The 57,472-nt window shown below is 47.8% G+C and carries 62 protein-coding genes (1 of these 62 cut by a window edge); 28 read left to right on the forward strand and 34 right to left on the reverse strand.

The annotated features are described in order from the left end of the window. Positions 1-288, reverse strand: a 288-nt coding sequence (locus KNO99_RS07745) for a transposase (protein ID WP_214747115.1), incomplete at its 3' end; no start/stop codon positions are given. 326 nt (positions 289-614) lie between these two features. Continuing rightward, positions 615-1,148, reverse strand: coding sequence for a YceI family protein (locus KNO99_RS07750; protein ID WP_214747118.1), 534 nt, complete (start codon positions 1,146-1,148; stop codon positions 615-617). Positions 1,149-1,371: 223 nt separating this feature from the next. Between KNO99_RS07750 and adh the strand changes: the two genes are divergently transcribed. The 3 genes from adh (at position 1,372) to KNO99_RS07765 (ending at position 4,106) form a co-directional block, all read left to right on the forward strand. Beyond that, positions 1,372-2,892, forward strand: a complete 1,521-nt coding sequence (adh, locus tag KNO99_RS07755) for an aldehyde dehydrogenase (protein WP_214747121.1) — start codon at positions 1,372-1,374, stop codon at positions 2,890-2,892. Position 2,893: 1 nt separating this feature from the next. Continuing rightward, positions 2,894-3,256, forward strand: a complete 363-nt coding sequence (locus tag KNO99_RS07760; protein ID WP_214747124.1) for a DUF779 domain-containing protein — start codon at positions 2,894-2,896, stop codon at positions 3,254-3,256. A 124-nt stretch (positions 3,257-3,380) separates the two neighbouring features. Next, positions 3,381-4,106 (forward strand): nuclease-related domain-containing protein, encoded by a 726-nt coding sequence (locus KNO99_RS07765; RefSeq protein ID WP_214747127.1) that lies wholly within the window; start codon positions 3,381-3,383, stop codon positions 4,104-4,106. A 39-nt stretch (positions 4,107-4,145) separates the two neighbouring features. On the opposite strand, the gene KNO99_RS07770 is transcribed toward KNO99_RS07765, so the two are convergent. The 12 genes from KNO99_RS07770 to recX form a co-directional block, all read right to left on the reverse strand. Beyond that, on the reverse strand, positions 4,146-5,216 hold the full coding sequence (locus KNO99_RS07770; RefSeq protein WP_214747130.1) for an ABC transporter substrate-binding protein: 1,071 nt from the start codon (positions 5,214-5,216) through the stop codon (positions 4,146-4,148). Continuing rightward, on the reverse strand, positions 5,213-6,007 hold the full coding sequence (locus KNO99_RS07775; RefSeq protein ID WP_074033109.1) for an ABC transporter permease: 795 nt from the start codon (positions 6,005-6,007) through the stop codon (positions 5,213-5,215). Before KNO99_RS07775 ends, KNO99_RS07770 begins: the two co-directional genes overlap by 4 nt. Next, positions 6,004-6,825 (reverse strand): ABC transporter permease, encoded by an 822-nt coding sequence (locus KNO99_RS07780; protein ID WP_214747133.1) that lies wholly within the window; start codon positions 6,823-6,825, stop codon positions 6,004-6,006. Before KNO99_RS07780 ends, KNO99_RS07775 begins: the two co-directional genes overlap by 4 nt. Then, positions 6,812-7,918 (reverse strand): ABC transporter ATP-binding protein, encoded by a 1,107-nt coding sequence (locus KNO99_RS07785; protein ID WP_214696317.1) that lies wholly within the window; start codon positions 7,916-7,918, stop codon positions 6,812-6,814. The genes KNO99_RS07780 and KNO99_RS07785 overlap by 14 nt, the downstream gene beginning before the upstream one ends. Before the next feature lie 21 nt (positions 7,919-7,939). Then, positions 7,940-8,479 carry a helix-turn-helix domain-containing protein gene (locus KNO99_RS07790; protein ID WP_214747136.1) on the reverse strand — a complete coding sequence of 180 codons (540 nt, stop codon included), beginning with the start codon at positions 8,477-8,479 and terminating at the stop codon, positions 7,940-7,942. 151 nt (positions 8,480-8,630) lie between these two features. Further along, positions 8,631-8,900 (reverse strand): YfhJ family protein, encoded by a 270-nt coding sequence (locus KNO99_RS07795; protein WP_074033105.1) that lies wholly within the window; start codon positions 8,898-8,900, stop codon positions 8,631-8,633. Then, the gene (locus KNO99_RS07800) at positions 8,897-9,211 is read right to left on the reverse strand and encodes a YfhH family protein (protein ID WP_074033104.1); all 315 of its coding nucleotides are present in this window, start codon (positions 9,209-9,211) and stop codon (positions 8,897-8,899) included. Before KNO99_RS07800 ends, KNO99_RS07795 begins: the two co-directional genes overlap by 4 nt. A gap of 71 nt (positions 9,212-9,282) precedes the next feature. Beyond that, positions 9,283-10,461, reverse strand: a complete 1,179-nt coding sequence (locus KNO99_RS07805; RefSeq protein WP_214747139.1) for an RtcB family protein — start codon at positions 10,459-10,461, stop codon at positions 9,283-9,285. 9 nt (positions 10,462-10,470) lie between these two features. After that, positions 10,471-12,516 (reverse strand): ABC transporter ATP-binding protein, encoded by a 2,046-nt coding sequence (locus KNO99_RS07810; RefSeq protein ID WP_214747142.1) that lies wholly within the window; start codon positions 12,514-12,516, stop codon positions 10,471-10,473. Positions 12,517-12,538: 22 nt separating this feature from the next. Beyond that, positions 12,539-14,263 carry an ABC transporter ATP-binding protein gene (locus KNO99_RS07815; RefSeq protein WP_214747145.1) on the reverse strand — a complete coding sequence of 575 codons (1,725 nt, stop codon included), beginning with the start codon at positions 14,261-14,263 and terminating at the stop codon, positions 12,539-12,541. A 320-nt stretch (positions 14,264-14,583) separates the two neighbouring features. After that, the gene (locus tag KNO99_RS07820) at positions 14,584-16,224 is read right to left on the reverse strand and encodes an L-lactate permease (protein ID WP_214747148.1); all 1,641 of its coding nucleotides are present in this window, start codon (positions 16,222-16,224) and stop codon (positions 14,584-14,586) included. A gap of 48 nt (positions 16,225-16,272) precedes the next feature. Continuing rightward, positions 16,273-17,085 (reverse strand): recombination regulator RecX, encoded by an 813-nt coding sequence (recX, locus tag KNO99_RS07825; protein ID WP_214747151.1) that lies wholly within the window; start codon positions 17,083-17,085, stop codon positions 16,273-16,275. 145 nt (positions 17,086-17,230) lie between these two features. Between recX and KNO99_RS07830 the strand changes: the two genes are divergently transcribed. From KNO99_RS07830 to KNO99_RS07850, 5 genes are all read left to right on the forward strand, one after another. Further along, entirely contained in the window at positions 17,231-18,139 is a 909-nt protein-coding gene (locus tag KNO99_RS07830; RefSeq protein WP_214747155.1) for a TIGR01777 family oxidoreductase, read from the forward strand. A gap of 12 nt (positions 18,140-18,151) precedes the next feature. Continuing rightward, positions 18,152-19,306, forward strand: coding sequence for an amidohydrolase (locus KNO99_RS07835; protein WP_214747160.1), 1,155 nt, complete (start codon positions 18,152-18,154; stop codon positions 19,304-19,306). Between the two features lie 176 nt (positions 19,307-19,482). Then, a complete protein-coding gene (locus KNO99_RS07840) occupies positions 19,483-20,049 on the forward strand; it encodes a GNAT family N-acetyltransferase (RefSeq protein ID WP_214747163.1) in 567 nt (188 codons plus the stop codon). Positions 20,050-20,217: 168 nt separating this feature from the next. After that, entirely contained in the window at positions 20,218-20,907 is a 690-nt protein-coding gene (locus KNO99_RS07845; protein ID WP_015880873.1) for a response regulator transcription factor, read from the forward strand. Beyond that, complete coding sequence (locus KNO99_RS07850) at positions 20,904-22,295, forward strand: sensor histidine kinase (RefSeq protein WP_214747166.1); 1,392 nt, start codon at positions 20,904-20,906, stop codon at positions 22,293-22,295. Before KNO99_RS07845 ends, KNO99_RS07850 begins: the two co-directional genes overlap by 4 nt. 23 nt (positions 22,296-22,318) lie before the next feature. Here KNO99_RS07850 and KNO99_RS07855 read toward each other — a convergent pair whose 3' ends face one another. After that, complete coding sequence (locus KNO99_RS07855; protein ID WP_214747169.1) at positions 22,319-22,606, reverse strand: hypothetical protein; 288 nt, start codon at positions 22,604-22,606, stop codon at positions 22,319-22,321. A gap of 118 nt (positions 22,607-22,724) precedes the next feature. Here KNO99_RS07855 and KNO99_RS07860 point away from each other — a divergent pair, with 118 nt between their 5' ends. Further along, positions 22,725-22,931 carry a hypothetical protein gene (locus tag KNO99_RS07860; protein ID WP_074033092.1) on the forward strand — a complete coding sequence of 69 codons (207 nt, stop codon included), beginning with the start codon at positions 22,725-22,727 and terminating at the stop codon, positions 22,929-22,931. Positions 22,932-22,960: 29 nt separating this feature from the next. Here KNO99_RS07860 and KNO99_RS07865 read toward each other — a convergent pair whose 3' ends face one another. From KNO99_RS07865 to KNO99_RS07875, 3 genes are read right to left on the reverse strand one after another with little or no spacing between them, the layout of a single operon-like run. Further along, complete coding sequence (locus KNO99_RS07865; RefSeq protein ID WP_214747524.1) at positions 22,961-23,410, reverse strand: cytidine deaminase; 450 nt, start codon at positions 23,408-23,410, stop codon at positions 22,961-22,963. A 50-nt stretch (positions 23,411-23,460) separates the two neighbouring features. Continuing rightward, on the reverse strand, positions 23,461-24,837 hold the full coding sequence (gene rlmD, locus KNO99_RS07870; RefSeq protein WP_214747172.1) for a 23S rRNA (uracil(1939)-C(5))-methyltransferase RlmD: 1,377 nt from the start codon (positions 24,835-24,837) through the stop codon (positions 23,461-23,463). Continuing rightward, positions 24,834-25,043 (reverse strand): hypothetical protein, encoded by a 210-nt coding sequence (locus KNO99_RS07875; RefSeq protein ID WP_015880867.1) that lies wholly within the window; start codon positions 25,041-25,043, stop codon positions 24,834-24,836. The genes rlmD and KNO99_RS07875 overlap by 4 nt, the downstream gene beginning before the upstream one ends. 85 nt (positions 25,044-25,128) lie before the next feature. Between KNO99_RS07875 and yfkAB the strand changes: the two genes are divergently transcribed. The 3 genes from yfkAB to KNO99_RS07890 are packed head-to-tail and all read left to right on the forward strand — an operon-like array spanning position 25,129 to position 27,668. After that, the gene (gene yfkAB / locus KNO99_RS07880) at positions 25,129-26,235 is read left to right on the forward strand and encodes a radical SAM/CxCxxxxC motif protein YfkAB (protein WP_214747175.1); all 1,107 of its coding nucleotides are present in this window, start codon (positions 25,129-25,131) and stop codon (positions 26,233-26,235) included. 53 nt (positions 26,236-26,288) lie between these two features. After that, the gene (locus tag KNO99_RS07885) at positions 26,289-26,483 is read left to right on the forward strand and encodes a hypothetical protein (protein ID WP_214696348.1); all 195 of its coding nucleotides are present in this window, start codon (positions 26,289-26,291) and stop codon (positions 26,481-26,483) included. A gap of 42 nt (positions 26,484-26,525) precedes the next feature. Beyond that, complete coding sequence (locus tag KNO99_RS07890) at positions 26,526-27,668, forward strand: MFS transporter (RefSeq protein ID WP_214747178.1); 1,143 nt, start codon at positions 26,526-26,528, stop codon at positions 27,666-27,668. Positions 27,669-27,708: 40 nt separating this feature from the next. Here KNO99_RS07890 and KNO99_RS07895 read toward each other — a convergent pair whose 3' ends face one another. Next, positions 27,709-28,011, reverse strand: coding sequence for a hypothetical protein (locus KNO99_RS07895; protein ID WP_214696351.1), 303 nt, complete (start codon positions 28,009-28,011; stop codon positions 27,709-27,711). Between the two features lie 133 nt (positions 28,012-28,144). Next, positions 28,145-29,089, reverse strand: a complete 945-nt coding sequence (locus KNO99_RS07900; RefSeq protein WP_214747181.1) for a DMT family transporter — start codon at positions 29,087-29,089, stop codon at positions 28,145-28,147. 199 nt (positions 29,090-29,288) lie between these two features. Between KNO99_RS07900 and KNO99_RS07905 the strand changes: the two genes are divergently transcribed. From KNO99_RS07905 to KNO99_RS07920, 4 genes are all read left to right on the forward strand, one after another. After that, positions 29,289-31,196 carry a heavy metal translocating P-type ATPase gene (locus tag KNO99_RS07905; protein WP_214747184.1) on the forward strand — a complete coding sequence of 636 codons (1,908 nt, stop codon included), beginning with the start codon at positions 29,289-29,291 and terminating at the stop codon, positions 31,194-31,196. A gap of 117 nt (positions 31,197-31,313) precedes the next feature. After that, the gene (locus KNO99_RS07910; protein WP_074033083.1) at positions 31,314-32,240 is read left to right on the forward strand and encodes a carbohydrate kinase family protein; all 927 of its coding nucleotides are present in this window, start codon (positions 31,314-31,316) and stop codon (positions 32,238-32,240) included. Between the two features lie 67 nt (positions 32,241-32,307). Then, positions 32,308-32,745 (forward strand): NUDIX domain-containing protein, encoded by a 438-nt coding sequence (locus KNO99_RS07915; protein ID WP_214747187.1) that lies wholly within the window; start codon positions 32,308-32,310, stop codon positions 32,743-32,745. A gap of 65 nt (positions 32,746-32,810) precedes the next feature. Continuing rightward, positions 32,811-33,764 carry a YihY/virulence factor BrkB family protein gene (locus KNO99_RS07920; RefSeq protein ID WP_214747190.1) on the forward strand — a complete coding sequence of 318 codons (954 nt, stop codon included), beginning with the start codon at positions 32,811-32,813 and terminating at the stop codon, positions 33,762-33,764. A 39-nt stretch (positions 33,765-33,803) separates the two neighbouring features. On the opposite strand, the gene KNO99_RS07925 is transcribed toward KNO99_RS07920, so the two are convergent. Beyond that, entirely contained in the window at positions 33,804-34,337 is a 534-nt protein-coding gene (locus KNO99_RS07925) for a beta-class carbonic anhydrase (protein ID WP_074033130.1), read from the reverse strand. Positions 34,338-34,374: 37 nt separating this feature from the next. Then, positions 34,375-35,274, reverse strand: a complete 900-nt coding sequence (locus tag KNO99_RS07930) for a 1,4-dihydroxy-2-naphthoate polyprenyltransferase (RefSeq protein ID WP_214696362.1) — start codon at positions 35,272-35,274, stop codon at positions 34,375-34,377. A gap of 168 nt (positions 35,275-35,442) precedes the next feature. Between KNO99_RS07930 and KNO99_RS07935 the strand changes: the two genes are divergently transcribed. Genes KNO99_RS07935 through menC form a run of 6 tightly spaced genes read left to right on the forward strand, consistent with a single transcriptional unit; the run spans position 35,443 to position 42,552 of the window. Beyond that, positions 35,443-36,810, forward strand: coding sequence for an isochorismate synthase (locus KNO99_RS07935; RefSeq protein ID WP_214747192.1), 1,368 nt, complete (start codon positions 35,443-35,445; stop codon positions 36,808-36,810). A 13-nt stretch (positions 36,811-36,823) separates the two neighbouring features. Beyond that, positions 36,824-38,473 carry a 2-succinyl-5-enolpyruvyl-6-hydroxy-3-cyclohexene-1-carboxylic-acid synthase gene (menD, locus tag KNO99_RS07940; protein ID WP_214747195.1) on the forward strand — a complete coding sequence of 550 codons (1,650 nt, stop codon included), beginning with the start codon at positions 36,824-36,826 and terminating at the stop codon, positions 38,471-38,473. Continuing rightward, complete coding sequence (locus KNO99_RS07945) at positions 38,470-39,249, forward strand: alpha/beta fold hydrolase (protein ID WP_214747198.1); 780 nt, start codon at positions 38,470-38,472, stop codon at positions 39,247-39,249. Before menD ends, KNO99_RS07945 begins: the two co-directional genes overlap by 4 nt. 1 nt (position 39,250) lies before the next feature. After that, complete coding sequence (gene menB / locus KNO99_RS07950) at positions 39,251-40,075, forward strand: 1,4-dihydroxy-2-naphthoyl-CoA synthase (RefSeq protein ID WP_214696369.1); 825 nt, start codon at positions 39,251-39,253, stop codon at positions 40,073-40,075. A gap of 51 nt (positions 40,076-40,126) precedes the next feature. Then, the gene (gene menE, locus KNO99_RS07955; RefSeq protein WP_214747202.1) at positions 40,127-41,485 is read left to right on the forward strand and encodes an o-succinylbenzoate--CoA ligase; all 1,359 of its coding nucleotides are present in this window, start codon (positions 40,127-40,129) and stop codon (positions 41,483-41,485) included. Beyond that, positions 41,482-42,552 (forward strand): o-succinylbenzoate synthase, encoded by a 1,071-nt coding sequence (gene menC / locus KNO99_RS07960; RefSeq protein ID WP_214747204.1) that lies wholly within the window; start codon positions 41,482-41,484, stop codon positions 42,550-42,552. Before menE ends, menC begins: the two co-directional genes overlap by 4 nt. A gap of 32 nt (positions 42,553-42,584) precedes the next feature. Here menC and map read toward each other — a convergent pair whose 3' ends face one another. The 5 genes from map to KNO99_RS07985 all read right to left on the reverse strand — a co-directional run bounded on the left by map (position 42,585) and on the right by KNO99_RS07985 (position 47,471). Next, positions 42,585-43,334 carry a type I methionyl aminopeptidase gene (map, locus tag KNO99_RS07965; protein ID WP_214747207.1) on the reverse strand — a complete coding sequence of 250 codons (750 nt, stop codon included), beginning with the start codon at positions 43,332-43,334 and terminating at the stop codon, positions 42,585-42,587. Positions 43,335-43,348: 14 nt separating this feature from the next. Next, positions 43,349-44,533 carry an EAL-associated domain-containing protein gene (locus KNO99_RS07970; protein ID WP_214747210.1) on the reverse strand — a complete coding sequence of 395 codons (1,185 nt, stop codon included), beginning with the start codon at positions 44,531-44,533 and terminating at the stop codon, positions 43,349-43,351. A gap of 40 nt (positions 44,534-44,573) precedes the next feature. Further along, the gene (locus tag KNO99_RS07975; protein WP_214747211.1) at positions 44,574-44,825 is read right to left on the reverse strand and encodes a hypothetical protein; all 252 of its coding nucleotides are present in this window, start codon (positions 44,823-44,825) and stop codon (positions 44,574-44,576) included. A 100-nt stretch (positions 44,826-44,925) separates the two neighbouring features. Beyond that, positions 44,926-46,449, reverse strand: a complete 1,524-nt coding sequence (cshA, locus tag KNO99_RS07980) for a degradosome RNA helicase CshA (RefSeq protein ID WP_214696383.1) — start codon at positions 46,447-46,449, stop codon at positions 44,926-44,928. Between the two features lie 170 nt (positions 46,450-46,619). Further along, positions 46,620-47,471: a CvfB family protein gene (locus KNO99_RS07985; RefSeq protein ID WP_074033070.1), complete on the reverse strand. Its 852-nt coding sequence runs from the start codon at positions 47,469-47,471 to the stop codon at positions 46,620-46,622. A 288-nt stretch (positions 47,472-47,759) separates the two neighbouring features. Here KNO99_RS07985 and KNO99_RS07990 point away from each other — a divergent pair, with 288 nt between their 5' ends. From KNO99_RS07990 to KNO99_RS08010, 5 genes are all read left to right on the forward strand, one after another. Beyond that, entirely contained in the window at positions 47,760-47,912 is a 153-nt protein-coding gene (locus tag KNO99_RS07990) for a hypothetical protein (RefSeq protein ID WP_015880844.1), read from the forward strand. Between the two features lie 129 nt (positions 47,913-48,041). Continuing rightward, positions 48,042-48,284 carry a hypothetical protein gene (locus KNO99_RS07995; protein WP_074033069.1) on the forward strand — a complete coding sequence of 81 codons (243 nt, stop codon included), beginning with the start codon at positions 48,042-48,044 and terminating at the stop codon, positions 48,282-48,284. 87 nt (positions 48,285-48,371) lie between these two features. Continuing rightward, positions 48,372-48,632, forward strand: a complete 261-nt coding sequence (locus tag KNO99_RS08000; protein WP_026826759.1) for a hypothetical protein — start codon at positions 48,372-48,374, stop codon at positions 48,630-48,632. A gap of 78 nt (positions 48,633-48,710) precedes the next feature. After that, a complete protein-coding gene (locus tag KNO99_RS08005; protein WP_214747215.1) occupies positions 48,711-49,412 on the forward strand; it encodes a lysophospholipid acyltransferase family protein in 702 nt (233 codons plus the stop codon). Further along, positions 49,409-51,307, forward strand: coding sequence for an ABC-F family ATP-binding cassette domain-containing protein (locus KNO99_RS08010; protein ID WP_214747219.1), 1,899 nt, complete (start codon positions 49,409-49,411; stop codon positions 51,305-51,307). The genes KNO99_RS08005 and KNO99_RS08010 overlap by 4 nt, the downstream gene beginning before the upstream one ends. 83 nt (positions 51,308-51,390) lie before the next feature. On the opposite strand, the gene KNO99_RS08015 is transcribed toward KNO99_RS08010, so the two are convergent. From KNO99_RS08015 to KNO99_RS08045, 7 genes are all read right to left on the reverse strand, one after another. Next, the gene (locus tag KNO99_RS08015) at positions 51,391-52,320 is read right to left on the reverse strand and encodes an NADP-dependent oxidoreductase (RefSeq protein ID WP_214747222.1); all 930 of its coding nucleotides are present in this window, start codon (positions 52,318-52,320) and stop codon (positions 51,391-51,393) included. A 98-nt stretch (positions 52,321-52,418) separates the two neighbouring features. After that, complete coding sequence (locus KNO99_RS08020; protein WP_214747225.1) at positions 52,419-52,970, reverse strand: GNAT family N-acetyltransferase; 552 nt, start codon at positions 52,968-52,970, stop codon at positions 52,419-52,421. Beyond that, positions 52,967-53,602 (reverse strand): response regulator, encoded by a 636-nt coding sequence (locus KNO99_RS08025; RefSeq protein ID WP_015880838.1) that lies wholly within the window; start codon positions 53,600-53,602, stop codon positions 52,967-52,969. Before KNO99_RS08025 ends, KNO99_RS08020 begins: the two co-directional genes overlap by 4 nt. A gap of 2 nt (positions 53,603-53,604) precedes the next feature. Next, complete coding sequence (locus tag KNO99_RS08030) at positions 53,605-54,627, reverse strand: sensor histidine kinase (RefSeq protein ID WP_074033063.1); 1,023 nt, start codon at positions 54,625-54,627, stop codon at positions 53,605-53,607. Beyond that, entirely contained in the window at positions 54,624-55,313 is a 690-nt protein-coding gene (gene liaF, locus KNO99_RS08035) for a cell wall-active antibiotics response protein LiaF (protein ID WP_015880836.1), read from the reverse strand. The genes KNO99_RS08030 and liaF overlap by 4 nt, the downstream gene beginning before the upstream one ends. Positions 55,314-55,391: 78 nt before the next feature. Continuing rightward, positions 55,392-56,036, reverse strand: a complete 645-nt coding sequence (locus tag KNO99_RS08040; RefSeq protein WP_214747228.1) for a PspA/IM30 family protein — start codon at positions 56,034-56,036, stop codon at positions 55,392-55,394. Between the two features lie 22 nt (positions 56,037-56,058). Beyond that, positions 56,059-56,448, reverse strand: a complete 390-nt coding sequence (locus KNO99_RS08045; RefSeq protein WP_214747230.1) for a lmo0954 family membrane protein — start codon at positions 56,446-56,448, stop codon at positions 56,059-56,061. A gap of 245 nt (positions 56,449-56,693) precedes the next feature. Here KNO99_RS08045 and rsgA point away from each other — a divergent pair, with 245 nt between their 5' ends. Further along, positions 56,694-57,472: the 5' portion of a ribosome small subunit-dependent GTPase A gene (gene rsgA, locus KNO99_RS08050; RefSeq protein ID WP_214747232.1), read on the forward strand. 187 nt of this gene lie beyond the right edge of the window; only the first 779 of its 966 coding nucleotides appear in the window; the start codon lies at positions 56,694-56,696; its stop codon lies beyond the right edge, outside the window.

The raw sequence follows: 57,472 nt of genomic DNA on the forward strand, positions 1-57,472 counted from the left end.
GAGACCGAGGAACCAGCGATAGGCGAGGTTCGTCTGAACCTCCCTCACGGTCTGGCGCACGGAACGGATGTTGAACAGGGGTCCGAGTAGGATGATCTTGATGATGATCTCCGGATCGATGCCGGGCGTACCGGTGTTCGAATAGAGCGGGGCGCAGAGCCGGTGCACGATCGAGAAGTCGATGTGGCGGTCGAGTCTCCGGACGAGATGATCCTGCGGGACCAGCTGGTCCAACGTGGTCTTCGACTGGATCGGTTCATGTCGTTTCTCAGAATGGGCGCGATACATATCGGGTTCCTCCTTTTGATGACGGGCGAACTTGGTGTTTACTTTCTTCTTTCCCCGTTTGTAAGGGTTCGAAGTATGTATCGGGCTTTTTCTTCGGCCATCGAGGCCTCAGAAAAAGACAAATGGCCGCCAAAGGTGGCGACCATTCGTGTGACTCGTCCCACGGCGCCCCGACTCCTGCAGGAAAGCAATCCGAAGGAGACCCAGCAGCGACCTGAGTCGCGATGCGGCTCCGGGATTGCCTGCGGAAAGCGTGGGCGCCGGAAGGACGAGTTCGAACATCTTATTTGTCAACAAGCTGAAGTCGCTCGGTTGAGCGACTTTTCTTATGCCTCGACTTCAGTGAATTGCAACTCGAACTCAAACTTGACTTTCTTATCGACGAGGACACCTCCCGCTTCGAGCGCTTGGTTCCATGTCAATCCATAATCCTCTCGGTTGAGAGAACCTTCCCCTGAGAACGCGTGTTTCATGTTCCCCCATGGATCTTTTGCACTTCCCTCATACTCGACTTCGAACGTTTCTTCCCGTGTCGTTCCTCGAATCGTCAGATCCCCTGTCAATTCAAACTCACCGCCGCCTTTCGAGCGGAATGATGTCGATTGAAACACGATATGTGGATATTCTTCTGCATTGAAGAAGTCTCCTGAACGAAGGTGATTGTCTCGATCCGAATTATTCGTATCTACGGACGCCGCCTGAATCGTCACTTTCACACTCGCATTTGCCAAGTCGTTCGGGTCCCCATTCGCTTCGATATCAAATTCTTTAAATTCGCCTTTCACCTTTGAAATCATCATATGTTTAACAGTAAAGGTGATGGAACTGTGCGCCGGGTCAACTTGATATGTCTTCGCCATGTCGGTTCACTCCTTATAGGTAATTGAATGATGTACACAATGTACTGATTACCACAAATCTTGACTTCAAAACGTTTTTACAAAAGATTGACAAATTATTGTCAAAAAATTTTGACTTTTATCACAACAAACCGTTACGATGAAAAAAGGGAGTCGTTCGCTTACATAATAATGTAAGCGCATACATAACTCCTCTATCTCGTATGAAAAGGGAGGAACGAACATGATTTATGAAGTACCGAACTCAGCAGGAACGAAAGTACAGTTTAAGGACCGTTATGAGAACTTTATTAACGGAAAGTGGACCGCACCGGCTGGTGGAGAATACTTTGAAAACACATCTCCTGTAAATGGGAAAGTATTATGTGAAGTCGCCCGCTCAACGAAAGAGGATATTGAACTCGCATTGGATGCTGCACATGCAGCAAAAGAGGATTGGGGCAAAACGTCCGTCGCGGAACGTTCTGTCATCTTGAATAAAATTGCTGATCGCATGGAAGAAAATCTCGAGATGCTCGCATATGCAGAAACGTGGGAGAACGGTAAAGCTGTTCGGGAAACGCTCAATGCCGACCTTCCGCTCGCAATTGATCACTTCCGTTACTTCGCCGGTGTGATTCGTTCTCAGGAGGGCGGAATTAGTGAACTCGACAACGATACAGTCGCCTATCACTTCCATGAGCCGCTCGGCGTCGTCGCTCAAATCATTCCTTGGAACTTCCCGATTTTAATGGCCGTCTGGAAACTCGCACCGGCACTCGCGGCTGGAAACTGTGTCGTCTTAAAACCGGCCGAACAAACACCTTCTTCCATCATGGTCCTCATGGAACTCATTGAAGACTTATTGCCACCAGGTGTCGTCAACATCGTAAACGGTTTCGGTCTCGAGGCAGGTAAACCGCTCGCATCGAGTGACCGTGTCGATAAAGTCGCTTTCACAGGCGAGACAACAACGGGTCGCTTAATCATGCAGTACGCTTCACAAAACATCATCCCGGTCACACTCGAACTTGGCGGGAAATCTCCGAACATCTTCTTCGCGGATATCATGGAAGCGGATGATGATTTCTTCGATAAAGCGATTGAAGGTCTCGTCATGTTCGCCTTGAACCAAGGTGAAGTGTGTACGTGTCCGTCTCGTGCATTAATCCAAGAATCCATCTATGACAAGTTCATGGAGCGCGTACTCGAGCGCGTCAAAGCGATTAAACTCGGCAATCCCCTCGATTCGGACGTCATGATGGGTGCACAAGCATCGAACGAACAAATGGAGAAAATCCTCTCTTACCTTGAAATCGGGAAAGAGGAGGGCGCGGAGTGTCTCATCGGTGGAGAACGTAACATGATGGATGGAGACCTTGCGGATGGGTATTACATTCAACCGACCATCTTTAAAGGTCATAACAAGATGCGCATCTTCCAAGAAGAGATTTTCGGACCGGTCTTATCCGTTACGACGTTCAAAGATGATGCGGAAGCACTCGCCATCGCGAACGATACGCTCTACGGACTTGGGGCCGGCGTGTGGACACGTGACATGAACCGTGCCTATCGATTTGGTCGTGAAATCCAAGCAGGCCGCGTCTGGATCAACTGCTACCATTCATATCCGGCACACGCTGCGTTCGGTGGCTACAAAATGTCTGGGATTGGACGCGAGAACCATAAGATGATGCTCGGTCATTATCAACGGACGAAAAACATGCTCGTCAGCTACAGCGAACAGAAGCTCGGGTTCTTCTAAGATGGTGAAACGAGTCGAGGCCACCCCCGCCGCGCTCGAACTCATCGAACGTCTAAAATCGAAACACGGTCCACTTCTGTTTCATCAATCGGGAGGATGCTGTGATGGAAGTTCACCCATGTGTTTTCCACGTGACGAGTTCATGGTGGGCGATCATGATGTGCTCCTTGGTGAAATCGGAGACACCCCATTTTATATTCACGAGAAACAATATGATTATTGGAAGCATACACAACTCATTATCGATGTGGTCGATGGTCGAGGTGGTATGTTTTCCCTCGAGGGTGTCGAAGGGAAACGATTTTTAGGACGTTCTCGAGTCTTTACAGAAGAAGAGCGTGACGCGCTAAAACATGAAGCATGACAGAAAGGACCTATTCCGATGGGTCCTTTCTCATTTTCAAAAAAACGATTATCCTCATTGGTAAAAAATTACATATTATATACGTTTCTTTTTTGTATAGTAGATAGAGAAAGGGAGGGATTCGATGGCTTCATTGCTAACAGAATGGTTAGAAAGTATTTTGGTTATTTTAATCAGCATATTTGCACCCATTTTTCTAATCCTCACACTCATCATCGTCTATAAGATCAAACGTTATCAAAACAGTCAGTATGCCCAACAAACTCGGCATTCCTACTTCAAAGTGGTCCAGGATACCGGTCTATTCGGAGAATATCTATGTGTGGCAGACATCGAGTCAACATTCTCTCAACCACTGATTTTGACGAACCTCTATTTGCCACATCCCTCAAAGAAAGATCGAACAACAGAAATTGATGTCGTCTTCATCAATCAGGCTGGAATCCATGTCATTGAATCCAAAAATTATAGCGGATGGATTTTTGGGCGTGCCAGTGACCGATACTGGACGCAGACACTCCCCCGGAGGAGAAAACATCGTTTCTTCAACCCAATCAAACAAAATGAATTACACCTGAAAGCCATTGAGCAAGTTCTCGGACTCGACCGAACACATCTCCATTCATGGATTGTATTCAGCAATCGATCTACACTGAAACAAATTGAGTCATCAGACGTTCCCGTTTTGAATCGTCACCAATGGGCTAAACAGTTGACCACCTACCAAGATTTCGTCTTCGACCAAGATGAACAAATACAATTATATGAGACCTTATTATCTTTCACACAAGTCGACGCAGCTGTCATGATGAAACATGTCGAGGACATCGAATCAGCTTATAAGCGGTAAAAAAACATCCCCCACTCGTAATGAGTGAGGGATGTCTTGTCATTTACTCTGCATTTTAAAACGTAAATACAATTCGTTATAGTAAGCGTTCATCCGCTTCCCTAAGTTTTCATATACTTCAAGTTCTTGCGTCACTTCGCGAGATGGGTAGAACCGCTCATCTGATGTGACTTCTTCATCTAAAAATTCGAGTGCCGCTTCGTTCGGAGTCGAATAGCCGACATAGTCCGTATTACGGGCTGCAATCTCGGCATCTAGCATGAAGTCGATGAATTGATGCGCACCGTCTACATTTTGTGCCGTACTCGGGATCACGAGGTTATCGAACCAAAGATTCGTCCCCTCTTCTGGAATGACATACGTTAGTTCTTCATTTTCGTACATGATTTCCGACGCATCTCCAGACCACACGACAGCCGCTGCTGCTTCACGGTTTGCCATCAACATTTTAATTTCATCCCCGACGATTGCTTTGATGTTTGGCCAAAGCGTTTCTAACTTTTGTTCCGCTTCAATCAACTCATCTTTGTTCGTCGTATTGAGCGAATAGCCGAGCGAGTTCAAGCCGAAGCCCATCACTTCTCGTGTTCCGTCTGCAAGAAGGATGTCATTTTCAAGCGGCATCTCCCACAAGTCGTTCCACGATGTGATTTCACCATCGACCATTTCGGGATTATAGACAATCCCGACCGTTCCCCAGAAGTAAGGAACCGAGTACTTGTTATCTGGGTCGAACGATTTGTCGAGAAAGCGTGGATCGATGTTATCGAAATTCTCAAGCTTCTCGTAGTCGATTGGAAGCAACAAATCCTCTTCAATCATCTTACTAATCGCATAGTCTGAAGGGACAGCTACATCGAACGCTGTACCCCCTTGCTCAATTTTCGTGAGCATCGCCTCGTTCGAATCGAACGTCTGATAGACAACTTTTAGGCCACTCTGTTCTTCGAACTCACCAATCAAATCCTCATCGATATAGTCTCCCCAGTTATAGACGACAAGCGTATTGTCGCCACCAAACCCTTGCGCAGCGTTCAATTGCTGAATCCAAAGAAGGAGACCGAAGCTGACAATCAACGGAACAGCCAGCATGATGATTAATTTTTTCATCGTCTAACCTCCTTTGCTCCTCGTTGCGCCAACACATAATATCCAATGACAAGGATGAGGGTGAAGACGAACAAAATCGCAGACAACGCGTTGATTTCAAGCGAGATTCCTTGACGAGCCCGCGAGTAGACTTCTACTGCAAGTGTCGTGAACCCGTTCCCTGTTACGAAGAACGTGACTGCAAAGTCATCTAACGAATACGTGAGTGCTGTGAAGAATCCGGCGAACACACCTGGTGTGATATAAGGGAGAATGACTTTCGTCAACACATCCCATGTACTAGCACCTAAGTCACGTGACGCATCGATCAACGTCGGGCTCATCTCTTGAAGTTTCGGCAACACCAAGATGACGACAATCGGAACCGAGAACGCAATGTGCGACAAGAGAACCGAATAGAAGCCTAACTGAATCCCGAGCATCGTGAAGAGAATCAAGAACGATGCCCCGATGATAACGTCCGGACTGACAATCAAGACGTTGTTCAAAGACAACAGGGATGTCTTCGTATACTTTTGTTTCGCCGTATAAATGGCGAGTGCCCCGATGACACCGAGCACGGTCGAAATTGTCGCCGATAATAAGGCGATGACGATCGTGTTCAAGACGATGACAAGAAGTCGCGTGTCCGTGAAGAGTGACTTATACCACTCAAGGGTGAATCCTTCGAAGTTACTCATCGTCCCGCCACTGTTGAACGAGTAGAAGACGAGATATAAGATTGGCGCGTATAAAATGAAGAACACGGCCGCCAAGTATAGGTTTGATAGTTTGAATCGTTTACGTTTCATCGACGGACCGCTCCTTTCGCACCCCAGTCACGCGTGATGACCATGACGAGAACCATCGCCAAGATCAAGAAGACGGCAATCGTAGATCCCATCCCCCAGTTTTGCGTAACGAGGAATTGTTGTTCAATCGCCGTACCGAGCGTGATGACACGGTTTCCTGCGATCAGGCGTGTAATCATGAAGAGTGACAACGCCGGAATAAAGACAATTTGAATCCCTGACTTGACGCCGTCAAGCGTCAACGGGAAGATGACACGTCGGAACGTCGTCCAGTTCGATGCACCTAGATCGCGTGATGCATAGACAAGAGATGGTGGTAATTTTTCAATCGCGTTGTAAATCGGCAAAATCATGAACGGAATGAAAATGTATACCGAGACGAAGACGAAACTGAAGTCCGTGAAGAGAATCTGCTTCGTTCCAATCCCAATCGCCTCTAAAAACTGATTCGTGATGCCGTACGTTCCAAAAATCCCGAGGAACGCGTACGCTTTTAATAGCAAGTTAATCCATGACGGAAGCAAGATGAGCAAAAGCCAAAGTTGCTTGTGCTTCGTCTTCGTCAACAAGTACGCCGTCGGATACCCGACGAGTAGCGAGAAGAACGTAATCAGGAACGCGTACCAAAATGATGATAACGTCATCGACAAGTACGTCGAAGAAAAGAACATCTGATAGTTCTCTAAACTCAAGTTACCGTCGATATCAAAAAACGAGTAATAGACGACGAGGACGAGTGGCGCGACGACGAATAAGGCAATCCAAATCCAATATGTCGTCAAATATACCGTCTTTGCGGTCTGGTTAGTTTGATTCATGAGGGACCTCCTCATAGGATTCAAGACGACGGTCGAACTCTTCTTCTGTCTCTCCTAATCGCATGACGTGAATCGCTTCCTCATCAAACGTCAATCCGATTTTTGATCCGACTGTCGACTTCTTCGTCGAGTGAACGAGCCACTCGTTCCCTTCTTGGTCGTAACAGCAAATCTCATAGTGAACGCCGCGGAACAGTTGTGAATCAACATCGACAATCAGTTTCGCAGAATCGATGGATGTCATCTCCAAGTCTTCCGGACGAATGATAACCTCGACTTTTTCGTTACGGTCAAACCCTTGGTCGACGCAATCGAACGTTTTGCCAGCGAACGTGACGACATTGTCTTCTGGCATGACACCCGGTACGATATTCGATTCTCCGATGAAGTCTGCGACGAAGCGGTTAATCGGTTCGTCGTAAATATCAGTCGGCGTCCCACTCTGAACAATTTTCCCGTTGTTCATGACGAAAATCTCATCGGACATCGCGAGCGCCTCTTCCTGGTCGTGTGTGACGAAGATGAAGGTGATGCCGAGACGTTGTTGCAACTCACGTAATTCATATTGCATTTCTGTACGAAGTTTCAAATCTAAGGCAGACAACGGTTCATCGAGGAGGATGACCTCTGGCTCGTTCACGATTGCGCGGGCGATCGCGACACGTTGACGTTGCCCACCTGACATCTCATCGATTTCGCGCGATCCGTATCCTTCTAAGTTAACAAACTTGAGAGCCTGCTCCACTTTCGCTTTAATGTCTGCTTCTTTCAACTTTTTAATGCGGAGACCAAACGCGACATTTTCAAATACGTTCAAATGAGGAAACAGCGCATAATCTTGAAACACGGTGTTCACTTGTCGTTTGTTGGCGGGTACATCGTTGATTCGCTTCCCACTGAAGTGAAGATCACCTTCAGTCGCGTCGGTAAATCCGGCGATGAGACGTAGGATTGTCGTCTTCCCACATCCCGATGGACCGAGAAGCGTATAAAACTTCCCACGCTCAATCTCAAAACTGATATCTTCTAAGACGACAGTGTCGTCGTAACGCTTTGACACATGGTCAAAACGAATAATTGTCTCTGCATTCATGCTGTTTCCTCCTCTATTGACTTATAAATAAGAATGGGTCGCTACGATGAGACATTCACTTTCGCCATCGTGATCGTTGACGAGTTGGTGTGAATCCGAGGCGACATAATACATTGTTTCCCCTGCTTTAGCGAAATAAGTGTGATGACCTAACTTCAGCGCCACTTTGCCGGACAAGACGTATACCAATGTCTCTGAACGGGAAGGTTCATATTGCTTAAATTCTCCGTTTTTGAAAAATGTGACGAGAATTGGCTCCATTTCTTTTTCATTTGATTCTGGAATGAGCCACTCCGTTCGATATTTTCGTTCCTCATCCGTATACGTGGTGCGATCATCGACGGTGTATACGACTTTTTGATTCAAGTCTTCATCGAAGAACTCTTTTGGTGAACTTCCAAGGACGCTCAACAAATCAAATAACGTCTCTAATGAAGGAGAGCTTAAATCACGTTCGATTTGAGAGATGTATCCTTTACTCAAATCCGTACGCTCCGCTAACTCCTCTTGGGTCAATCCTTTTTTAATCCGGAGTCGCTTAATGTTTTGACCTACTTCCAACGACTGAACGCCTCCTTCTAGTTTAGTGAAACATGAGTTCAACTAAAGAAAGTTTATCTATACTATACTTAAAAGCAAACTATTAGCGACCTTCATTATAACGAACTGAATGAGAATTGCAAATAAAAAATCACGCCACAACGGACGTGATTCAGTGTAAATTTCGTTTTGACATCAAGTGCTTAAACTTCTCGTTCTTCGTTTGGAACAAATGGAGCTGTGCGCCGTATGCATCAATCTGTTGAATGACGTATTGAAACGCCTTCGCTTCTCCTGGATACGGTTCGCCTGCCTTGGCGAGCGACGTCTCAAAGTCTTCCCATAGCACTTCGACCCATGTGATGGCTTCCGAATCGTTTAGCACGTCGTTCTTCTCTTTTAAAATGGCCGCGAGTCGCTCGTATTGTTCGTTTCGGTTCATCGTTTCACCTCCGACAGTTCAGAGAGCGGGATGGCCCGTTCTGTCATGTCCCCTTCAAACGTACCCCAACCCATGACGCCGTTGACAAATTTTAAGCGGAACGGTTGGTCGTTGTAGTTGACGACATATGTTTCACCGGGACGAAACGAAGTCGGGTCGACCAAATAGCTTTCGGCAATCGCAATCCGTCGAAGGACAACTTCGATTTCACTGACCATGCCCATTTGTTCAGCCTTCCGCTTTCTCTCATGTAATGCTTGAATCTCCTGCTCTAACTCATATTTCGATAAATCACTTAACCGCTTTTCCATTTCGTTCACCTCGATGTAAGCGTATCAGATTTTACGGTAAAAAGGAAAAGGCGAGACTGAGTGAAATTCACTCAGTTCGCCTTGAAGTTGTACAATGGTTTGATGACTTGATCGATGCTGACCGCCGGTTCGATGTAACGGATAATCTCTTTCATCGATTTGTAGACGAATGGTGACTCATCCACGGTAGACGGTCGAACCGATGTCGACCATACGCCTTCCATCGTACGTTTGAATTCTTTGAAGTCGACGCGTTTGCGCGCGGCTGAACGGGACATGATCCGACCTGCCCCGTGAGGACCAGAGAAGTTCCAGTCCGGGTTCCCTTTCCCCGTACAGATGAGCGAACCGTCTCGCATGTTCATCGGAATGATGACACGCTCTCCTTCTTGCGCGGAGATGGCTCCTTTACGCAGAATCATCGCGTCATGGTCGATGTAGTTGTGAACGGTGTCGAATTGATTGACGACGTTCCACTTCATCGCTTCTACAATCACATCTGTCATCGCTCGACGGTTCGCCGCTGCGTATTGTTGGGCGATTCTTACGTCGTGCATGTAATCGTCCATGTCCTCACCTTCGACATAAGCCAGGTCACGGAATGGTTTCCGCGCTTCACGTTCCGCTTCCAGATACGTCGAGATGTCTTGCTGCCGTCCAGCGTCCTTCAATCGTTCGATTGCTTCTTTCACATCTTTCGTTTCCATCATGTGTTGAATCGCACGCTCTTGATAATGATCGGCAATCTGTACCCCGAGATGGCGAGAACCCGAATGAATGACGAGAAACGTACGTTCCTGGTCATCCCGGTTCACTTCAATGAAATGGTTCCCCGAGCCGAGTGACCCGACCGAGCGCAAGGCACGGTCGAGTTTATACGGTGCTCGAACTGCTTCAAGTGGAAGTTCAGACGCGTACGGATGAGCCGTCTCGCGAATGTTCATCCCGCTCGGTACGAGTTCGCGGATCACGTCATCGAGTCGCTGAAAGTCGATTCGTTTTACTTTGATTTCAGTACAAAGCATCCCACATCCTAAATCGACACCGACTAAGTTCGGTACGATTTTATCGTGAATCGTCATCGTCGTGCCAACGACCGACCCTTTCCCGGCGTGCATATCCGGCATGATACGAATCGATGCCCCTTCTGTGAACGGTTGGTCGAGTAGGGTTTGAATCTGATTCCGCGTCATGTCATCGATTCGTTCATTGAATACTTTGGCGCGGTTATATTTCCCCGTGATTTCCATGTGACCTCCTTAACTGATCGCTTGTTGCTTACTTTGTAATTCGTGCATTCGGGCATAGACACCACCGAATTCGAAGAGCGACTGATGATTCCCACGCTCGATAATTCGACCATGGTCGAGAACGAGGATTTGGTCCGCTTCCCGAATCGTAGAGAGTCGGTGCGCAATGACGAACGTCGTTCGACCGTACGTGAGTGTTTTGAGTGCCTCTTGAATCAGCGCCTCGGTCTCCGAGTCGACACTCGCTGTCGCCTCATCGAGGACGAGGATGGCCGGGTCAAAGACGAGGGCGCGAGCGAAGCTGATCAACTGTCGTTCTCCACTCGAAAGGGAAGCACCACGTTCAATCACCGGTTCATCGATTCCTTTTGGCAACTGCTTCACGAAACGATCCGCCCCTACTGCCGTCAACGCTTTCCATACTTGGTCATCTGTAATCGATTCATCTCCTAGCGTGACGTTCGTACGAATCGTCCCGGTGAAGAGAAACGGGTCTTGCAAGACAATTCCGAGATGGTCTCGTACCGCTTGCGTCGGCAGTTTCGTCACGTCCATTCCATCGATGCGGAGAACACCTTTCGACGGGTCATAAAAACGCATGAGCAAGTTCATGATCGAACTCTTCCCGCTACCGGTATGTCCAACAAGGGCAACCGTCTCACCCGGAGCTGCGTGTAGTTCAATCTGTTGTAACACCGGTTTCCCAGCTTCATAACTGAATGTCACGTCATCAAAGACAACTTCCCCTTTAAATCGTGGAATGCGTTCCGATGAGACTGGCTCTCCTTTTTCATCGAGCAACTGGAACATCCGGTCCGCCGATACGAGCGCTTGTTGAAGCGGTGATAACTGGTTCATAATTTGCGTCACCGGCTCAAAAATACGTGAGACGTAATCGATATACGCATACAAGATCCCGAGTGTCAGGATACTTCCCCCACCGAGTGTTTGTGCCCCGACGAACCAGATGAGTAAGGCGAGCGCCATGTTTCGGAAGAAGTTGACCAAGTTATGACTCATCAATGCATCCAATTTCAACAGTTTTCGTCTCGTTTGGAAGTTGTCACTGTTCTTCTCATTAAACTCGTCGTAGACGAGATCTTCGCGGACGTACGATTGAATGATCGGCATCGTCTGAATACTTTCATTCAACTGTGCATTCATGTCTGCGACGAGCGCACGGACACGGAAGTTATTTTTCGTGGAGAAACGCTGGAACAATTTGATCCAAACGATGACGACCGGGATGATAATGAGTGAAACAAGCCCTAGACGAACGTCTAGGAAGAACATCGCAATCAGTACCCCAATCATCATGACGACGCTTTGGAAGACGCGGGCAAGCACCCCTAAATAAAGATCTCGAATCGTCTCCGTGTCGTTCGTGACACGACTGACAATCTTCCCGATCGGCGTCTGGTCAAAATAGCGTACCGGAATCGTTTGCAGATGCCTCATCACGTCAAGACGCATCTTCTTCACGATACTGTGCGCCGACCGTTGCAAGAGCATCTGTTGTCCCCAGTTCAATCCGGCTGCGAGTAGCAATAGGACGACATAGAGACCAGACAGCATGAGCACCGCTCGTAAATCCGTTTGATAAAACTGGAATACATCGGTCGATGAGAGCGAGACGATATTCTCATACGTCGCCGTCTCATCGCCTCTTGTAATCGTCAGCACGTCTCCTTCGACATCTCGGATCCCCCCGCTCATCACAGCATCAGGGACGAGATAGTATCCGTCCGTCGTTTGCACGATAGAGACAGGCTGAACCACGTCTTGCCCGTCAAGCCTTGTTTCTTTCTCGTACGAGTTTCCATCAAAGGAAACGCTACCGCCAGACTCGACTTGAACCCAATCACGTTCAATGGCAACGATATGCTCATCGATAATGATTTTGGCGATATACGGTCCGGCAAGTTCTGCACCGACCGCTAAAAAGAGTAATGTCAATCCGAGGAAGATCGAGCGTTTCACTTGTTTGGCGTACCCAACGAGTGAACGGATCGTTTTCTTCCGACGAACTGGATCTAATTCATATTGATCGATCATGAGAGATTCCCCCTTTCCCGGATTACTCCGACTCTCCTTGTCGAATAAATTGTTCATAGTACCAACCGTGGCGCTCCATCAGTTGGTCATGTGTGCCACGTTCTGTGACACGCCCGTCTTGAAGGACGAGGATCTGATCAGCGTGCGCCACCGCAGAAAGACGGTGTGCGACGATGAATGTCGTTTTCGCTTCGCGGCTCGTACGAACGGAATCGATGATGCGTGATTCTGTCTTCGCATCGACCGCTGAGAGCGAATCGTCAAGGAGTAAAATCTCAGGATTCTTCAACAACGCTCGTGCAATCGACAGACGTTGTTTCTGTCCGCCCGACAGCATGACACCCTGCTCACCGACGACAGTGTCTAAACCGTTCTCTAAATGTTCGATATCTGTATCAAACGCCGCGAGATGAATTGCCGTCTCTAGCGCTTCATCTGAGACATCATCCACTCCGAAGCGAATGTTATCGCGAACTGTTTTCGAGAAGAGAAGATGTTCTTGCGACACATATCCACTCCAGCCACGAACGGTTTCGAGTTTGATGTCTGAGATCGGTACGCCGTTCACGAGAAGTGAATCATCAATCGGATACTCCCGAAGTAACTGACGGAGTAACGTCGTCTTCCCGGCCCCAGTCGGTCCGACGACCCCAATCGTCTCACCACGCGAAACGTGCAGGACGATGTCCTCTAACGAATCACGATTCGCATTCGGATAACGGAATGAGAGCGATTTAAATGTGATTTTCTCTGGAACGTCAATCTGGACCGTCCCCGTAGAGGCAACGTCTGGAGCTTCGTTCATTGTCGATTCGATTCGTTCGAGACTCGCTGTCCCCCGTTGTACGACGTTGATCAGTTCACCGAACGCATACATCGGCCAAATGAGCATTCCTAAATAAATGTTGAACGAGACAAGTTGACCGAGCGTGATGTCGTTCGTAAAGACGAGATACGTCCCGAACGAGAGTCCAATCAAATAACTGAGTCCGACAAGGAGTTTGATGACCGGTTCAAACAATACATCGATTTTAGCGACGTGCATATTTTTTGCCATGACATCGTCTGTAATGTCATCAAACTTTTTCGTGTCCGCCTCTTCTTGAACGAATGATCGGACGACCCGGAGACCTGAGATCGACTCGACGACTTGGTCGTTCATCACCCCAAATGAATCCTGGGCTGCCGTGAAGCGTGTATGAATTTGACTTCCGAGTTTATTCATCGACCAAGCGAGAATCGGCATCGGCAAAAGTGCCGCAAGTGTCAACTTCCAATCGATAAATACACCCATGATCGTCAACGCGATGAGCGTCATGTTGAACGAGTCGACCAATGTCATAACCCCAAATCCCGCTGTTCGCTCAACCGCTTTCAAGTCATTCGTCGCGAGTGCCATCAAATCACCCGTACGATGCTGTTGATAAAAACGTGGTGTCTGTTTGAGGAGGTGACCGAAAAAACGACCTCTCAATTTCTTTTCAAGTAAAAAGGCTGTCCCGAATAGTCGGGCGATCCACAAGTACGACATCACATAAGACAGCACCATGATGCCTAAAAGTGATGACACAATGAGAATCAATCGTTCTGTCGTCAAGCTCCCTTCACGAATCGCATCGATTGCCTGTCCAATAATCCACGGTGGCAGCATATCTACAACTCCCGTGATGATGAGTAAGATGATGGCAATCAAATACGTCCGTTTCTGTCTTTTAATAAACCAATCTAATTGTTTAATCAGCTTCATAACTGATTTCCCCCTTCCGTCCGATTCACCTAAGCACGCAAAAAAGCGCACTCCACCTGATTGTGCAACCAATCAAATGAAGCGCGCTTGAAGTAGTCTTCAATCTTTTGCATGGTCAGGGAAAGGACACTACCCCTATCCAGCTGCCAAAGTCACGCAGTTAAATACGAGTAGCCATATGATGTTTTGAGTGTGTTTGTGAGTGCAATGTTGTTCATCATTCTGGCTCCTCTCGTTTCATCGTTTTAAAATCTACTCAAACCTTAGCAGACTGTTCTGAAAATTGTCAATATTATTTTGTAAAAAAATTGTAACTTGATTTAGTTTAAGAAAAACATGCCCAAAATGAGACCAATGACCCCTGTTGCCGTGACGTAATAAATCATCGGCATGAGCGTGTATCGAATGATGGTCCCTTCTTTACCAAGCAGTCCGGCAACGGAAGCAACCGCTACGACGTTCAACACACAGATCATGTTCCCCGCATTCGCCCCTGCCATCTGCATCGATAAGGCGAGCGTATTATCGAGTCCGACCGATTCGGCTACGTTCGTTGTCAAACTGGAGAACATCATGTTTGAGAAGGTCGCCGACCCCGAGACGAAGGCGCCGAGGGCCCCAATCCACGGTGCGACGAGCGGCCATACCCCGCCGAACGTGTCAGCCGCAGCTGTTGCGAGTTCGACCGGCATCGATGCCAGTCCAGCTCCCCCATCCTCAGAGTGGATGAAAATACGCACCATCGGAACAGAGGCCGCTAACGTGATGACTGTACCGACGATTCCAAATGTCGTCGCTTTAAAAACCGACGTCACTTGTGACCAGCTCATGTTGTGCAGGAAGAATGTTGCAATCATCGTCAAGATGAACATGAAGCCAGGTGAATAGAACGGTTCCCAAGACGTCGAGATTCCTTCTACGCCCAAAATGTTCGGCAGGTTGATCCGAACGCTCCGAGACAGTTCATTCAAAAACGGAACCGTACGGGTGAGGACTAAGAAAATCGTCAATATGAGATAAGGAGCCCACGCTTTCCACTGCGGTAGTTCACGCTTATTTGATGTTAACGTTACTTTTTCGGTAGAAGGTTCCAATTCATCCATATATCCATCGAACGTCCATACGCGTTTCGGCATGAGAATTCCTTTACGCGCCATGGCTACGAGAATGACGAGACCTGTTAGTCCACCAAGCATTCCTCCAAATTCAAATCCGAGGATAAGTGTCCAAATGTAGGCTGGTACGCTATATAACAGCGCGGCCACGATTGCAATCGGAAATACTTCGAGCGCCGGTTTGATTGACTTCTCCTTACTGAAGAAGCGCGTCAGCATCAAAATCAAAATAAACGGGATGAATAGACCGACAACCATATCAATCAATACGGTTTGCAGGACAACTTCCGTCAAAAAGGCAATCGACTCCGGTTGGTTCACGTCTAGCGAAAGACCATTCCCAATCCCAATGAGTGCCGGTGTCCCGACCGCACCGAACGTAACGGCTGATACGTCAGCAGATAGTGCGATTACGACAGCAGCAATCGGTGGAAAACCGAGCGCAATTAAGAGAGGTGCCGCAACCGTCGCCGGTGTACCAAATCCTGAAGCCCCTTCAATGAATGAGACGAACAACCAACCGACAATCAGAACCTGAATACGCGGATCGGGTGTGATGTTGACGAATCCAGAGCGGATTGCATTCATTCCGCCGCCTTCTTTCATCGTATTCATCATCCCGATCGCACCATAGACGATCCATACGGTCGTGACGGCGATGACCAGTCCTTGTAATGTCGCCGCCATGATTCGAGTCGCATCCAATTGCCAAACGAAGAACGCTAAAATCGCCGTCGTCACGAGTGACAAGGGCATGGCTACTGATGCAGGTAAACGCATAATTACCAATAAGATGAGCACGGCCACAATCGGTGTCAGTGCTGTAATCCATTCTAAAATCGTCAATGTAGACCCACCTTTTCGTGTTTTCCCCTACCGTAAACAGATGTCCCATCACGATTCTTCTTCAACGAGTCTCTCTAACGTACGTTCAATCACATCATACGGAAATCCTTTACGCCGAAGCTGCATCTTCATGCGCTGTTTGCGCTCGAACGCATCATACCCGCTGAACTTCCGATTCAACTTTTCAGCCTGCTTCAGACATGCCGCAATCTCGACATCTTCGTCCTCTTCTTCCCAAAAAGTTTGAATCGCCTCTGAAATAATATCAAAGGTAAACCCCCTTTGCATCAGGGTTTGTTGAATTCTTTGTTGCACTTCTGTGGCAGAACGACGATTTGTTTCCATTTGTTTCCGTTTTATGAACTTTCCAGCCTTTTCGACAAGTTCTTCGTGTGTGATTGATGCTAGTACGGATTCAACAACGTCCGGTGAAATGCGGAGCTGTTCGAGCTCACGTTTGATTTTGATTGGTCCGCTTGGACTCGTATTGAATTTGGTTTGGACATAAGCTTTCGCAAATTCCGCATCATTCAAGTAACGCTGCTCTTTCAGTCGCGTGATGGCATGTTTGACGGCAGTTTCACTTAACTCCTTCTTCATGAGATAGTCCTGCACCTCTGAAATCGCACGCATTCGGTACGATAAATAATTGACGGCTAGTTTATAAGCTTTCTGTGCCTCTTCCGCCTCGAGCACATCTTGCACAAAGTCGTCTTCGAGCTCCATCCCTTTTGTGAGCCCGTACTTGATGAACACGTCAACATCGATGGCGAACGCAAATTCTTCTTTCCCTTCGCGTTCGATGAAGACGTTCAATCGGTCTTTATTCTTTTGTTGGGTCGTGAACTTCGCAATTTTCACAACGACTCCCCTCCATTTCATGTTTCTAACATATCACGTTCAGGAATCGGAAAGGATTTTTGATAAGTTAGAAGAAAGGGTATTCATCTGGATATACTGACTTATACCCACTTTAGAAACAACACATGATATCGGAGGGAATTTCATGAAAATCGCAATCACCGGTGGGACCGGGTTGATCGGTCAACCGCTCGTCCGCGCACTGGCTGACGCCGGTCACCAAGTCGTCGTCTTGACAAGACATCCACGTCCCCGCCATCGCGGGGTGTCGTTCATCGAATGGCTAACGCCAACTAGCAAGCCAGAAGAAGAACTCGAAGGAACAGACGCATTCATCCATTTAGCAGGTGCGTCCATCAACGACGGGCGCTGGACTCATAAACAGAAGCAAGCGATCCTCCAAAGTCGAATCGAAGGGACGAAGGAAGTCGTCCGGATCATTCAACAGTTAAAACAAAAACCTCAAGTCGTCATCAGCGGCTCGGCAATCGGCATATACGGCGAAGACCGTTCTATCACGTATTCAGAAGAAACCCCATTACCGACACGAACCAATTTCCTCGGGAATGTTTGTGTCCTCTGGGAACAAGAGGCTGAACCGATTCGTGATTTAGGCGTTCGTCTCGTGACAATGCGTACCGGTGTCGTCTTATCGAATGACGGCGGAGCATTCCCATTAATGAAACTCCCCTATCAATTCGGAGTCGGTGGTAAAATTGGATCAGGAAAACAGTGGGTTCCATGGATTCATTTAGATGATCTCGTGCGGTTGTTCGTGCATATCATCGAAACGGATACAATCGAAGGTCCTGTAAACGGAACCGCCCCTACACCGGTGACGATGAATGAATTCGGGAAGACGATTTCAAAAGTGATGCACCGTCCTCACTGGATCCCGGCACCCGCCCCAATGATGAAACTCGCACTCGGTGAAAAGAGTGTCATCGTTTTAGAAGGAGCAAAAGTCGTACCGACCAAAGCGCTCCAACATGGCTTTGATTTCCGATATGACACATTAGAACCCGCATTAAAAAACTTATTACAAGATGCTTAAGGAGAATGAATTGTGAGTCACTTACTTATTCGAAACGCCCATATTTATCCGATTACCGCCCCCCATTTTTACGGAGACCTCCGTGTCCGTGATGGAAAGATTATCGAAATGGCCGAATTGCTCGAACCAACGGATGGTGAGAATGTCATCGAAGCAGAAGGGAACTTTTTATTCCCTGGTTTCATCGATGCCCATACCCACCTTGGTCTATATGACGAAGGGACAGGCTCTGTCGGAAATGACGCCAACGAAACGGTCGAAGCGATGACACCTCATGCTCGTGCCATCGACGGTGTCTACCCACTCGATGAAGGGTTCCAGGAAGCATTGATGGCTGGCGTGACCGCTGTCCAGGTCATGCCCGGGAGTATGAACGTCATCGGCGGTGTGACAAGTGTCATCAAAACGCACGGTCGCTATATTGATGATATGATTGTCCGCCGTCATGCGGGACTGAAGATGGCACTCGGCGAAAATCCGAAACGAATTCATAGTATGGGGAAAACGGGCGACCTGACGCGGATGGGAATCATGGGCTTGCTCCGTGAAGCATTTCGTACGGTCAGTTCGACGAAGACGATCGGCACGTTCGGGAGTCAGATGATCCAACTCGCCCTCGACCGCGACATGCCGATTCGCGTTCATGCGCACCGTGCAGACGATATTCTTTCGGTCGTCCGCTTTGCAAAAGAGTTCAATCTCGACTACCGCATCGAACATTGTACGGAAGGTCACCTCGTCGCAGAAAAGTTACAAGAGCTCGGTGTGAAACATGTCACCGTCGGACCGACCTTTACGCGAAAGTCGAAAATCGAGCTTCAAAATAAGACGTGGGAAACGTACCGCATCCTCCATGAACACGACATGATTGTTTCCATTACAACCGATCATCCGTACACGCCGGTGCAGTATTTAAATCTATGTGCTGGTCTTGCTGCACGTGAAGGGTTACCCGTCGATATTGCGCTACGAGGGATCACCATCAACCCTGCTGAATCACTCGGTGTTGCCGACCGCATCGGCTCACTAGAAGTCGGAAAAGACGCCGATCTCGTGCTCTGGAATCACTTCCCGCTCGACTATTTAGCGAAGCCGATTATGACGATTGTTAATGGTGAAGTTGTCTATAAAACAGACCGTGCGGAAACGCATCATGAGGTCGAATAATTTTCATTATTTTTCATAAGCATTTTACGCATAATTTACTTGCTTTTTTAAAAATACTATATAAAATTATCTTGTAACTTCATAAAGCAGCCAAGGCGGTTCGAACAGCGAAGCCAGAAGTATGCTTTCGTTACGACTATTCTTCAGCGGTCTGAAATAGGAGGAGGAATGTAAAGGTGCTCAAATTTCGTGAGCTCACCGACTGCGCGGAGTTGTTCGAACTGATGCAACACCCAGATGTCTTTCCGTATGTCCGTCAAAAGACGGTCCACTTTGACGAGTTTTTATTTAGCACGAAGCAAATCATCGAGCTAGAAGAGCAAGGAAATATCATCTCACGTACCATCACGAACGAGTATGGCACCCCGATTGGGACGATCAGCTTGTTCGATGTCGAATCCGGCTATGGATTCCTCGGCACGTGGCTTGGCAAGCCGTATCACGGCAAAGGTTATAATCAAGTTGCGAAAGAGGCGTTCTTCTCAGAACTGTTCTTCGAGCTTGATATTGAAAGTGTGTTCTTAAAGATTCGTAAGTCGAATGAACGATCGATTGCTGCAGCAGAGAAACTCCCGTACGCATTTTGCGCGAATGAGCTTCGTTTTGAACTGCTCGCTGAGATCAACCAAGGTGATGTGGAATATGTATTATACGAAGTATCCAAGTCGAGCTTCCAACTTTACTTGCACGCTCTTCACATCCCAGAATACGAAGCCCCTTACGAGGCACAACTCGAAGCATGAGCCAATTCTGTCAAAGAATTGGCTTTTTTGTGGCGTTTTTGTGTGGATTTGATGGAGGTAACTTGTCGGAGCCGAATAAATCTGTTCTAATTCGAAGAGATAGGTATGATAAAGGTATGAGGGATTCATCACAACTCTCGTTAACCGTTTCGTAAAGGAGAATGGCATATGTCAGAATCAATGTTTCGTATCCTCGTAACTGATGACGAAGAACAAATGCGAGATTTACTTGTATCAAATTTAGAAAAAGAAGGGTATGAGACGGTCACCGCCTCAAACGGCCTTGAAGCGATTGAACGCTTAAAAGAAGAAACGTTCCATCTCGTCTTACTCGACGTGATGATGCCGGAACTCGATGGATTGACGGCTTGCATGCGTATCCGTGAGTTCTCGAACGTTCCAATCATTCTGTTGACGGCACGCTCTGAAGAACTCGACCGCATTCACGGTCTAAAAATCGGGGCCGACGACTACATCACGAAACCGTTTAGCCCGCGCGAGTTACTTGCTCGTATCGAAGCGACACTCCGTCGCACACACAGTTTTTCAAAAGAACAAGAAGCGACGTTTGATGTCGGCATTCTCTCCATCGATATCGAAGGTCGCGCCGTCAGCGTGAAAGGGAAAACGGTCAACCTGACACGAAAAGAGTTCGACTTACTCTACCTGTTCATCACGAACGACGAAAAAGTGTTCTCTCGTGAACAGTTGCTCGATCAAATTTGGGGAACCGAATACCACGGTAACCTTCGCACGGTCGACACGCACATTAAGACGTTACGCCTGAAACTCGGGGAGGCTGGCGGTTACATTCAAACTGTATGGGGCATCGGATATAAATTTGAGGCAAACGGATGAAGCGATACACGATCCGGAAGCGGATTTGGATTACCATCTGGACAGCCAGCCTCTTCTCAGCGTTCGTGTTTCTGATCATGACGTTCTATTTGTACGACAAATTCTATATCCAAACGCAAGAAGAACTGCTTATCAACCGCGGAGAGAAACTCGTCACAATCTATAAGGCCGACGGTTTCTCTGACGCGTTCGCTGACAGTATGACGTATACGAACGAACTGACCGAAACGAAAGTGTTCCTTTCCTCTGTTCGAGAAGATACACTCGGCTCCGGTAAGACGTTTCTACGGCAACAAGATCTCGAACGTCTCCAAGACGGGTATGCGATTTCTGTCACACGGAAGCATCCGACCGAGGACGTCGATATATTAATGACCGCCTTCCCGCTCATACGTGACGGGGAACTCGATAATGCGCTCATCCTCTATATGGAACTCAGTAAAATCAGCGAGCCGTTCCAACCGATTCGGCTCATGATCACGTTCTTACTCGTCCTCATGATCGTGAACTTGCTCCTTTTCGGTAAACAGATCATCGATACGATCATTCAGCCGCTCATCCAGATGAAGCGTGCCTCACAAGTGTATGCGCAAGGCGATTTCTCACACCGCATCCCAATCGTTTATGATGATGAGATCGGCGAGTTGGCGGATACCCTCAACTCGATGGCGGAGTCACTCGGACTCGTCGAAGAACAGCGAAAAGAGTTTCTCGCGAACGTCAGTCACGAACTCCGTACCCCACTTTCCTACATTCGTGGGTACACGGAGATGCTTCAAGATGACACGTTGGATGAAAAAACACGGGCGCAATATTACGACATCATCGAAAACGAGACGAACCGTCTTCAACGTCTCGTCACGGACTTACTCGACCTCGCACAGCTAGAGCGCGATTCGTATCCGATGACAAAAGAACCCGTCGTGTATTCGCAAGTGCTTGAAGATGTCCTTTATCGACTCGAACCGATTGCCCGGGCAAAAGGAGTGACAATCGAATCCGATTTAGACTTCGACTTGATCATTCTTGGCGACCATGACCGACTCGAACAAGTCATCGGTAACCTTCTCGATAATGCACTCCGCTACACCGAGGCGGGCAAAACGATTTATGTGAAGACATTCGCCGAGACAAACTATGCGATCACAGAAATACGCGATGAAGGTCGAGGTATCCCGAAAGAAGATCTGGATAAATTGACGGAGCGTTTCTATCGTGTCAATAAATCGCGGACACGAAAAGATGGCGGCACCGGTCTCGGGCTCGCCATCGCGAAGCATATTATCGAACGACATGAAGGATCGCTTCACTTCAGCTCAGAAGTTGGGCAAGGGACGACGGTTACGGTCGGCTTACCTCTCTTACCAGAAGAAGCGTTCGATATGTAAAAAGGCAGCTGCGAGGCTGCCTTTTAAATGTCTTTCCCTTTATATTGATTGACCGACTCTTGCTCGAGTCGTTCTCGTTCTGCATGTGTCTGCGGGTATCCGTTCGCTTGCCATTCGGCACGATGACTCGAATCGAGTTGCGTGAGACCTTGCTCCGCTTCATCCTGATCCGCATCGACGCTCTCCCGCTCATCCATCTTCTGCCATGTATCTTCTTCCTCGCGTTGCGAAAGCAATGCCGCCACTTTCGGTGCAACGAGTGCTGCGCCTGCAACACCGAGTACAATCCCCATCAATACTTTACGATCCATCCTGTCCCCTCCTTCATTATGAAGTCTTCATTCCACCATTTCATCATCTTAAAACCCAAACCGAAAACGTTTACAACTTTTCAAGGAGTGGAATCTGTAGTGAGAAGGAGGCGATTGGATGGAAAAGAAACGACCGACGTCGAAACGTCCGTTTGATAACCCGGACGCTGTCGATACGGACAAAGAGAGTATTTTTGACGAGGACGGCATGCAAACCGTCGACCCGATTCCCGTCGAGGAATTGAATGAACGGGTGAAGGATGAGAAGAACAAACGTCACTCCAAAGATGATTCGGTGAGTGAAAAGAAATATAAAGACGAATAAACAAGCTGCGGACAATCGTCCGCAGCTTGTTACGTTAAGTCCTTCGGTGAAAATCCGTAAGGCAACATTTCTTCTTTTGTCATCACTTTTGTGTCACCGTTCAAGTTCGCAAGGATCAAGGTGAAATCCTCTCCTGCGAATTCGGCGATGACTTGACGGCACGCTCCACACGGTGAAATCGGGCCTTCTGTATCACCGACGACAACGACCGTCTCAATCGAGTCACTACCTTCCGAGACAGCTTTAAAGATGGCTGTCCGTTCGGCACACATCGAAAGTCCGTACGAGGCGTTCTCTACGTTACATCCCGTAATCTCTTTACCAGATGCATCGATGACGACGGCTCCGACGTTAAATTTAGAATACGGTGTATAGGCGCGTTTGCGCGCTTCAATTGCTTTATGCACGAGTTCTTGTACGCGTTCTTGTGAAATCATTGGATGTTCCTCCACTTCTAAATTTGAGAAGAAGTCTGACATCTGAACTATAACGTGAAAACGCTTACTCATCAAGTGTTTTCACGGACTCGTCAATATTTTTTCTTTTTCTTTTTCTCGAACACGACGACCGATTCAACGTGAGACGTCTGCGGGAACATATCATACGGTTGAACGTAATTGACCTTGTATCCCGCTTTCATCAACTGATCGGCATCTCGCGCGAGGGTTTGCGGGTTACATGATACGTAAACGATTCGTTTCGTCTTCGATGAAATAATCGAGTTGATTAATTGATGATCCATCCCTGTTCGTGGCGGATCGACGACCACGACATCTGGAATCCAGCCATCTTTCACCCAACGCGGGATCCAGTGCTCGGCACGTCCTTCCACATACATGACATGGTTATAGCCGTTTTCACGCATATGGTCATTCGCATCTTCGACCGCTTCGGGGACAACTTCCATCCCGCGAATTTCTTTCGCATACGGTGCCAACCAAAGACCGATTGAACCGACACCTGCATAGGCATCGATGACACGTTCTTCACCCGTGAGTCCTGCAGCTTCAACGACTTCGCGATACATTTTTTCAGTTTGCGCCGGATTCAATTGGAAGAATGCACGTGGTGATAGATGATAATGCACATCATCAAGTTGTTCATCCATCTTCTCTTGTCCTGCGATATGGACCGTCCGATAACCAAAAATCACACCTGAACGATTCGCGTTGATGTTGATATGGAATGAGACGACGTTTGGCAATTCCATGATTCGGTCACTTAATTCATCCAAGTCCGGAACATCTTCATGTCCGACGACCAAAACGACTTGTACATCATTCGTCTTGTAACCTGAGCGAACGACGACCGTCCGAGCATAACCTGTGTCACGACGTGCGTCGTAGACGGGAATGTCGAGTTCGTTTAAAATACGGACAATCGCATTGTTGATGTTTGTCGTGTCACGTTGTTGAACCATACAGTGCTCGATTGGTACGAGATGGTTCGAATTCGGCTTGTAAAGACCGGACACGATTTCTCCACGGCGTGTACCGAGCGGGAACTGTGATTTATTGCGGTAATACCACGGATCATCCATACCGATTGTCGGACGGATATCCGATTTGTCCACGTTGAGTTTTGTCTTTTGACGGAAAGCGTTTCGAACGATTTCTTCCTTATACTCCATCTGCAGACGTGAACTCATATGTTGGATTTGACATCCACCACACTCGTCGTAAATCGGGCAAGGTGCTTTAACGCGATCTTTTGAGTCATTATCGCGTTTGACGACACGTGCCTCCGCGTAGTTTTTCTCGACACGCGTGATTTCAACTTTTGCTCGTTCTCCTGGCAATAAGTTCGGAATGAAGATAACCATGCGATTGATTGTCGCAATGCCTTCTCCATTGATGCCAAGTCGTTCGACTGTGACATCTTTAAAATCTCCTGTAATTAATTTCAATCTGATTCATCCTTTCGAGACGATTGTTCTAGGTCTTTGGCGTAACGCACAACTTTGGCGCGCAACGAATCAATGTCGGCTAACAGGCGATGTAAATCTTCAGGTGTCGTATGCTCATCTAGCGTATTGACCGATAGACATAGCAATTCCGTTCTCGATTTTAGGACGTTCATCTTTCCGGCGGTATCTGTACGTGATTTACCCATCTTGTAATCGCTCCTTTGGTTCGTGACAAAGAGTTGCTATTATAGCATACTATTTCGTGTAACTTGATGAAAAGGTGGAATCCACATGCAAAACATCTCCCCAACCTTCGACCCTTGGGAAGCCTATCTCGACCAAGTCGAACATGGTCGACTCGTCTTATCCAACGTCGAAGTAACCACAACAAAATTGTGTAACATGCGCTGCGAGCATTGTGCGGTCGGTTATATGCTCGACCAAACGGAAGAACCGGAAGTGCCGCTCGAACTGTTGATTCAACGGTTAGACGAAATCGAACATTTACGCGCCTTCTCCATCACAGGTGGCGAGCCGATGTTATCGATGAAATCGGTTCGCAACTATGTCGTCCCGCTGTTACGTTATGCGAAAGAACGTGGGGCACGTACGCAAATCAACTCGAACTTGACGCTACCGTTATCTCGCTATCATCTTATTACCCCTTACTTAGACGTTTTGCACATTTCGCATAACTGGGGCACCGATGCCGATTTCCTTGAAGGGGGATTCGCGATGATGGATCGAAAACCGAGTGAAGAGGCACGATTGAAAATGCTCCAGACGATGAAAGACAACGCACGCGCGCTCACGGCCGAAGGCGTCATTGTGTCGGCAGAAACGATGATTAACAAACGAACGATTCCTCATTTGAAAGAAATCCATGAAGAAATTGTATCGCTCGGTTGCCAAAGGCATGAGGTTCACCCAATGTACCCCGCAGACTGGGCTAGCGCACTCGAATCCGCGTCACTCGCGGATACGCGACAAGCGATTCACGATTTGCTCGATGTCCGAGACGAGAACGTCTGGATGTTGTTCGGGACGTTGCCATTCTATGCATGTTCTGATTTACCAGAAGACCGTGCCCTGTTGAAGCGACTTCATGAAACAAAAAACGTGACGGTCCGAAACGATCCGGACGGTCGTTCACGCCTTAACACGAATATCTTCGATGGTCAGATTATCGTGACCGATTTTGGTGATGAGCTCGGTACACTCGGTACGGTATATGACACGTCTTTCCAGGAAGCTTACGATACATGGACGAACAGTCAGTTGAACGCTACACTCTCTTGTCACTGCCCTGCCGTGAAATGTCTCGGGCCGAACGCACTCGTCAAACAAGCCTATTATCCGACAGTCGATTTCCAATCCCGTAAAGCTACCTCGTTTTAATTATTTCGATTCGGGAAATGTTCTGTATATTAACTGAATCGAGGTGTGTATAGATGACAGCGATTTATGTATTCATGATTACAATCATGGCCATTATTATTTTCGGTGGTGTGCTTAGCATCTTATTGACAGCCGCATTCGTTTCAGACAAAGTAGAGCATGATGAAATGTTTAGTCAAGGCAGTTGGGATGATGAATTACTTCACTTGAATCACTCTCCACAACCAATTGACGACACGAAAAGCTGAGAACCTTCTCGGCTTTTTACTTTGACTTCATGAGGTGAATCCATGCTCCGCTTTCGTTTTATGATTTTACTATTGATTGTCTTTATATCCGGCTTGATTCAAGGTGCGCTCATTCCCCTCCTGTCCACGTTGATTGAACGTGACGGAGCACCTGCTTGGGTGAACGGATTGAATGCAACGATGCTCTATGTCGGGGTAATCGTTTCTGCGCCGCTCCTTGAGCGCTTCGTCCGAAAATACGGATTCCGTCCGACCATCGTCCTCGGCATTGTGTTAACCGCATTCGCGACTTTCGCTTTGCCCATCTGGCCGTCTTTACTCGTGTGGGCGATGATGCGTTTCTTTATCGGGTTTGGTGACTCTGCCCTCCACTACGGTTCACAAGTGTGGGTGACATCTTCTACGGATAAGCGCAGTCTCGGTCGTGCGATGGCGTATTATGGGATGTCGTTCAGTCTAGGTTTCGCCGTCGGACCTTTACTTGCACCACTTGTCGATCTATGGTTTTGGTTACCGTTTTTGATTATCGTCTTTTTCTGTCTTGCCTCATTGATGCTCGTCTTTAAAGTCGAGAATGAGTTCCCTGAAATCGAGAAAGTGAAGACGGATTCGAAGGGACGCATCCGGTTGATTCTAGTCGGTGCGGGATACACGCTTCTCCCTGCGTTTACATATGGATTCCTGGAAGCGAGCTTGAATGCCAACTTCCCAATCTTTACGTCGCGTAACGGGATGAGCCTGACAGAGACGAGTACACTGATTACGACGTTCATCGTCATGTCGATCGTCGTCCAACTCCCTCTCGGTCGACTCGCTGACTTGTATGGGAAGAAACGATTTTTGCAAATCGTTCTGGCGTTCGGTACACTCGTCTTCGCTTTAGCGAATCTTGTTGTCGATCACTATGTCGGTCTACTCGTGCTGTTCGCTCTTGCCGGCGCAGGGTTAGGGTCGACGTATTCACTTGGTCTAGCACACATGACAGAGGTGCTCCCTCGCTCCCTTCTCCCGACTGGCAACATGCTGTATAGCATCTCATTCAGTATCGGCTCGATTTCAGGACCGATGATTGGCGCCTATTGGTTATCGCTCCCGAAAGAGGTTTATTTCTTCATGTATACGTTGATTTTAGGCATTCTCGCCTTGCGACTTTTCACCTCTAAGTCAAAACCGATCAATATATAATAGAAAGAGGCAGATGGTTCCCATGAACCATCTGCCTCTTTCATTCTACAACTCGATCCATCTCTTCATCGTTTAACTGCAACGCCTGGATGAACACTTCATCTAGTGCGAACGGCTCCGTGTCCAGCGAGGCGAGGACTTCCGATTTCAACGTCACCTCTACGACACGGTCTTCGAACTGCCATCTCGTCTGAATGTCATCCCCTTGTCTCGTCGCGCGGGTCGCCACAGGACCGTGACGTTCTTTTAAACTCTGACTCACGCACTTCATCACGTACTTGACGTACTCATCTTTCGGTTGACGCGAGATGAGGATATTACGGACGATCCGATTTCTAGTCATTGTTTTTCCTCCTTCCTTTGAATGATTGCGTACGCAAGTCTTTACAAACGAAGACCGATTTCCGAGCTTAAAATTCAGAATTTTTAATTTATTTTGTCATGGGATTTTAATTCCGTCAACTCCGTCTCTTTTTTCAATGACTCACGCTTCGTTTTTTCACGCGCTTCCCTTGAAAATAAGTAGACAAATAAATCCCTACGATAACGAAAATGAGTCCGACAATCGCGTTCCACGGAATCGTCTCACCGAGTAAAATACCTGACAACATGACACCAAATAAGGGAACTAGGAAGATATAAAGTGAAATCCGACTGACTGGATTATGTTTCATCAACGTATTCCAGAGTGTAAAGCCAATCGCTGACAACATCGCTAAATAGAAGAGGAACGCAATCGTCTGTCCGGTGTATGGCATCGAGATCCCACTTGGGTCTAACAAGTAGCCGATGACGAGCAATCCGATTGAACCTGTCACCATCGCCCAAGCCGTCATCGGGGCAACATCATATTCTTTCGAATAATCCTTCGCAATCAAATTCCCAAATGCACCACTTACCATCGCTAAAATCAATAAAACTTCGCCTAACCCAAAGCCGACCTCCGTACCAGTCGCCGGCCAGTTCGCGATCACGATTCCAGAAAAACCAAACGTCAAAGCAAGTCCTTTCAAACGATTCAATTTGTCATCATCATAGCGGATATGAGCGAGTGCCATTTGGAAGAACGATGTCGACCCGGCAATGATTGACCCTTGTACGCCAGTCGAAATGGAGAGTCCGATATAAAAGAACAAATATTGAAGGAACGTTAAAAAAGAACCGAGATGCGCATACGCCCTAAACTTCTTAGGCGTCAATCGAATCGAACGTTTCAATACCGTCTGACTGATGATGAGCAGAAGGATCCCAGCAAGTAAGAAGCGCTCGCCTGCGAACAACAACTGTTGACCATATTCGCTCGACTGAATATCCAACTTCTCATAGCTCAGTTTGATGAACGGGAAGGCACTGCCCCATAACAACGTATTAAAAATCGCCAAAAACGCCACTGTCCATGGGCGTTGAAATATATTTTGCATGACACAAAAACTCCTTAATCTTTTTATTTGTGAGTCACTAATGAGCGTGTTAAAATGGACCTATATAATAATTATTATAAATAAAGGGATTGAGTCAATTAAAGACTAAAACCTTATATTAAGCCAATCGAAGATGATAATCATCATCAATCATTATCATTTAATCGAGATTTATTCTCAATTAGAAAGAAGGGATTCTATGAACGTCCAATCGGTTACACACGAAAAAAGCCACGTTTTCAAACGGGCTAGCTGGTACGAGCATATCGAATTGATTATGGCGCTCATTAGCGGTGTATTGATTGTACTCGCTTATATCGCCGAAACACAAGAAGGAGCTCCTTGGATTCATGTGACGCTATACTTATCTGCCTTTTTCATCGGAGGATATGCAAAAGCGAAAGAGGGAATCACGGACACGATTGAAACAAAGTCTTTGAACGTGGAACTACTCATGATTATCGCTGCCATCGGCGCCGCATCCATCGGCTATTGGATGGAAGGTGCGATTTTAATCTTTATTTTTGCTCTATCTGGTGCCCTCGAAACGTACACAATGAATAAAAATGAGCGCGCACTCGAATCGTTGATGGAGCTACAACCTGAACAAGCAACTCGTTTAACCGCTTCTGACGCACTTGAAGTTGTCCATATTGATGATTTAAAAGTTGGAGACCAGATTTATGTCCGTCCAGGCGAACGTATCCCTGTCGACGGACGAATCATGAAAGGAAGCGCATCTGTCGAAGAAGCCGCTATCACAGGAGAGTCTGTCCCGGTTGACCGACAAGTCGGAGATGACGTGTTCGGCTCAAGCGTCAACTTAAACGGTGTCTTGACGATCGAAGTGACTAAGCTTGCGACCGAGACGTTGTTCCAAAAAATCATTCAAATGGTACAGCAAGCTCAGGAAGAAAAGTCACCTTCTGCGCAGTTCATCGACCGCTACGAAGGGCGATATGTACAAGTTGTTCTTCTATCCGTCGCAGCCATCATCCTGCTCGGCCCCTTCTTCACGTCATGGTCTCTCGAAACGAGCATTTATCGCGGAATGATTTTACTTGTCGTCGCTTCTCCTTGTGCCCTTGTTGCCGCCATCACGCCTGCTGCCCTAGCAGCCATCGCCTCATCGGCGAAACACGGGATCCTGTTCAAAGGTGGTGCTCATATCGAGAACATGGGTCGGTTGAAAGCAATCGCGTTTGATAAAACCGGAACGCTCACGATCGGGAAACCAATCGTCCAAGAAGCGCTTATCTCACCTGATTTACAGGAAATCGAGGTCAACCGAATCGTCAGTTTGATTGAAGAGCATTCGATGCATCCGCTCGCAGAGGCACTTGTCTCTTATACCGGAAAACATACCGGGGAGATGACGCACTTTAAAGACATCACCGGTTCTGGAATCGAGGCGACAATTGACGGGACGACATATCGCGTCGGTAAACAGAAGTTCGCTGACCGAAGTGGTGACTTCTTCAAAGAAGATGTGGAACGACTGAAAGAAGCCGGTCACACACTCGTGTTTATTAGTGATGACTCTCGTACAATTGGCGCCTATGCCCTTCGAGACACATTGCGGTCCGAGGCTAAAGTAGCAATCAAGCGTCTGAATGACCTCGGAATCGCGACGATCATGATTACGGGAGATAATGAAGCGACTGCTCGTGCCATCGCAAATGAAGCTGGATTGACACGTTATATTGCCGAATGTTTACCAGAAGAAAAAGTTTCACAAATCAAAGCGTTACGTGAAGAGTACGGTTCAATTGGAATGATAGGCGACGGCATCAATGACGCACCTGCCCTTGCGACCGCTGATGTCGGAATCGCGATGGGTGAAGGAACCGATGCTGCTCTTGAAACAGCCGATGTCGTCTTGATGAAAAACGACCTCATGCGTTTGAGTGACGCCATTCGCCAATCACGCAAGCTGAACCGAATCGTCCTACAAAACGTCGTCTTTGCGCTCGGTGTCATTCTCGTCCTTATTGCCACAAACATTTTCGAACTGCTCATCATGCCATTCGCGGTCGTCGGACACGAGGGTTCTACTATTCTGGTCATCTTGAATGGACTACGTCTTCTCACCTCTTCATGGGAGTAACCGATTCGACAAAATCGAATCGATGATTGAAACGATATGTCGATTTCGTTATAATTGAAACAATGTGTCTAAATAGACTGAAACAGATCGAAAGATTGGCTAAAGGTGGTACATGATATGAATACGATTGCAGTCATCGGCAAAGTGTTTGTCGATATTAAAGGAACATCTTTCGCACCGCTTCATAAAGATGCGAAAAATGTCGGCGACATCACTTTCTCTAATGGTGGAACAGGTCGGAACGTTGCTCAAAACTTAGGTGTACTCGGTAATGACGTTCGCTTCGTCTCAACTGTCACGAACGACCAAATCGGGGTCGGCGTCCTTGAGGAGTTACGTGGTTTACAGGTCAATGTCGATGGTGTCGATATGCTCGACGATAACGGAATGGGAATGTGGCTCGCAGTCATGGATAACAATGGCGACCTCCAAACATCGATTTCGAAACAACCCGACGAAGCACGGATGGAAGAAGCGATTTTACGTCGAATCGACACAGTCTTTAAAGAGAGCGATGCGGTCGCAATCGACTTAGACTTGTCTGTTAACGTCTTAAACGAAACGATTGAACTTTGCCGTGAGATGGACTTGCCACTATACGGTGTGTGTGGCCACCTTTCTGTCATTGAACGGAACCGCCATTTACTTCAAGGCTTCACTGGATTCATCTGTAGCCGCGAAGAAGCGGAAATCTTGTCCGATATGTCAATCGTCACGGTGGATGACGCACTACGCGTCGCCGAAGTACTCGCCATGAAAGGTGCACCCCTCACAATCGTTACGATGAGCGAGCTCGGGGCTGTTTATGTCGACCTTCGTACGAATGAACAAGGTCACGTCCCGACAACGAAAGTAAAAGTGGCCGACTCTACTGGGGCCGGTGACTCATTCTTCTCGGCTGTCATCTCAGAACTGATGAAACAGCATCCAATCGAAGATGCGCTTCGTCTCGGAATGCGTGTCGCAGGAAAAGTCATCGCGTCACACGAGAACGGATTGACGCAAGACATGTATGATTCATTAGAACAACCTACGCAAAAATGAGTTGAACGCATCGGCGAATCGTCGATGCGTTTTGTGCAAAATTATAGGAATGAAAGGAACGATTTCAGTGGTTCGAACGAAATTAAGAAGTGCAATCATTCTCATGAATGATCAAGATGAAGTGGCTTTGATTCGCCGCGAAAAAGAAGACGTCTTGTATTACGTATTCCCTGGAGGCGGAGTGGAATACGGGCATACGACTGAAGAAACAGCCATTCGTGAAGCGTTCGAAGAACTCGGCGTTCATATCGAGTTAGAAGGCGTTGCTGCCTATGTTGCCTTTAATAACGAGTTAAACCCTTACTATTGGGCGAAGATGACGGGTGGCGAATTCGGTACCGGAACGGGTGAAGAATTCCAAGAAGAACAGACAAACGGCTCGTATACCCCGATGTGGATTAAGCGATCGGCGTTACCCCATCTTCCGGTCCGTCCTCCATCACTCGCTGAAAAGCTCGCCTCGCATGAGTCACGTTTTTACAATTTGACGTTATCTGAGGATTAATCATGTGTATCCTCGACTGAATTCGGGAAACATTTTTTTAATGACCGAGTCAGGAGGGTTTTATGATGGCAATGACAGAAGTAAAGGAAAAAAAGAATTGGTTCGGGTTTGGCAAAGAGTTATTCCGTCGTTTTAAAGAGCATGATGTACAAGATTACGGGGCCACGCTCGCATTCTTTTGGTTTTTATCGATTTTCCCCGGAATCATCTTCATTTTGGCACTCTTATCATTTTTTGATGTCTCACAAGATTCATTCCAAAATCAATTGAACGATTTGGCGCCGGGTTCCGCTGCTTCCGGATTCTTGACGGGTATCTTTGACGCAATCGGGGAGCCGCGGGGCGGTCTCTTATCGCTCGGTGCGATTTTGGCCATATGGTCTGCCGCAAAAGGGGTCGATCGCCTCATCACGACTTCCCTACACGCGTATGGCGAGGACAATGAACGTAATTTCTTTGTCAAAAAAGGATTAGCGCTTGGAATGACGATTTTACTCGGAATCGGGATGTTACTCCTTATTATCTCAAACGTGTTCGGGGCGCAAATCATTTCGTTCGTCACCGAATATTTACCCGTCAACATTACCGGGGCAGAAGAGATGATGATCAATGTGTTCCGCTACGTTTTAACGACGGTTGTCTTGATTTTGACGCTTTCGATTTTTTATAAAGTTTCACCGCAACAACATGTATTCTGGAAGAGCACGATTCCAGGAGCCATCTTCGGTGTCATCGGTTGGCAGCTTGTATCTTTCGGATTCAGTTTGTACGTCTCAAACTTCGGAAGTTACGACTCGACCTATGGATCACTCGGTGGAATCATCGTCACGTTGCTTTGGTTACAATTGACGGGAATGATCATCCTCATCGGGTCTGAAATTAACGCGACGTGGATGCGTTTCTTTAAAACGCCAAGTGAACAAGAATATGAACGTGACTTCAAGAAGAACAAAAAGAAAGCGAAACAAAAACAAGAAGAGGATGACTACGAAGACATCCCAACGAATACGTATGGCTAATACAAAAAGGAGCACGTTCAAGCTGAACGCGCTCCTTTCTTATGCCTCAACTGGGTCAAGGCGTCCCGTCGCCGGATCAATCACGAATCCATGGACGTTCGTGCCTGGTGGCAACAGTGGATGGTTGTTGATCAGGTTGATTGAATGAACGACATTCTCCTCGACCGAATCAAATCCATGTAGCCATTGCTCCAAATCCATCCCTGACGATTTCAACGTCTTCAACGTCTGAGGATCGATTCCCCGTCGTTCCATCTCTTCAATCACGACAGACGGCTCGATTGCCGCCATCCCACAATCGTAATGACCAACCACGACAACTTCCTCCGCGCCTAGCGCATAAAGCGCGACTAAAATCGAACGCATGGCTGAACCAAATGGATGCGACAAGACAGCTCCCGCATTTTTGATGATTTTAGCGTCTCCGTTCTTAAGTCCTAGCGCTTGAGGTAACAGTTCCGTCAAACGTGTATCCATACACGTCAAAATCACAATTTTCTTATCCGGAAATTTATCAGATACGAACGGCTCGTATTGTTTCTCCTCAACGAAACGTTTGTTAAATTCAAGCATTTCTTTTACGACTGACACGTTAACGCCTCCCCTTTTCTCACATCACAAATCTTGAAACAATGAGTCCGACGACCATCCATGCCCCGAACAACGTATTCACCTTCGCCGTCATCGCCATTGCAGGCATCAATTCGGCCGGTTCAGCCTTTTGCCAAAAGCGTTGAATCGCTCGAACCATGACCGGCACGGTGAATAGTGATAGCAAGACCCATGGTGTGACTCCATAATACACGACAGCAACGATGATGCCGACTAATGCGGCGATAAAGAATGCCGCGAGCACATATACAGCACGTCGATGACCAACTAGACACGCGATTGTTTTTCGCCCGTTCTCTTTATCGTTATCTAAGTCGCGAATATTGTTCGCAAGTAAGATCGCCCCAATCAACAAGGCCATCGGGAACGACACGAGCAACAACTCCGTCGTCACCGTATTGATTTGAATATAGCCAGCGATTCCAATGATGACATATCCCATGAAGAGACCGGCAACAATCTCACCAAACGGCGTATACGCAATCGGTAACGGGCCTCCCGTGTACAAGTATCCAACGAGCATGGATAACGCACCGACCCAAAGCAGGTGCCAACTCGTTGACGCTGCGATATAAAGTCCGAGTATCGCCGAGACAGCATACATGCCAAGGGCGATTGACAGGATTTGATTTGGCGTAAACCCGTCGCGCACGATGGACCCACCGATCCCGATCGATCCTTCATGATCTAATCCTCGCTTATAGTCATAGTACTCGTTAAATAAGTTCGTTGCGATTTGAATGAGGACTGACGCGACTAACATCGCAAGAAAGAGTCCCCACTTCAGTTCGGTTTGATCGAGGACGATGAATGTCCCGAGCAAGACCGGAATAAAGCTTGCTGTCAGGGTATGTGGGCGAATCATTCGCCAATATGCCCCTTTTGATTTCTGTTTCATTTCGTTCCCTCCCTTCGTTAGTTTACGTCTCGATGAAAAAATCTGTCAACGTCAGCCATCCCTCTCACGTTCCTTACAATTTCTCGAGCATTTCATAGACAAGTGGATTGCGAACTCATGATACACTAAAGAGTGAGAATTCTATCGGATTGAGGAGGCTTTTCTTTCATGCCAGATACTCAAACACATATAAAACAACGAATCGAGCAAGCTCACAAACGGGCGCGAGCTTGGCAACGTCCTGTCCTCGCATCCTACACGTGGGAAATTTCGGCGTTCGATGCGTTTCAAATCATTCAAAACACGGATACGTCCCATTATTACTTCATGACACCGGACCGTACGCTTGAAATGCTCGGTTGCGGAGATGCGCTCGTTTTGAGTGCATCAGGACCCGAACGATTTCAGCGACTCCAGTATGATTGGAGTCTTCATCGACGAGATGTCGACGCAACCGTCCATGCGTTTGCTGGCTTTTCGTTCGATACGTTCATGCGTCCGCAAAAAAGTATGTGGGATGCCTTTGGGGAGGCATCACTCGTCGTTCCAAAATTTTTATACCGTCGTTATAAAGACCGACACACATTGACAGTCGCGACCCTTGTCTCTTCGAAACAATCGGTCGAGCAGTATTTAATTCAATTGGCCGATCAATTGGCGCAATTCAGCTCACTTCGTCCGTCCGAAGAGTCAACACCGTCCTATTCGAAAGTAAAAGACGGTGTGGAACATTACAAATCAAGCTTTCAGCAAGCCAAGCAGTTGATCGAGGAAGAGCGAGTCGAAAAAATCGTCATCGCGCGAGAAGAAATTTATCAACGTTCCGATGACGCTTTCCCTTTCGCTAAGAGTTTGAAGCATTTGGCTGACCATCAAGAGTCGAGTTACATCTACTTATACCAACCTAAACGTGACATCGGCTTCTTCGGAGCGACACCTGAACGCTTGATTCAAAAAGAAGGGATGCGACTGAATACAGCTGCTATCGCCGGAACAATCAAGCGCCCTCAGACTGAAATTGAAAGCGACCTCGCGAAGGAACAATTGTTACATGATGCGAAAAATCGTGAAGAACATCAAATCGTCGTGAAAGATATTAAGCAAGCTTTGGCACCTTACACCGCACCGATTCACACGAGCGAGACACCGCAAATTCTTGCGAATCGATCGGTGTTCCACCTGCACACTCCGATCCAGGCGACACTCGAAACAAACGCTTCCTTGTTGTCGTTAGCGGAGGCACTCCATCCAACCCCAGCCCTCGGAGGCTCACCGAAGCGGACATCGGTCCGATTGCTTCGTGAAATCGAGCGGTTCGACCGTGGATGGTACGGTTCTCCATTTGGCTGGGTCGATAACGAAGGGGATGGCGAGTTCGTCGTCGCCATCCGCTCGGCACTCGTACAGCATCAGTTCGTCGCACTTTACGCAGGAGGCGGTATTGTCAGAGACTCGGTTCTCGAGCAAGAGCTTGAAGAAACCGAAATGAAAATGAGTCCAATCAAACAAGCTTTACAGTTTGATTCGCACGACTAAGGAGGCACCCTACATGAATAAGATGTTGACCGACTGGGTAGCATCCATGGTGAATCGACTTGTTGAATCCGGCGTGACCGATGTGGTCATCAGTCCAGGTTCTCGTTCGACCCCACTCGCGATGGCGGCATATTTGCACCCGCAAATCCGCCATCACATCATCGTCGACGAGCGCTCCGCCGCCTTTTATGCTCTCGGATTGACTCGGTCGACGAAGATGATCCGTCCTGTCGCACTCATTTGCACGAGCGGCACGGCTGCGACAAATTACTACTCGGCAGTGACGGAGGCATTTATTTCGCAATTGCCGCTCATCGTCTTGACGACCGATCGACCACATGAACTTCGGAACGTCGGGGCACCACAAGCGATCAATCAAATTCGGTTATACGGTGAACAAGTAAAGACGAGTCTCGACTTACCTGTACCTGAAGAAGCAACGCTGCCGTTCATGCAGCAGACAATCACCCGGTTCACGAATCTTGCCATGCAGTCACCCATGGGCCCCGTTCACTTGAATGTCCCGTTCCGAGAACCGTTGCTACCAGACCATGAACAGTTGAAGCTGATGCTGAGAGGTGAACCTGTTATACCGGAAAGACAGAGCGTTCGCCCGACAAATACCGACCGGAAAATCTTTTTGGAACGTACGAGTCAAAAGCAACTCGCATTCGTTGTCGGCCCTTACACACCGATGTCATGGCAAAAAGCCATTTACAAATCAGCGACCGAGCATCATATCCCGATCTTTGCGGATCCACTCGGCGGCATGCGTCGTTTCGACGGTGTCTTGACGAACTACGACACGTGGCTCGCAAGTGAACATAAAGCCGACTGGTTACCGGATGTGTTCATCCGATTCGGTGCCGCGCCCGTTTCAAAACGACTCAATCAGTGGATGACTGCAACGGAGCTAGTTGTGATTGAAGAGCCGGGCTCTTATCGTGACCCAAGTAGCCGTGCGACCATCTGTTACGGAGACGCACTCGACTTTTTACCACTCATTGAATCAACAAATGATTCACGTTACGTCGAACGACTACGTTTCTTCGAGAATGTCACGGAAACGGCGAAGCCTTCACTCCAGGGAGAAGCCGAATTGACGAAACGCTTGCTCGATACGTCAATCGAACGTCTCTTCGTCAGTAACAGTATGCCGATTCGTGATGTCGATACGACATTATCAGCCGGAAAGAGCGTGCAAGTTCTTGCAAACCGGGGCGCCAATGGGATTGACGGTGTTCTTTCGAGTGCGCTCGGTAGCTGTTATGACACGTCTCATGCCGCTCTACTGATTGGTGATTTAGCATTCTATCATGATAGCAATGCCCTACAACTGTTAAAACATCATCCTGGTAAGTTTTCAGTCGTGATTTCGAATAATAATGGTGGAGGGATTTTCTCCTTTTTACCGCAAGCTTCCGTCGATACCCAACTTTTCGAAGATTTGTTTGGAACACCGCTTAACTTGAACATTCGTGGGTTTGCCGAGACTTACGGGTTGTCCTATCGTCTAATTGAGCAACCACAGGAGATTCAAGAAGCGATTGAAGACGGCATTCATTTGATTGAGTTCCCATCGGATCGGGAGCAGAACGTGACGACTCACCGAGGATGGACGCAGTCTGTCTGCGCTCGTCTTGTCACGGAGAATGAGGCATGATCGTCGAGTTGCGAGGTGTCGACTATGAAGTACGTATTCGAGGAGAAGGAAAACCAGTATTATTTTTACACGGGTTCACGGGAAATGCTCAATGGGTCGATTCGTTCCCTAGCTTACCGGTTCGACGCGTGTCACCTTCATTATTGCAACATGGCGCAACGGAACGCCCTCCCGTCACTCGTTCGACGATGAATCAACAAGTGAAAGATCTTTCACGCCTACTCGATTTAGACGATCGTCCTTGGACAGTCGTCGGTTATTCACTCGGCGGTCGAATCGGATTGACACTCGCCGCGTGCGACAAACGCGTCGAACATGTCATCGGAATCAGCACGACACCCGGTCTCCGATCTTCTAAAGAGCGGACAGCTCGTCGACGTCAAGACGAAGAACTCGCCCGATTCATCGAAACCGAAGGACTCTCCGCATTCGTCAAGCGATGGGAGAACCTTCCGCTTTGGCGACAAACTGAAGAGATGAAACAATCACTTAGGAAGGACCGACTCGCACAACATCCGACTGCTCTTGCGAACAGTTTGCGCGCCATCGGTACAGGTCATATGCCGTCGCTCTGGGGTGCATTGCACCGCCTTCCCCACGTCGATTTGATTGTCGGGGCAGAAGATTCTAAGTTCAGAGCGATTGCACGAGACATGCAGAAAGAACGGTCTGATATTAAAATCTATGAAATTTCAGATGCGGGGCATGCTCCTCATATCGAGAATGCACCAGAGTTTGGTACAATAATAAAGAAATTGATTTTAGGGGGTATTTAAAATGGAATCAGTAGCGAACTGGACATCGGTCCGTACGTATGAAGACATTAAATATGAAACATGGAATGGGATTGCTAAAATCACCATCAACCGTCCAGAGGTACGCAACGCGTTCCGTCCGTTGACGGTCAATGAATTGATTGATGCATTCGCACGCGCACGCGACGATAAAGAAGTCGGCGTCATCATCTTGACGGGTGAAGGCGAAAAGGCATTCTGTTCAGGTGGAGACCAAAAAGTTCGTGGGCATGGTGGATACGTCGGGGAAGATGAAATCCCGCGCTTGAACGTCCTCGACCTTCAACGCCTCATTCGCGTCATTCCAAAACCGGTCATTGCCATGGTCGCAGGTTTTGCAATCGGTGGAGGACATGTCCTTCACGTCGTATGTGACTTAACGATTGCAGCGGACAACGCTCGCTTCGGACAAACAGGTCCTAAAGTCGGTTCGTTCGATGCAGGATACGGCTCTGGTTACTTAGCACGCATCATCGGTCATAAGAAAGCTCGTGAAATCTGGTACCTTTGCCGCCAGTACGATGCACAAGAAGCACTCGAAATGGGACTCGTCAACACAGTCGTCCCTCTCGATCAACTCGAAGCAGAAACAGTCAAGTGGTGCCAAGAAATCTTACAACACTCACCAACTGCACTTCGCTTCTTGAAAGCAGCAATGAATGCGGACACAGACGGTCTTGCTGGACTTCAGCAACTCGCTGGAGACGCAACGCTTCTCTACTACACAACCGATGAAGCGAAAGAAGGACGCGATGCGTTCAAAGAAAAACGTGACCCTGACTTCGGTCAATTCCCACGTTTCCCTTAATTTTGTTGAGAGAGTAGCGATTCCGCTACTCTTTTTTTGGAGGTTACAGACATGTATGAATGGATTGATCAACATCCGGCATCACAGATTGCACTCGTGACACGTGAAGAGAGACTGACGTGGGAAGCGTTACGTACCGAGAGCCTGCAACTTGCCCAATACATCCATGAACAGACACCCACTGCCGAAAAGATTGGCATATTCGCTAAAAACAGCAAAGACTATATCATCGCCATCCATGCGGTGCACCTGCTTGGCAAAGTACTCGTTCCAATCAACACACGCTTGACCGAAGAGGAAGTGCGCACTCAGTTAAACACAGCAAGAGTCGATTTGCTTCTTGTCGATGATAAGATCGATTTGCAAGTCACACAACTTTTCGTGACATGTCGGGCGCGTTCATGTTTCACGGTGACACATGAGTGGAAAGAAAATGACACCATGTCTCTCATGTTTACATCCGGTACGACGGGGCGGGCCAAGGCTGTACAACAGACGTATGGGAATCATCTCGCAAGCGCACGTGCTGCCGAAGCGCATCTAGACTATCACCCATCCGACCGCATGCTTACGGTGACGCCACTCTTTCACATGAGCGGGCTCTCTCAAGTGTATCGGAGTGCAATCATCGGTTCGACGCTTTATGTCGAACCCCGTTTTGACGTCGACCGAACTCTTCATTTAATTGAAACTGAAGGCATTACCCAGTTGTCACTCGTCTCCATCATGCTACAGCGACTACTGGATGCCGGGCTAGAAAAACACCGTCTTCGGACGTTGCTCGTCGGAGGTGGACCGGTCCCTCGCCCGTTACTAGAAGAAGCAGAGCGACGACAGTTACCGGTCGCTCAAACATATGGGATGACCGAAACGTGTTCTCAAGTCGCCACGCTACTTCCAAGCGAAGCGCTCTCACATATCGGTTCGAGCGGGAGAGCCATCGCACCGACCGTGATCCGAATTAGTCAGGACGGGGAGATTGAGGTAAAAGGACCAACTGTGACAAGTGGGTACTTCGAACAACCTGAATCAGATGCTTGGACACCAGACGGTTACTGGAAAACAGGTGATCTCGGAACGATGAAAGACGGGTATTTATATGTACACGATCGCCGAAGCGACCTCATTATTTCTGGTGGCGAAAACGTGTATCCTGCTGAAATCGAGGCTGCGATGTTACGATGTGCCGGTGTCCGAGACGTTGGGGTTACGAAACAAGCACACCCGACCTGGGGAGAAGTCCCGCTCGCCTTCGTCGTCGGATCATATGACCCGACGGAGATGCAGGCAATCCTCGATTCCCAGTTAGCCAAGTATAAACATCCGCTTGCGATTCATTACGTAGAGGACCTACCCCGAAACGCGAACGGAAAATTAATGCGTCATCGCTTAAAGGAGCTACTGCCATGATCAAACGTGCCGACCTTTCAATCGTCCCTTTGACATTTAAACACCCCATCGTAACGGCGCACGCCGTTTTGTCGGTGAGACGAACACTCATCCTTCGACTTGAAACTGTAGATGGTGTCGTCGGATATGGCGAAGGTGTCGCCTTTGAGACACCTTGGTACACGGAAGAAACGACTCAGTCCATGATTGATACATCAAAATTGATTCTTCATCTATTAAAGGGCATGACGGTCACGACGGACGTGTTTCCGACCCTCGTCTCATCGGTTATCGGTCAACGAATGGCGAAAGCGATGTGGGAAAGTGCATTATGGGAGATTGAAGCAGCACGCGCGAACATGTCACTTAAGTCGTATATGAAGGCCGGAGATACCGTCTCCTGCGGTAGAACGATTGGGATTGGGCTACTCCATCAGACGATGAACTCGATTGAAACAGCGCTAGCCGATGGTTTCGAGCGAATCAAATTAAAAGCCTCCCCTAATGAATTACTCCCGGCACTACGCGAAATCCGAGCTGTCTTTCCAGATGCGCCACTCATGATTGACTTAAACGGAAGCGCGTCCGATCAACCGATAGAATGGTTCGAACAAATCGACGCCCATCGGTTATTGATGATTGAACAACCGTATCCGAGCCGCCAGTTCGCCAAATCGGCGACTCTTCAACAAAAACTCAAGACACCGATCTGCCTCGATGAGTCGATTACGTCTTACGACGATGTGGAGACGATGACGAAACTCGGCGCGGGTAAAATCGTCAATATTAAGCCTGCACGTGTCGGTGGTTTCAGTGAGGCGTTGCACATTCGGAAACACGGAACGCCGTACTGGGTCGGTGGAATGTATGAATCAGGGATCGGAAGGTATCACACGCTTTTATTCGCTTCGCTCAGCGGCGCGAGCTTTCCGGCGGATATGTCGGGGACGAGCGCTTACTTCGAACAAGATTTGCTCGATACACCGCTCGAGGTCGAGAATGGGAAGTTGACGCTTCCGGATCCGGTACAACCCGACTGGGATGTAATCGAACAGCTACGCGAAGAAGTGATTTCATTGCAAACATAAAGAAGGTGCGGTTCACGAGAACCACACCTTTTTTAACGGAATGACCCCGTTAACACTTCATATCCATCTTCCGTGACGATGACCGTATGCTCGAACTGTGAGACGAGGCTCTTGTTCGGTGTGAAGAGTGTCCATCCGTCTTCTTCCGACTGATAGACGATTTCGTCTTTCGTCGAGATGAATGTTTCGACCGCAATCACTTGCCCAGCCTTTAAGAGCTGATTCTCTTCGCGACTGTAGTAGTTCGAAATCGTCTCCGGCTCCCCGTGCAACGTTCGACCGAGACCGTGTCCAGCTAAGTTACGGATGACCGTGAATCCATTCTTTCTCGCGTCGGCATAAATCGCTTTCCCGATCTGATTGACTTTCACGCCCGCTTTGACTTTGCTAAGACCCGCTTCGAGCGACGTCAACGACACTTCGACCAATCGTTCATGTTGAGGTGATTTTGCTGCGCCCGCAATGACCGTACGACCTGTATCCGCATAATAGCCATCCTTCACAGCCGAGACGTCAACGTTGACGATATCACCTTCTTGAATGACCTCTTCCCCAGGAATCCCGTGGGCGGCGACGTCATTGAGTGAGATGCACGTGTATCCTGGAAACTCATACATCGTAATCGGTGCAGAAGCCGCACCCTCTTCTTCTAAAATACGTTGCCCAATCGCATCCAATTCTTTTGTCGTCATGCCTGGTTTGACGGCTTTCGCCATCTCATCTCGTGCAAGTGCGACGATTCGACCGATTTCGCGTAACGCATCGTAATCATAATCTAACATCATAACTCTTCCTTTCAGTCTAATAATCGATTTTGGTACAGATATTCTTCAGATATGTCGGCGAATAAGAACATGCCGTCGGGTAACGGATAACTGAACGTACGCGTCACTTCGTTTGAACTGAAATCACGATAGTCTCCTGATAAATAACCACGTCCTCGAACGTCCATGGCCGCCATCGTTTGAATGAAATATGGACGGAAACTCCAGTTGTAACCCCGATACGTATTATCGACACGCCATTCTCCGTTCACACAGTAGACGTTTGCACTCGTCTGAAAACCTGTCTTATCCGTCAAATAGTAACGGACAAACACTTCCTCGAGCTTCGGTGCGATGTATTGAATCCACTCGTCTTTCTTATCTCTCGACCATTTTCCGGATTGAACGAGTTCTCCGATTCGACGATGTAACTCAAACTCAAGTTCGTATAAACGATTCAATCGCTTCTGATCATGTAAAAAGAAAGAAGGCACTTCTTGCGCCAAGACACCCATTCCTTTGATTTCTCGTTGTGGGAGCTCGTCTTCTAGACCAAGCAAGCCACCCATGTAATAGCGACCGCCGTGTTGCCAAGCATAACGAAGCTGACCGATATGGTTGATCGATTTGTACAGAAGCGGTGCACCGAGCTTCGAAGCGATATATTCCATCGTTTGAAGCATGTTCGGATAGGTGACCGACAACGTCTTTTTCTCCACCATCGTACCAAGATCGACAAGCAACAATTCTGGTGCGAGTGTCATAATGTCCTCGATACTCGTCGACTCTGCGAAGTCTAGGGCAATTTTCAGTCCATATGAACGGTAGTATTGAATGACACGCGATAGGCGAGGAACATCAACCAAATCCGTCCCTTGAAGCGTCACATAAATACGATGTAACGGGAAATTCAATTCGCGAAGCGGAGCTAAAAAAGCTTCTCCCCCTTCTTCAAGAATCCATTCCGACCGACATCTGAATGTGACGAATGGCTTGGCATCTCGAAGTTGTGCTGCTGCCAGTTGCTCCATGCGTTGGGCGATGTCTAACTGATACTCGAGCGGAACGTCATCATCATAAAAAAATGGCGTCAACGATTCTCCTCGGAATCGCCCATGTACCATATAGCCTTCCACTTGAAACGTCGCCGCTCCAAGGATTGGTTCATACGTCACCATCACTTCTTCAGGATGGACCATCACTTCTACCGCATCCATAACTCATCACCTCTTCGTTAAATGCGAAAACGAGCTACAATCAGCTCGTTCGCGTGTGTACATACATATAGGCACCGAAACAAGCAATAAAATAGGCGATACTCATTACGCCATATGCAATGCCCATCTTTCCGCCTACTCCAATGGCTAACACTAAAAAAATCATCGCTCCAAATAACAATGTCGCCACGGGGATATAACGAAAGTTAGGACGGTCTGTCTTTGACACGATTGGTTTGAGTGCGAGCACACAACCAAGTAGCACAAGGAGACCGAAACTTAATTCCACCATCCGTTGACACCTCATCCTTCTATCTCTACTCAACTAGTGTAGCACGACACAATAAAAAAAGCCGCAAATCCACTTAAGGAAATGCGGCATTTCACGATGATTAGTCACGCGGACGGCGTGGGCCACGGTCATCCGAGCGACGACGATCGTCACCACGGTATGATCCTTTACGGTCTCCGCTACGTCCATCACGACGTTCGCCACCGCGTCCACCACGACGATCGCCACCACGGCCACCGCCACGACGGTCGTTACGACCACGGTATCCACCGCGATCGCCACCACGGCCACCTTGACGTTTGACACGAACTGGTTCAGCGTACGAGATTTCAACAGGTGTTGAATCCGGCTCTTTCGTCAATCCACGAAGGGCTGCAGCGAGAATTTCAACTGCTTCATACTCTTCAAGAAGTTCAGTCGCAAGTTGCGTGTACGCTTTGAAGTCGCCCGCTTGAACGCGTTCGATCAACTCTTCAGCTGCTTGCTTTTGGTTTCCTTCAAGTACTTCCGCGATTGTCGGTACGTGACGACGGTTCATGCGTTTATTCGTTACACGTTCGATTGCTTTTACTTGTCCAAACTCACGTGGTGTGATGAATGTGAGGGCAGTACCTGTTTTACCAGCGCGACCTGTACGACCGATACGGTGTACGTAGCTCTCTGGGTCTTGTGGTACATCGAAGTTGTAAACGTGCGTGACACCTGAAATATCAAGTCCACGTGCAGCAACGTCAGTCGCTACTAAGATATCGATTGTTCCGTTTTTGAAACGACGAATCACTTGGTCACGTTTTGATTGCGTCAAGTCTCCGTGAAGACCATCTGCTGTATATCCGCGCTTGATAAGTGCTTCTGTCACTTCATCAACACGTTTCTTCGTACGAGCGAAGATGATGCTGAGTTCTGGTGAGTCGATGTCGATCAAACGGCAAAGCGTATCGAATTTTTGACCTTCGCGCAATTCGATGAACTGTTGGTTGATGTTCTCAACTGTCATTTCTTTCGCTTTGACTTTGATGATTGTCGGCGACTTCATGAAACGCTCTGCAATCTTTTTGATTTGTGGTGGCATCGTCGCTGAGAAAAGAAGCGTTTGGCGCTCTTCAGGAAGACCTGCCAAAATCGTTTCGATATCTTCAACGAAGCCCATGTTGAGCATTTCGTCTGCTTCATCCAAGATGACTGTTTGAATGTCATCAAGTTTGATTGTTTTACGTTTCATGTGGTCCATGAGACGTCCTGGTGTTGCAACAACGATTTGTGGGTTCTTTTTCAAACCACGGATTTGACGGTCGATTTGCTGACCACCGTAAACAGGAAGTGCGTATACGCGCTTTGTTTCTCCGATTTTGTTTAATTCTTCTGCAACTTGAATCGCAAGTTCACGTGTCGGTGCAAGAACGAGTGCTTGGACTTGACGTGCCTTTGAATCGATTCGCTCAATTGTCGGAATACCGAAAGCTGCTGTTTTCCCTGTACCTGTTTGTGCTTGTCCTAATACGTCCACTCCTGTGAGTGCGACAGGAATTGTCTCAGCTTGGATCGGTGTAGCTTCCTCGAAGCCCATTTTGTGTACACCTTTTACTAACGCTTCACTTAATTGTAAATCTTGGAATTTTGTCAAATTATATTCTCCTTTGTTCATACAAAAAACGTCTGAGTTCAGTTTGACAGATCTACAGACGTTTTCTCAATGTTTCCTCATAGTCAACTTTATTAACTATAACGTATTTATTCCTAAAATGAAAGAAATACATTTTCAAACTTTTTCATGTCATCCGAACATGAGTTATCTTATTTTAATTTGTAGCCGTTGTCGAGCTTTTCAACTTGCTTTTCTTTTAGTAGTTTTCCGAGCGCCCGTTTAAACGCGGCTTTGCTCATCCCGAACTCACGGTCAATGACGTCAGGGGCTGTCTTGTCGCCGTAAGGCATTTGACCACCACGTTCCTCGATATAAGAGAGGACGCTCGCCGCATCGCCGTCAATCGCCTCATAGGCACGTGGTTTCATAGAAACGAGAACCGTTCCATCTTGTTTCACTTGGGTCACTCGAACCGTCAATTGTTCACCAAGACGTGGCCAACGTGTCATTTCTGCTTCGTGTAAGAAACCGAGTGATTCTCCTTCGACCCATACGTTGACGCCAACTTCACGTTTATTGACGACAGTCGCTTGAACATCTTGGTTGTTCCATTCTTCTTTCGATGGACGTGCCAACAAGTTCAAGTATGCGTAAGGTGCCGGATCCCCGAGCAAACGTCCTTTTTGGTCATACTTCAAACGAATGCACAATTGGTCTCCCGCTTGCGGCCAGTATGACCGGTTCTCTGGTAAGTCGTCCATCGAGACGAGAACATCTTTTTGAATCCCGATATTGACGAAGACACCTGTGTTATATCGAACGCCAGTCACTTCACACCATTCATACTCATCGAAAGAGACCGTCGGAATCGTCATTGTTGATGCGAGACGCCCTTCTGAGTCATGATATAAAAAGACACGAACCGTTTGACCGACCGTCACTTCTTCCGTCTGTTCTTTTCGATGAAGGAGTACCTCTTCGCGACCGTTACTAATGAATACTCCAAAATCAGCAGAACGTTCCGCGACCAAGTCTACTACTTCTCCTGCGCGCAATGCCATTACACCCACATCCTTTTCTAATCTATTACTGTCAGTATACCTATCTACACACGTTCCTAATCATATCATGTTCTCTTTCAACATTTTGAATAAATGTGACGAAATTGTGAATGCAAAGAAGAAAGGAAAAAACGTCACAACAAATGGAAGTGAGGTAATATGTTAAAATTTTGTGACAATTTTGTGAACGCCTTTTTTTCTTCTAGTAACCTTTTTTTGAAAACGTTATTATATAGGAAGTGTCCAGTAAAAATAAGGTTTCATTTAGGATTGATCGGGGGATAATAAATGTTTGATATACAGTCTCGTTCGTTTGCAAAACGTTTTACAAAAGGGCTACTCGTCGCCTTTTTCGCATTACTTGCATCACTCAGCTTCATTTTTTCAAACGGTGTGGATACAAACGTATCGTCATCATCGACTTATATGACTCAAGAGTAAACGTCTTCCGTGCTACTGGAGGCGTTTTTTCTTTGCCAAACGCAAACAGGAATTTCCTACAAAAGGTCGAATACGATTAAAAGACCTTGCCTTTTTCTTTACTACCACATAAGAAAAGGAGACTCCGCTATGATTTTCTATTTTCTTACGACTATCTTATCGACTGCAGGCCTCGCTTTTTTGTTCCAGTCCGAACTCTATAAAGATCCGATTGGGACTTTTCTATTTGCTGTTTTAATTGCGATGGGACTGTCTTCCTTCAAACAACTCTTTATGCAAGCGAGCGAGTTCTTTGTGGAACGGCGGAACCAGAAACGAATCAAACGCGTCGTGGCCAGAATGCATTCGACGACACGGAAACGCTCTACATAACGCTCGTCTTCCCTCTCCACATTTGGTATTCTATGAAGGAACAGACAACGTACATTGGATTTATAATCGCAGGAGGCACACAATCGTATGAATGAAATTCCGTTATCGAATGAATGGCTACTTCGTTATTCACCCGTCATGGAGCTTTGGTTAAAGGAAGATGGAATCTTACTTGTCGATGACGACAATCGCATCCGCCTCACCCTTGAAATCGGGAACGACCAAGCCATGCAAATTAAAAGTATTGAACAAGACGGCGCTTATTTCGTCGTCGATCCTGTGAATAAACGCATTACGTTCGAGCTTGAGGAAGAGGAAGAAGAGAGCGATTCTCGCTTTTGGGAATAAGGATTCATGCCGAAGGGTCGGATTCTCGTCAAGAGAAGAAGACTCTTTCTTGTTGTCATTATGAGAGGAGAAAATAAAATGATTCGAACAGCTGTATGGTTTTTCTCATTTTTTGCGGTGTTACCGATCACCGTCCCATTTTTACAGAAGGCGAAAAAAATCGATCCACCAAAGCGTTATCGCTATGTACAAGACATCGCTTATAAATGGGCACAATTCTTGTTGAAAATTGCCGGTGCCGACATTCGGGTCCATGGACAGGATCACATTCCGGATGAACCGGTCGTCTACGTATCAAACCACCAAGGAAACTTTGACGTTCCCATCATGTTGACGGCCACGAAACGACCAAAGGCATTCATTTCAAAAATTGAGGTACAGAAATTCCCGATTATCCCGCGTTGGATGGAATTGATGGGCTGTATTTTTATCGATCGAAGCGATCGTCGTCAATCAATTAAAGCGATTCGCTCAGGCGTCGAGACAATCCAATCCGGTCAGTCAATGATCGTCTTCCCAGAAGGAACACGCTCAAAAGGCGGTCCTATGAAAGAATTTAAAGCTGGGAGTTTGACACTCGCGACGTCAAGCGGTGCGAAGATTGTTCCGGTTGCTATTCAAGGGAGCTACAAACTGTTAGAAGCTAAAAATCGAATCACTCCGGCAACGGTCGACGTCACTTTCTTACCCGCGATCGATCCGGCTGACTTACCGAATAAGGAAATCGCTGCAACGATTGAAGCAGCCATTCGTCAACAGATTGAAGGAGAGAACGCATGAGTTTATTAATGATTGAGGGCATTCATAAAGAGTTTGCCGACAAAGTCTTATTTGATGACGTGACGATGACGATTCACCCAGGAGATCGCATCGGAGTTATCGGAGTGAACGGTTCTGGAAAATCGACATTCATGAAAATCATCGCCGGCACTGAGACGGCAGACCGGGGAACGATGCAACATCCGAATGATTACCGCATCCGCTACCTGACTCAAAGCGTCCAATTTGATGAAGGGCAAACGATTCTTGACGCCTTGTTCACAAGTGATACACCGTCCGTTCAAGCACTGAAGCAATTCGAACGTGCCCGTCAAGCGCTCGAAGCAGATCCGACGAGTGAGCAGTTACTCGAACGTTTCATGAAAGCCCAACAGGCCGTCGATGCCGCAGACGCTTGGGAAACGGAAGCAAAACTGAAGTCGATTTTGAACCGGCTCGGTCTTCCTGACGTGTCCGTCGATGTGAACGCCTTATCGGGAGGGCAACAAAAGCGTGTCGCTCTCGCTGCAGCGTTACTCGACGAAGCAGACTTACTGCTCTTAGACGAGCCGACGAACGAACTTGATGCCGACACGATTGCATGGCTCGAAACGATGCTTGCCGATTATCGGGGAGCCATCCTTCTCATCACCCACGACCGTTATTTCTTAAATCGTGTCACAAACCACATCTTAGAGATTGCAGACGGGACGAGTTATTTCTATAACGGGAACTATGAGTTGTTCCTTGAGAAGCGGGCCGAACGAAAAGCACGGGCACAATCCATGGAACAGAAACGGCAAAATATTTTACGTCGTGAACTCGCTTGGTTACGTCGAGGCGCAAAAGCACGAACAACGAAACAAAAAGCACGCATTCAACGTGTCGAAGACTTGAAACATCAAGAAAGCTTGGCCGAAGAAGAGTCACTCGACGTTTCCGTCGGATCTCGCCGACTCGGTAAAAAGGTCATCGAAGTCGAGGACTTGTCTTTTGGATACGACGATTCGCTCCTCATTCAGCAGTTCAATTGGATTTTCGGACGCCGTGAACGCTACGGCATTGTCGGACCGAACGGGAGCGGGAAATCAACACTTATGAACCTGCTCGCCAAGCGTTTGGAACCGACAAACGGTGCCATCGTGCACGGGGAAACGGTCCATCTCGGCTATTACGGTCAACAAGTCGAGTTTGAAGACGAATCACGACGCGTGATCGACGAAATCGAGCGGATTGCGAAAGTGATTTATACGCCGGACGGCGAGACAATCACGGCCGGTCAAATGCTCGAACGTTTCCTCTTCTCACCGGATGCGCAATATAAACCGATTGCGAAACTGTCCGGCGGAGAAAAACGGCGCCTCGTCCTCCTGAGGATTCTCATGGACGAACCGAACGTCTTGTTCCTCGATGAGCCGACGAACGATTTGGATACGGAAACGTTATCTGTGTTAGAAGACTATTTAGAATCGTTCCCTGGCACCGTCATCGCCGTCAGCCACGATCGCTATTTCTTAGACCGTGTTGCTGGACAGTTGATCGCATTTGAAGACGGGACCATCCAGGTGTATCACGCAGAATACAGTGACTACTTGGCGATGCGCCAAGAAGAGGTTCGTCAAGTGAAGAAAGAGAAAGAACCAAAAGAGAAAAAAGAACGAGCGAAGTCGGAAGTCGTGAAATTCACCTTCAAAGAACAGAAGGAATGGGACACGATTGAAGAAGACATCGCCGCGCTTGAAGAACAGATTGAAGCACAAGAAGCGACGCTTGCGACCGCGGGCAGCGACCTCGGAAAAGTAAATGAATTGTACGCAACAATCGCCGAACTGAAAGAATCACTCGATGCCAAGATGGAACGTTGGACGTACTTGTCTGAAATCGATGAACAGATACAAGCACAGAAAAAGGGCTGACCTCCACATGAGGTAGCCTCTCAAATCAAATGAACAAAAGGTGGACTTCCGGCGCGCGTTCCGGAAATCCACCTCTTTTTTTATCACTTCACTTTAATGACGATTTTCCCTTTGGCATGCCCTTCTTCTCCATAGTCATGGGCAAGTTTCGTGTCTTCTAAATCAAAGATCCGGTCGATCACAGGTTTCAGTTCGCCTTTTTCAACAGCTTCCGCAATTTTTTTCAAGCGCTCCCCTGTCGGTTGCATGAAGACATACTCCGCGCGGGCATTTGCCTGTTCGGCTTCTTCTTCATTCGGTGGTGTGGAGATGGAGACGAGCATCCCATTTTCTTTCAGCATTCGATACAGTTTGCTCTGTCCGTCTCCTCCCATCGTATCGAATACGAAGTCAAGATCGCGGACGGTTTCTGATGGATCTTGTCGTTTATAGTCGATGACCTCGTCGGCCCCAAGCTCGCTGACCCAGTCCACGTTCGGCGTACTGGTTGACGTGACGACATACAATCCGTGTGCTTTCGCAAGCTGGATGGCAACCGTTCCGACACCACCTGAACCAGCACCGATGAAGATTCGGTCACCCGGTTTCGCATCCATCACTTCGAACATGACTTGCCATGCCGTATGCGCGACGAGCGGAAGTGACGCGGCCTCCTCGAAGCTCAATGAATTGGGTTTCTTGACGACGAGATGGGCATCGACCGCCACGTATTCGGCATATGTGCCTTGCCTCGCAATATCCGGACGGCTGAATACTTCATCGCCGACCTCAAGCTCGGTCACATTCGCCCCGACTTCTTTGATGACTCCCGATACATCCCATCCGATGACGAGCGGCATTTCGAAATGAAGCATTTCTTTTAAGTATCCTTCACGCAACTTCCAATCCACCGGGTTGACACTTGCGGCATGAACCTCAATCAATACGTCATCTGCACCGATTGTCGGTTGCTCAAGCTCCCCTACTTTGAATTCGTCTGATCCGCCATACTGTTCGATATATGCTGCTTTCATCCTATCGTCCTCCTTTGAGCGAATAACTCACCTTTACTCGGTTCCCATTTGAGTCACATCACAAACGAAAAAGCACACCACGCGTAATGCGGGTGTGCTCAAATCGACGGATGAGTCAGTTCGGTTGTCATATAGCTATAGACATAGACGTCATGGGCTTGTCCCCGCTGACGCATGTAATTATGTAGTCGACCTTCTTGTACGAACCCATTCTTCTCAAGCATGCGTTGCGACGCGAGATTGTCGATATAGACAATGGCACCGACACGTTCAATCTCACATGTCTCAGCAAACTGTAGGACCGCATGGAGGGCTTCGGTCGCATAACCCGAACGCCAATATTCTGGTCTGAGTTCATAACCGATTTCGGCGCGTCGGTGTGATGGCGCCCGATTGTGAAACCCAATTGTCCCAATTAACGCGTTTGATTCACGATGCTCAATCGCAAAACGGATGATGGCTCCCGTTTCAATTTGAGCGAGCATGTGGGTAAGCATCTGCTCCGTCTCTTCAAGTGTTTGATGCGGCTCCATCCCATAATGCTGGAGCACGCGTTCATTTGAAAAAATGGCGAATACGTGGGGAATATCCTCCATTTGAAGGGGGCGCAGTCGAAGACGTTCCGTTTCAATTACCGGGAGCCGATTCATCCTTTACTCACCAGATTATGTTGAAACGCATACACGACCGCTTGTGTTCGGTCATAGACGTCAAGTTTCGTCAAGATGTTCGAGACGTGCGTCTTTACCGTTTTCAGTGAAATGAACAATTCGTCCGCAATGACTTGATTCGATTTCCCTTCTGCCATGAGTTGCAAAATTTCTCGTTCACGTGCAGTCAAGCTCTCATGGAGGGTCATCTCCGGGTGACGTAGACGTTCGAGCATCTTTCCTGTCACTTGGGCAGCCATGACGGGATTGCCGGCAGCCGTCTGACGAATCGCGTCGGCAATTTCATTGGCGTTTGCCGTCTTGAGGACATAGCTCATCGCGCCGGCTTCAATGACCGGGTATACTTTCTCGTCATCCAAGAAACTCGTCACGACTAGAATCTTAGCCTCTTTCCAGCTCGCTTTGATTCGTTTCGTCGATTCAACCCCGTCCACCGGTTCCATGACTAAGTCCATGAGGACGACGTCCGGTTTTTCCGCAATCGCAAGCTCCGCTCCCGTCGCGCCGTCCGATGCCTCACCGACGACTTCAATGTCCGGTTGTGTCGATAAAAAGGCAGACACGCCCGCTCGGACCATTTCATGATCATCAATTAATACAACTCGAATCATCATTACCCCTCCACTTGTTGTTTCACACGTACTTCGATTTGTGTTCCGACATTCGGCACACTGACCAATCGTAACGTCCCACCGACTTCCGCCGTGCGCTCTCTTATCGATTGTAATCCATATGAGGCGACTTGTGTATCGTCCACGTTAAATCCGATTCCGTCATCGTTGATCTTTAAGATAACCGTCTGTTGCACGGTTCGCATCTCAATTTCTAGGCGAGTCGCCTTCGCATGTCGCAACGTGTTACTGATTGCCTCTTGGACGATGCGGAACAGTTCATTTTCGGTGTGCCGTGATAGCTTCACTTCTTCTAGACGCCAGACGAGTTCAGTCGACTGTTTACGCGACAGTTCTTCTAATAGGCGTTCGATTCCGGTTTTTAACGTCATGCCCTCTAATTCCACCGGTCGTAGTTGTAGGAGTAACGACCGCATCTCTGCCTGTGCCGTTTGAGCCATGAGCTCCACTTGCTCCATTTGTTTACTCGCTAATTCCGGTTTCGTCTGCATCGTCTGTTTGACCGCTGTCGTCATCATCGAAATGGCATAGAGCTGTTGACTCACCGAATCATGAAGTTCTCGTGCGACGCGACGTCTTTCTTCGACGACCGCTTCACTACGCGCCTCTTCCACACTGACTGGACGCTCACCGACTCGCTTCGCCATCTCGATCATCTCTTGACGTTGTTTTGAGACGCGGACGATTCGTTCGAGCGTGTCTCGGTAAGGCGACAACGGTCGGAACGTGATTTCTTTTTGGTTCTCCAGTTTCCAAAGGGCATTGGCGACTTCTCGAAAGTCTCGACGTAAGTAAAAGTATGATGCGACTCCAAAGATACTGCCAATCAAAACGGCAATCACCAAAATGGACACACCGAAAGGCAACCCTTCTTCACGCGAAAATAAGTCGCTCAATGAAGTCGAGTCACCTATGAGAAACGCTACTGTAATCAAGAAAGCCGTCAAGAGGCTACTGAACAATTGATGCCAGACGACCGTTCGTGGATAAGAATCCTTTTTCATACCGTCATCACCTCAACACTTCCGCTCATGAGCACGATATGAATCCGAACTTTCCGCGTAGCCTGGACATAATCATCAGACGCCGTATAGAAGCGACGGTTAAAAACCGGTGAATAGTTCGAATCATCGACTTGGACTTTCCCAAATCCAATCGACGCATCAATCGAATAATCATAACCCGCTGGAATGAGGATGCGGATGTCTCCCGCAAGGCCGTTCAGGAGCAAGAACGTCTCCCCTTCAGGAATGATGGCTTGTGAGAGATCCATCTCAACATCACGTAGCAAAAAGAACTCATTCGTATCGCGTAACACATAGTGTCCCGATTCCTTCATACCGAACGAGAAGGCTTGTTCCTGACGAAGCGGTGTCCGAATTTTTGATTCGACCGGTCGATTCTTATAGAGTCGGTACCCGAATAGCAATAACAGACCCGAGAGCACAAACCCAAACGCGGCTGATGAGAAGATCAAGCCAATCAAGAGAATGCCTCCGATGGCGTAAAAGATATAGCTGGCCGACTGCTTGCCTCGACGACTGAAGCGTCGTCCAATATAAAGAAGAAGCAATGGGAGGATCATGCTGAATAAGACGCTATTCCCACCCGTCACAATGTCGATAAAGAGTCCAACTGAAAATAAAATAATCATGAATCCAATGATTTGACGTGTGTTCCAACGTTCCATGTCCATTCCCCCTTTCTGTTCATATGTATGAAGCAAAGAAAGCGATGACCTGATTCAGGTCACCGCCGAACCGTCACCTCACTCTTGTTTAAAGCGACGTTCCAGTTCTTTTAGTTTTGCTTCAAAATCGTCTTCATCTTCTTGCGTATCTTTCTTCTCTTCAGCAGGTTGTTCTTTCTTCTCTTCCTCAGTAAACGGATGAGACTGCGACGTGTTTTGACCGAAGATTTGGTCGAGTGCCCCTTTTAGAAGATCTAAGTTTTCACGCATCGCAAACTCATATCGTTTGTTTTGCATTTCATCGAGCTTGAGTTTCATCTCGAGTGCACGACGCTCCAGCGCATCCAATTCACGCTCTCCTTCATCGATCAACCCTTCGAAGTAACGATACTGTTCTCCGTAGTGTTTTGACTCAAGAGCTGCACGTTCTGCCAACTTCTCTTCACCAGCCTGCTTCGCCAGTTCTGTCTGTTCATATCGTTTATCTGCCATCTTTTTGGCATCATCACGCTTTTCAGCAAGTTCTGCAAGCAGTGTGCGTTGACGTTCGACGAGACGCTCAACCGATAGCGCTTCCTTCTCCGCTCCACGGATATGACGGTTCAATTCCGCTTCTCCACTCGAACGTGGCATCTCTTTATCTTGATACTTCTTCACTTCTTTCGAAATCTCTTTCGTCAATTCATTCGCTAGTTCACGAAACTGATCAAACGGTGTCTTCATGGTGAATCCTCCTTATGAAATCTTAACGACGATTAACAAATTTTTGCCACACTTGATCGAACTGTTGGAAGCTGCTACGGCTAGCACGCGTTCCGTCGGCATTTAAAATTTCGACTTCCGGGTCACGTTTCTCACCTTTATACATCATATACCCTTTAAACAACAACCACGCGACAATGATTCCGACGAGTGCCCAGATGTTTGAGAGCATCGTCCCAATCCCGATGACGGCAAGGATTCCGAAACCAACTTTAGCACCGATGTGTGTCACAGCCTGAAAACGGACTCCAGCCCAAAGCGTCAAGAGCGCTCCTAATCCGAATAAAATCATATTCGGTAAAGCACCGATCAACACAAGCACTAGAGCGATCGCGGCTACGATGAACAACACCTTTTTCACTTGGTGATTCATCTGTCATCCCTCCTTGTTAAGTACACTCTTATCATAATACGTTATTTTGTATAGGTCGACGAGCGGAAGGCTTGTTTCGCCTCGGTCTTTAGACTGAGATGTTACCGTTTCCAATAACTGTGGTACACTGATGCTATCGAACAATGAAAGGATGATGTTTTATGAGCAACATGATGCATGCACGTCACCAAATGTCAGCGAATCGGAGGGCTGTCGTCCTCCATGATTAAAAGGAGGATTCTAATTTGTTTCAACAAACTGAAACGGGACGTGTCACGGCACAGTTCCAACATCTTTATACGGTATCAATCGGAGAAAACGCCTATATGTGCGGGGTTTCCGGAAAATTTCGACATGAGGCGACGAGCGAACGGGATTACCCGGTCATCGGCGATTATGTTACGATTCAAGTTCGCGAGCATGGTCAAGGTACGATTCACCATCTCCTTGAGCGTCGGACCGTTCTTTCACGAGCGGCCGCCGGCAACGAGACACGTGAACAACTGATCTGCGCGAACGTCGACTACGTCTTGATTACGATGGCATGTGGACACGACTTCAACATCCGTCGTCTAGAACGCTATACGCTAGCTGCGTGGGACACAGGTGCAATCCCGATCATCGTCCTGACGAAGACCGACCAAGTCGAATCGGTCGACACACTGCTCGAAGACATTGAGCGAAACGCACCTGGAATTCAAGTATTTCCTGTCAGTGCTGTGACGGGAAAAGGTGTGGCTGAACTTCGTCACGCGTTACCGAGCGAAAGCACAATCGCCTTCGTCGGTTCGTCTGGCGTCGGAAAATCTACGCTGACAAACGCCCTAGCCCACGAGACACTTGCCGTCACGCAAGCCGTCCGGGCGCAGGACGAGCGCGGGAAACATACGACGACACACCGCGAACTGTTCCGAATCGATGACTTATACGTCATCGACACACCAGGGATGCGAGAATTCGGACTATGGGAAGGAAGCGAGCATCTCGATGAGACGTTCCGTGATATCGAAGCGCTTGCCGAGAC

This window comes from Exiguobacterium sp. s189, from assembly GCF_018617615.1.
Lineage (GTDB): Bacteria > Bacillota > Bacilli > Exiguobacteriales > Exiguobacteriaceae > Exiguobacterium > Exiguobacterium aestuarii_A.

What these genes read in the sequence shown, in the direction of transcription:
- KNO99_RS07750 (WP_214747118.1), bottom strand. Translation starts at nt 1,148, where the DNA reads ATGGCGAAGACATATCAAGTTGACCCGGCGCACAGTTCCATCACCTTT.
- adh (WP_214747121.1), top strand. Translation starts at nt 1,372, where the DNA reads ATGATTTATGAAGTACCGAACTCAGCAGGAACGAAAGTACAGTTTAAG.
- KNO99_RS07760 (WP_214747124.1), top strand. Translation starts at nt 2,894, where the DNA reads ATGGTGAAACGAGTCGAGGCCACCCCCGCCGCGCTCGAACTCATCGAA.
- KNO99_RS07765 (WP_214747127.1), top strand. Translation starts at nt 3,381, where the DNA reads ATGGCTTCATTGCTAACAGAATGGTTAGAAAGTATTTTGGTTATTTTA.
- KNO99_RS07770 (WP_214747130.1), bottom strand. Translation starts at nt 5,216, where the DNA reads ATGAAAAAATTAATCATCATGCTGGCTGTTCCGTTGATTGTCAGCTTC.
- KNO99_RS07775 (WP_074033109.1), bottom strand. Translation starts at nt 6,007, where the DNA reads ATGAAACGTAAACGATTCAAACTATCAAACCTATACTTGGCGGCCGTG.
- KNO99_RS07780 (WP_214747133.1), bottom strand. Translation starts at nt 6,825, where the DNA reads ATGAATCAAACTAACCAGACCGCAAAGACGGTATATTTGACGACATAT.
- KNO99_RS07785 (WP_214696317.1), bottom strand. Translation starts at nt 7,918, where the DNA reads ATGAATGCAGAGACAATTATTCGTTTTGACCATGTGTCAAAGCGTTAC.
- KNO99_RS07795 (WP_074033105.1), bottom strand. Translation starts at nt 8,900, where the DNA reads ATGAACCGAAACGAACAATACGAGCGACTCGCGGCCATTTTAAAAGAG.
- KNO99_RS07800 (WP_074033104.1), bottom strand. Translation starts at nt 9,211, where the DNA reads ATGGAAAAGCGGTTAAGTGATTTATCGAAATATGAGTTAGAGCAGGAG.
- KNO99_RS07805 (WP_214747139.1), bottom strand. Translation starts at nt 10,461, where the DNA reads ATGGAAATCACGGGGAAATATAACCGCGCCAAAGTATTCAATGAACGA.
- KNO99_RS07810 (WP_214747142.1), bottom strand. Translation starts at nt 12,516, where the DNA reads ATGATCGATCAATATGAATTAGATCCAGTTCGTCGGAAGAAAACGATC.
- KNO99_RS07815 (WP_214747145.1), bottom strand. Translation starts at nt 14,263, where the DNA reads ATGAAGCTGATTAAACAATTAGATTGGTTTATTAAAAGACAGAAACGG.
- KNO99_RS07830 (WP_214747155.1), top strand. Translation starts at nt 17,231, where the DNA reads ATGAAAATCGCAATCACCGGTGGGACCGGGTTGATCGGTCAACCGCTC.
- KNO99_RS07845 (WP_015880873.1), top strand. Translation starts at nt 20,218, where the DNA reads ATGTCAGAATCAATGTTTCGTATCCTCGTAACTGATGACGAAGAACAA.
- KNO99_RS07850 (WP_214747166.1), top strand. Translation starts at nt 20,904, where the DNA reads ATGAAGCGATACACGATCCGGAAGCGGATTTGGATTACCATCTGGACA.
- KNO99_RS07855 (WP_214747169.1), bottom strand. Translation starts at nt 22,606, where the DNA reads ATGGATCGTAAAGTATTGATGGGGATTGTACTCGGTGTTGCAGGCGCA.
- KNO99_RS07860 (WP_074033092.1), top strand. Translation starts at nt 22,725, where the DNA reads ATGGAAAAGAAACGACCGACGTCGAAACGTCCGTTTGATAACCCGGAC.
- KNO99_RS07865 (WP_214747524.1), bottom strand. Translation starts at nt 23,410, where the DNA reads ATGTCAGACTTCTTCTCAAATTTAGAAGTGGAGGAACATCCAATGATT.
- KNO99_RS07875 (WP_015880867.1), bottom strand. Translation starts at nt 25,043, where the DNA reads ATGGGTAAATCACGTACAGATACCGCCGGAAAGATGAACGTCCTAAAA.
- yfkAB (WP_214747175.1), top strand. Translation starts at nt 25,129, where the DNA reads ATGCAAAACATCTCCCCAACCTTCGACCCTTGGGAAGCCTATCTCGAC.
- KNO99_RS07885 (WP_214696348.1), top strand. Translation starts at nt 26,289, where the DNA reads ATGACAGCGATTTATGTATTCATGATTACAATCATGGCCATTATTATT.
- KNO99_RS07890 (WP_214747178.1), top strand. Translation starts at nt 26,526, where the DNA reads ATGCTCCGCTTTCGTTTTATGATTTTACTATTGATTGTCTTTATATCC.
- KNO99_RS07895 (WP_214696351.1), bottom strand. Translation starts at nt 28,011, where the DNA reads ATGACTAGAAATCGGATCGTCCGTAATATCCTCATCTCGCGTCAACCG.
- KNO99_RS07900 (WP_214747181.1), bottom strand. Translation starts at nt 29,089, where the DNA reads ATGCAAAATATATTTCAACGCCCATGGACAGTGGCGTTTTTGGCGATT.
- KNO99_RS07905 (WP_214747184.1), top strand. Translation starts at nt 29,289, where the DNA reads ATGAACGTCCAATCGGTTACACACGAAAAAAGCCACGTTTTCAAACGG.
- KNO99_RS07910 (WP_074033083.1), top strand. Translation starts at nt 31,314, where the DNA reads ATGAATACGATTGCAGTCATCGGCAAAGTGTTTGTCGATATTAAAGGA.
- KNO99_RS07920 (WP_214747190.1), top strand. Translation starts at nt 32,811, where the DNA reads ATGGCAATGACAGAAGTAAAGGAAAAAAAGAATTGGTTCGGGTTTGGC.
- KNO99_RS07925 (WP_074033130.1), bottom strand. Translation starts at nt 34,337, where the DNA reads ATGCTTGAATTTAACAAACGTTTCGTTGAGGAGAAACAATACGAGCCG.
- KNO99_RS07930 (WP_214696362.1), bottom strand. Translation starts at nt 35,274, where the DNA reads ATGAAACAGAAATCAAAAGGGGCATATTGGCGAATGATTCGCCCACAT.
- KNO99_RS07935 (WP_214747192.1), top strand. Translation starts at nt 35,443, where the DNA reads ATGCCAGATACTCAAACACATATAAAACAACGAATCGAGCAAGCTCAC.
- menD (WP_214747195.1), top strand. Translation starts at nt 36,824, where the DNA reads ATGAATAAGATGTTGACCGACTGGGTAGCATCCATGGTGAATCGACTT.
- KNO99_RS07945 (WP_214747198.1), top strand. Translation starts at nt 38,470, where the DNA reads ATGATCGTCGAGTTGCGAGGTGTCGACTATGAAGTACGTATTCGAGGA.
- menB (WP_214696369.1), top strand. Translation starts at nt 39,251, where the DNA reads ATGGAATCAGTAGCGAACTGGACATCGGTCCGTACGTATGAAGACATT.
- menE (WP_214747202.1), top strand. Translation starts at nt 40,127, where the DNA reads ATGTATGAATGGATTGATCAACATCCGGCATCACAGATTGCACTCGTG.
- menC (WP_214747204.1), top strand. Translation starts at nt 41,482, where the DNA reads ATGATCAAACGTGCCGACCTTTCAATCGTCCCTTTGACATTTAAACAC.
- map (WP_214747207.1), bottom strand. Translation starts at nt 43,334, where the DNA reads ATGTTAGATTATGATTACGATGCGTTACGCGAAATCGGTCGAATCGTC.
- KNO99_RS07970 (WP_214747210.1), bottom strand. Translation starts at nt 44,533, where the DNA reads ATGGATGCGGTAGAAGTGATGGTCCATCCTGAAGAAGTGATGGTGACG.
- KNO99_RS07975 (WP_214747211.1), bottom strand. Translation starts at nt 44,825, where the DNA reads ATGGTGGAATTAAGTTTCGGTCTCCTTGTGCTACTTGGTTGTGTGCTC.
- KNO99_RS07985 (WP_074033070.1), bottom strand. Translation starts at nt 47,471, where the DNA reads ATGGCATTGCGCGCAGGAGAAGTAGTAGACTTGGTCGCGGAACGTTCT.
- KNO99_RS07990 (WP_015880844.1), top strand. Translation starts at nt 47,760, where the DNA reads ATGTTTGATATACAGTCTCGTTCGTTTGCAAAACGTTTTACAAAAGGG.
- KNO99_RS07995 (WP_074033069.1), top strand. Translation starts at nt 48,042, where the DNA reads ATGATTTTCTATTTTCTTACGACTATCTTATCGACTGCAGGCCTCGCT.
- KNO99_RS08000 (WP_026826759.1), top strand. Translation starts at nt 48,372, where the DNA reads ATGAATGAAATTCCGTTATCGAATGAATGGCTACTTCGTTATTCACCC.
- KNO99_RS08005 (WP_214747215.1), top strand. Translation starts at nt 48,711, where the DNA reads ATGATTCGAACAGCTGTATGGTTTTTCTCATTTTTTGCGGTGTTACCG.
- KNO99_RS08010 (WP_214747219.1), top strand. Translation starts at nt 49,409, where the DNA reads ATGAGTTTATTAATGATTGAGGGCATTCATAAAGAGTTTGCCGACAAA.
- KNO99_RS08015 (WP_214747222.1), bottom strand. Translation starts at nt 52,320, where the DNA reads ATGAAAGCAGCATATATCGAACAGTATGGCGGATCAGACGAATTCAAA.
- KNO99_RS08020 (WP_214747225.1), bottom strand. Translation starts at nt 52,970, where the DNA reads ATGAATCGGCTCCCGGTAATTGAAACGGAACGTCTTCGACTGCGCCCC.
- KNO99_RS08025 (WP_015880838.1), bottom strand. Translation starts at nt 53,602, where the DNA reads ATGATTCGAGTTGTATTAATTGATGATCATGAAATGGTCCGAGCGGGC.
- KNO99_RS08030 (WP_074033063.1), bottom strand. Translation starts at nt 54,627, where the DNA reads ATGAAAAAGGATTCTTATCCACGAACGGTCGTCTGGCATCAATTGTTC.
- liaF (WP_015880836.1), bottom strand. Translation starts at nt 55,313, where the DNA reads ATGGAACGTTGGAACACACGTCAAATCATTGGATTCATGATTATTTTA.
- KNO99_RS08040 (WP_214747228.1), bottom strand. Translation starts at nt 56,036, where the DNA reads ATGAAGACACCGTTTGATCAGTTTCGTGAACTAGCGAATGAATTGACG.
- KNO99_RS08045 (WP_214747230.1), bottom strand. Translation starts at nt 56,448, where the DNA reads ATGAATCACCAAGTGAAAAAGGTGTTGTTCATCGTAGCCGCGATCGCT.